Origin of the sequence: Azoarcus sp. TTM-91 (genome assembly GCF_012911025.1) — a bacterium.
Classification (GTDB): Bacteria; Pseudomonadota; Gammaproteobacteria; order Burkholderiales; family Rhodocyclaceae; genus Azoarcus.
The window spans coordinates 1-51,532 of the sequence record NZ_WUEI01000027.1; the positions used below are offsets into that span (position 1 = coordinate 1).

At 62.5% G+C, this 51,532-nt stretch carries 52 protein-coding genes; 36 read left to right on the plus strand and 16 right to left on the minus strand.

Annotated features, from left to right (window positions below):
- Positions 1–12: 12 nt before the first annotated feature.
- Complete coding sequence (locus GRF61_RS10010; RefSeq protein WP_169150517.1) at positions 13–558, minus strand: NUDIX hydrolase; 546 nt, start codon at positions 556–558, stop codon at positions 13–15.
- Positions 559–868: 310 nt separating this feature from the next.
- On the opposite strand from GRF61_RS10010, the gene GRF61_RS10015 reads away from it, so the two are divergent.
- The 15 genes from GRF61_RS10015 (at position 869) to GRF61_RS10085 (ending at position 17,644) form a co-directional block, all read left to right on the plus strand.
- Entirely contained in the window at positions 869–2,851 is a 1,983-nt protein-coding gene (locus tag GRF61_RS10015) for a diguanylate cyclase (RefSeq protein ID WP_169150518.1), read from the plus strand.
- Positions 2,852–2,887: 36 nt separating this feature from the next.
- Entirely contained in the window at positions 2,888–4,630 is a 1,743-nt protein-coding gene (locus tag GRF61_RS10020) for a GGDEF domain-containing response regulator (RefSeq protein WP_169150519.1), read from the plus strand.
- 122 nt (positions 4,631–4,752) lie between these two features.
- Positions 4,753–5,070, plus strand: a complete 318-nt coding sequence (gene flhD / locus GRF61_RS10025; protein WP_169150520.1) for a flagellar transcriptional regulator FlhD — start codon at positions 4,753–4,755, stop codon at positions 5,068–5,070.
- Between the two features lie 9 nt (positions 5,071–5,079).
- Positions 5,080–5,637, plus strand: coding sequence for a flagellar transcriptional regulator FlhC (gene flhC, locus GRF61_RS10030; RefSeq protein ID WP_169150521.1), 558 nt, complete (start codon positions 5,080–5,082; stop codon positions 5,635–5,637).
- 167 nt (positions 5,638–5,804) lie between these two features.
- On the plus strand, positions 5,805–6,659 hold the full coding sequence (motA, locus tag GRF61_RS10035; RefSeq protein ID WP_133588416.1) for a flagellar motor stator protein MotA: 855 nt from the start codon (positions 5,805–5,807) through the stop codon (positions 6,657–6,659).
- A 70-nt stretch (positions 6,660–6,729) separates the two neighbouring features.
- The gene (gene motB, locus GRF61_RS10040) at positions 6,730–7,770 is read left to right on the plus strand and encodes a flagellar motor protein MotB (RefSeq protein WP_169150522.1); all 1,041 of its coding nucleotides are present in this window, start codon (positions 6,730–6,732) and stop codon (positions 7,768–7,770) included.
- A gap of 193 nt (positions 7,771–7,963) precedes the next feature.
- Positions 7,964–8,938 carry a CheR family methyltransferase gene (locus GRF61_RS10045; RefSeq protein WP_169150523.1) on the plus strand — a complete coding sequence of 325 codons (975 nt, stop codon included), beginning with the start codon at positions 7,964–7,966 and terminating at the stop codon, positions 8,936–8,938.
- A 5-nt stretch (positions 8,939–8,943) separates the two neighbouring features.
- Positions 8,944–9,936 (plus strand): chemotaxis protein CheB, encoded by a 993-nt coding sequence (locus GRF61_RS10050; RefSeq protein WP_169150524.1) that lies wholly within the window; start codon positions 8,944–8,946, stop codon positions 9,934–9,936.
- A gap of 49 nt (positions 9,937–9,985) precedes the next feature.
- A complete protein-coding gene (locus GRF61_RS10055) occupies positions 9,986–11,752 on the plus strand; it encodes a methyl-accepting chemotaxis protein (protein ID WP_248281184.1) in 1,767 nt (588 codons plus the stop codon).
- 156 nt (positions 11,753–11,908) lie between these two features.
- Positions 11,909–12,874 (plus strand): chemotaxis protein, encoded by a 966-nt coding sequence (locus tag GRF61_RS10060; RefSeq protein WP_169150525.1) that lies wholly within the window; start codon positions 11,909–11,911, stop codon positions 12,872–12,874.
- 32 nt (positions 12,875–12,906) lie between these two features.
- Positions 12,907–13,863 carry a chemotaxis protein gene (locus GRF61_RS10065; RefSeq protein WP_169150526.1) on the plus strand — a complete coding sequence of 319 codons (957 nt, stop codon included), beginning with the start codon at positions 12,907–12,909 and terminating at the stop codon, positions 13,861–13,863.
- A gap of 32 nt (positions 13,864–13,895) precedes the next feature.
- Positions 13,896–14,297 carry a chemotaxis response regulator CheY gene (cheY, locus tag GRF61_RS10070; RefSeq protein ID WP_133588429.1) on the plus strand — a complete coding sequence of 134 codons (402 nt, stop codon included), beginning with the start codon at positions 13,896–13,898 and terminating at the stop codon, positions 14,295–14,297.
- Between the two features lie 33 nt (positions 14,298–14,330).
- Positions 14,331–15,221 carry a protein phosphatase CheZ gene (cheZ, locus tag GRF61_RS10075; protein WP_169150527.1) on the plus strand — a complete coding sequence of 297 codons (891 nt, stop codon included), beginning with the start codon at positions 14,331–14,333 and terminating at the stop codon, positions 15,219–15,221.
- A 66-nt stretch (positions 15,222–15,287) separates the two neighbouring features.
- Complete coding sequence (locus GRF61_RS10080; protein WP_169150528.1) at positions 15,288–17,186, plus strand: chemotaxis protein CheA; 1,899 nt, start codon at positions 15,288–15,290, stop codon at positions 17,184–17,186.
- A gap of 149 nt (positions 17,187–17,335) precedes the next feature.
- On the plus strand, positions 17,336–17,644 hold the full coding sequence (locus GRF61_RS10085) for a DUF3135 domain-containing protein (protein WP_162851652.1): 309 nt from the start codon (positions 17,336–17,338) through the stop codon (positions 17,642–17,644).
- 25 nt (positions 17,645–17,669) lie between these two features.
- Here GRF61_RS10085 and tal read toward each other — a convergent pair whose 3' ends face one another.
- The 4 genes from tal to xseA form a co-directional block, all read right to left on the minus strand.
- A complete protein-coding gene (gene tal, locus GRF61_RS24750) occupies positions 17,670–18,749 on the minus strand; it encodes a transaldolase (protein ID WP_248281186.1) in 1,080 nt (359 codons plus the stop codon).
- Between the two features lie 42 nt (positions 18,750–18,791).
- Positions 18,792–19,541, minus strand: coding sequence for a pseudouridine synthase (locus GRF61_RS24755; RefSeq protein ID WP_248281187.1), 750 nt, complete (start codon positions 19,539–19,541; stop codon positions 18,792–18,794).
- Between the two features lie 95 nt (positions 19,542–19,636).
- Complete coding sequence (locus tag GRF61_RS10095) at positions 19,637–20,221, minus strand: Fe-Mn family superoxide dismutase (RefSeq protein ID WP_169150529.1); 585 nt, start codon at positions 20,219–20,221, stop codon at positions 19,637–19,639.
- Between the two features lie 165 nt (positions 20,222–20,386).
- Positions 20,387–21,808, minus strand: coding sequence for an exodeoxyribonuclease VII large subunit (gene xseA / locus GRF61_RS10100; protein WP_211165871.1), 1,422 nt, complete (start codon positions 21,806–21,808; stop codon positions 20,387–20,389).
- 315 nt (positions 21,809–22,123) lie between these two features.
- Between xseA and GRF61_RS10105 the strand changes: the two genes are divergently transcribed.
- From GRF61_RS10105 to GRF61_RS10135, 7 genes are all read left to right on the plus strand, one after another.
- Positions 22,124–22,732 (plus strand): MotA/TolQ/ExbB proton channel family protein, encoded by a 609-nt coding sequence (locus GRF61_RS10105; RefSeq protein ID WP_169150530.1) that lies wholly within the window; start codon positions 22,124–22,126, stop codon positions 22,730–22,732.
- Positions 22,733–22,741: 9 nt separating this feature from the next.
- On the plus strand, positions 22,742–23,164 hold the full coding sequence (locus GRF61_RS10110; RefSeq protein WP_169150531.1) for a biopolymer transporter ExbD: 423 nt from the start codon (positions 22,742–22,744) through the stop codon (positions 23,162–23,164).
- 6 nt (positions 23,165–23,170) lie between these two features.
- The gene (lpxK, locus tag GRF61_RS10115) at positions 23,171–24,184 is read left to right on the plus strand and encodes a tetraacyldisaccharide 4'-kinase (protein ID WP_169150532.1); all 1,014 of its coding nucleotides are present in this window, start codon (positions 23,171–23,173) and stop codon (positions 24,182–24,184) included.
- Complete coding sequence (locus GRF61_RS10120; protein WP_169150533.1) at positions 24,165–24,353, plus strand: Trm112 family protein; 189 nt, start codon at positions 24,165–24,167, stop codon at positions 24,351–24,353. The genes lpxK and GRF61_RS10120 overlap by 20 nt, the downstream gene beginning before the upstream one ends.
- 13 nt (positions 24,354–24,366) lie before the next feature.
- On the plus strand, positions 24,367–25,137 hold the full coding sequence (gene kdsB / locus GRF61_RS10125; RefSeq protein WP_169150534.1) for a 3-deoxy-manno-octulosonate cytidylyltransferase: 771 nt from the start codon (positions 24,367–24,369) through the stop codon (positions 25,135–25,137).
- A gap of 111 nt (positions 25,138–25,248) precedes the next feature.
- Positions 25,249–25,902: an adenylate kinase gene (gene adk, locus GRF61_RS10130; RefSeq protein WP_169150535.1), complete on the plus strand. Its 654-nt coding sequence runs from the start codon at positions 25,249–25,251 to the stop codon at positions 25,900–25,902.
- 86 nt (positions 25,903–25,988) lie between these two features.
- Positions 25,989–27,245 (plus strand): 6-phosphofructokinase, encoded by a 1,257-nt coding sequence (locus GRF61_RS10135; RefSeq protein ID WP_169150536.1) that lies wholly within the window; start codon positions 25,989–25,991, stop codon positions 27,243–27,245.
- Between the two features lie 22 nt (positions 27,246–27,267).
- Here the strand turns inward: GRF61_RS10135 and GRF61_RS10140 are convergent, their stop codons facing one another.
- Together GRF61_RS10140 and murJ are read right to left on the minus strand one after the other, a co-directional pair.
- Positions 27,268–27,897, minus strand: coding sequence for a YbhB/YbcL family Raf kinase inhibitor-like protein (locus tag GRF61_RS10140; RefSeq protein ID WP_169150537.1), 630 nt, complete (start codon positions 27,895–27,897; stop codon positions 27,268–27,270).
- An 87-nt stretch (positions 27,898–27,984) separates the two neighbouring features.
- Complete coding sequence (gene murJ / locus GRF61_RS10145; protein WP_169150538.1) at positions 27,985–29,517, minus strand: murein biosynthesis integral membrane protein MurJ; 1,533 nt, start codon at positions 29,515–29,517, stop codon at positions 27,985–27,987.
- A 186-nt stretch (positions 29,518–29,703) separates the two neighbouring features.
- Here murJ and rpsT point away from each other — a divergent pair, with 186 nt between their 5' ends.
- Positions 29,704–29,970: a 30S ribosomal protein S20 gene (rpsT, locus tag GRF61_RS10150; protein WP_169150539.1), complete on the plus strand. Its 267-nt coding sequence runs from the start codon at positions 29,704–29,706 to the stop codon at positions 29,968–29,970.
- Positions 29,971–30,059: 89 nt separating this feature from the next.
- On the opposite strand, the gene GRF61_RS10155 is transcribed toward rpsT, so the two are convergent.
- Entirely contained in the window at positions 30,060–30,344 is a 285-nt protein-coding gene (locus GRF61_RS10155; RefSeq protein WP_169150540.1) for a DUF3579 domain-containing protein, read from the minus strand.
- 219 nt (positions 30,345–30,563) lie between these two features.
- On the opposite strand from GRF61_RS10155, the gene GRF61_RS10160 reads away from it, so the two are divergent.
- The 8 genes from GRF61_RS10160 to GRF61_RS10200 all read left to right on the plus strand — a co-directional run bounded on the left by GRF61_RS10160 (position 30,564) and on the right by GRF61_RS10200 (position 36,723).
- Positions 30,564–31,739 carry an aspartate aminotransferase family protein gene (locus GRF61_RS10160; RefSeq protein WP_169150541.1) on the plus strand — a complete coding sequence of 392 codons (1,176 nt, stop codon included), beginning with the start codon at positions 30,564–30,566 and terminating at the stop codon, positions 31,737–31,739.
- Between the two features lie 14 nt (positions 31,740–31,753).
- Complete coding sequence (gene argF, locus GRF61_RS10165; protein ID WP_169150542.1) at positions 31,754–32,680, plus strand: ornithine carbamoyltransferase; 927 nt, start codon at positions 31,754–31,756, stop codon at positions 32,678–32,680.
- 142 nt (positions 32,681–32,822) lie between these two features.
- The gene (locus GRF61_RS10170; protein WP_169150543.1) at positions 32,823–34,052 is read left to right on the plus strand and encodes an argininosuccinate synthase; all 1,230 of its coding nucleotides are present in this window, start codon (positions 32,823–32,825) and stop codon (positions 34,050–34,052) included.
- Positions 34,053–34,063: 11 nt separating this feature from the next.
- Positions 34,064–34,294, plus strand: coding sequence for a DUF2788 domain-containing protein (locus tag GRF61_RS10175; protein WP_169150544.1), 231 nt, complete (start codon positions 34,064–34,066; stop codon positions 34,292–34,294).
- A 10-nt stretch (positions 34,295–34,304) separates the two neighbouring features.
- Complete coding sequence (locus GRF61_RS10180; protein ID WP_169150545.1) at positions 34,305–34,628, plus strand: pyrimidine/purine nucleoside phosphorylase; 324 nt, start codon at positions 34,305–34,307, stop codon at positions 34,626–34,628.
- A gap of 24 nt (positions 34,629–34,652) precedes the next feature.
- Positions 34,653–35,138 (plus strand): YajQ family cyclic di-GMP-binding protein, encoded by a 486-nt coding sequence (locus GRF61_RS10185; protein ID WP_169150546.1) that lies wholly within the window; start codon positions 34,653–34,655, stop codon positions 35,136–35,138.
- Positions 35,139–35,156: 18 nt separating this feature from the next.
- On the plus strand, positions 35,157–35,351 hold the full coding sequence (locus GRF61_RS10190; RefSeq protein ID WP_133588473.1) for a YjfB family protein: 195 nt from the start codon (positions 35,157–35,159) through the stop codon (positions 35,349–35,351).
- 751 nt (positions 35,352–36,102) lie between these two features.
- On the plus strand, positions 36,103–36,723 hold the full coding sequence (locus tag GRF61_RS10200; protein WP_169150548.1) for a CoA pyrophosphatase: 621 nt from the start codon (positions 36,103–36,105) through the stop codon (positions 36,721–36,723).
- 7 nt (positions 36,724–36,730) lie between these two features.
- Here GRF61_RS10200 and GRF61_RS10205 read toward each other — a convergent pair whose 3' ends face one another.
- Genes GRF61_RS10205 through GRF61_RS10230 form a run of 6 tightly spaced genes read right to left on the minus strand, consistent with a single transcriptional unit; the run spans position 36,731 to position 43,410 of the window.
- Positions 36,731–37,156 (minus strand): type IV pilin protein, encoded by a 426-nt coding sequence (locus GRF61_RS10205; protein ID WP_169150549.1) that lies wholly within the window; start codon positions 37,154–37,156, stop codon positions 36,731–36,733.
- Positions 37,153–40,866 (minus strand): PilC/PilY family type IV pilus protein, encoded by a 3,714-nt coding sequence (locus GRF61_RS10210; protein WP_169150550.1) that lies wholly within the window; start codon positions 40,864–40,866, stop codon positions 37,153–37,155. Before GRF61_RS10210 ends, GRF61_RS10205 begins: the two co-directional genes overlap by 4 nt.
- Positions 40,863–41,399 (minus strand): PilX N-terminal domain-containing pilus assembly protein, encoded by a 537-nt coding sequence (locus GRF61_RS25175; protein ID WP_211165873.1) that lies wholly within the window; start codon positions 41,397–41,399, stop codon positions 40,863–40,865. The genes GRF61_RS10210 and GRF61_RS25175 overlap by 4 nt, the downstream gene beginning before the upstream one ends.
- On the minus strand, positions 41,396–42,352 hold the full coding sequence (locus GRF61_RS10220; RefSeq protein WP_282447174.1) for a prepilin-type N-terminal cleavage/methylation domain-containing protein: 957 nt from the start codon (positions 42,350–42,352) through the stop codon (positions 41,396–41,398). Before GRF61_RS10220 ends, GRF61_RS25175 begins: the two co-directional genes overlap by 4 nt.
- A complete protein-coding gene (pilV, locus tag GRF61_RS10225; RefSeq protein WP_248281188.1) occupies positions 42,349–42,822 on the minus strand; it encodes a type IV pilus modification protein PilV in 474 nt (157 codons plus the stop codon). Before pilV ends, GRF61_RS10220 begins: the two co-directional genes overlap by 4 nt.
- A 3-nt stretch (positions 42,823–42,825) precedes the next feature.
- The gene (locus tag GRF61_RS10230; protein WP_169150561.1) at positions 42,826–43,410 is read right to left on the minus strand and encodes a GspH/FimT family pseudopilin; all 585 of its coding nucleotides are present in this window, start codon (positions 43,408–43,410) and stop codon (positions 42,826–42,828) included.
- A 225-nt stretch (positions 43,411–43,635) separates the two neighbouring features.
- Here GRF61_RS10230 and GRF61_RS10235 point away from each other — a divergent pair, with 225 nt between their 5' ends.
- From GRF61_RS10235 to GRF61_RS10255, 5 genes are all read left to right on the plus strand, one after another.
- On the plus strand, positions 43,636–44,562 hold the full coding sequence (locus GRF61_RS10235; protein WP_169150552.1) for a CobD/CbiB family protein: 927 nt from the start codon (positions 43,636–43,638) through the stop codon (positions 44,560–44,562).
- Positions 44,563–44,582: 20 nt separating this feature from the next.
- Positions 44,583–45,764 (plus strand): acetyl-CoA C-acyltransferase family protein, encoded by a 1,182-nt coding sequence (locus GRF61_RS10240; protein ID WP_169150553.1) that lies wholly within the window; start codon positions 44,583–44,585, stop codon positions 45,762–45,764.
- Positions 45,765–46,004: 240 nt separating this feature from the next.
- Positions 46,005–47,423: a circularly permuted type 2 ATP-grasp protein gene (locus GRF61_RS10245; RefSeq protein WP_169150554.1), complete on the plus strand. Its 1,419-nt coding sequence runs from the start codon at positions 46,005–46,007 to the stop codon at positions 47,421–47,423.
- Positions 47,424–47,448: 25 nt separating this feature from the next.
- Positions 47,449–48,393, plus strand: coding sequence for an alpha-E domain-containing protein (locus GRF61_RS10250; RefSeq protein ID WP_169150555.1), 945 nt, complete (start codon positions 47,449–47,451; stop codon positions 48,391–48,393).
- 49 nt (positions 48,394–48,442) lie between these two features.
- Complete coding sequence (locus GRF61_RS10255; protein ID WP_169150556.1) at positions 48,443–49,183, plus strand: proteasome-type protease; 741 nt, start codon at positions 48,443–48,445, stop codon at positions 49,181–49,183.
- Between the two features lie 24 nt (positions 49,184–49,207).
- Here GRF61_RS10255 and rsgA read toward each other — a convergent pair whose 3' ends face one another.
- Together rsgA and GRF61_RS10265 are read right to left on the minus strand one after the other, a co-directional pair.
- The gene (rsgA, locus tag GRF61_RS10260; RefSeq protein WP_169150562.1) at positions 49,208–50,092 is read right to left on the minus strand and encodes a ribosome small subunit-dependent GTPase A; all 885 of its coding nucleotides are present in this window, start codon (positions 50,090–50,092) and stop codon (positions 49,208–49,210) included.
- A gap of 133 nt (positions 50,093–50,225) precedes the next feature.
- Positions 50,226–51,479, minus strand: a complete 1,254-nt coding sequence (locus tag GRF61_RS10265; protein ID WP_169150563.1) for a M48 family metallopeptidase — start codon at positions 51,477–51,479, stop codon at positions 50,226–50,228.
- Positions 51,480–51,532: the final 53 nt, after the last annotated feature.

Here is a 51,532-nt window from a genome sequence, read left to right on the forward strand (position 1 = left end):
GGGCTGCGAGGGTCAGGGCAGGGGCATGTCCGGCGTCACGATACCGGTATGGAAGCTCCAGCGCCCGCTGCGCCGGTCGTCGAAATAATGGCGCATCGTCATCGCGATGGTGCGGAAGGCGATCTCGTTCCAGGGGATGTCGGCTTCCTGGAACAGCGCCACTTCCAGGGATTCCTCGCCAGGGCGGAAATCCAGGTCCAGCAGGCGTGCACGGTAGATGATGTGTACCTGGTTGATGTGCGGCACGTCGATCAAGGTATAGATGTCGCCAACCTCGATGCGCGCACAGGCTTCCTCCAGCGTTTCCCGTACGGCGCCCTGGGCGGTGCTTTCGGCGTTCTCCATGAAGCCGGCCGGCAGGGTCCACTTGCCCAGCCGCGGTTCTATCGCCCGGCGGCAGAGCAGGATGCGGTCTTCCCATTCGGGCAGGGCGCCGACGACGATCTTCGGGTTCTGGTAGTGAATGTCGCCGCAACTGCCGCAGACGTGGCGCGGAAGAGAGTCGCCCGGGGGAATACGGAATTCGACGGTGGCGCCGCAGGTGGAACAGAACTTCATCGTCGGGCTGCTTGCGTGGAGTAAGCGAGGATTTTAGCCGGAACACGGGGCCCGCGTCTGTGCAGGCCAGGCTGCGCAAGCCGGCGCGGTGCGCGGCAGTCTCCCCCGTCCCGTGCCTTTCGGCCTACGGTATGCGCTTTGTCGGTGCCCTGCCCGGGGCGCGAACCGCACTCTCGGGCAGCTTGCGGCTGACACGGCTCGACGGGCCGCATATTGCCAAGGTAAAGTGCCGCGGCGACTGCGGTGGCCCCTGTTAGAGCCTGGATAGAATCCCAACAGTCATCAAGAAAATCGCGCAATAAAGGAATCCATGCCGCCTCCGATCGACATGAATCGGTTCGAGCAACTGAAGGCGACCGGCGATCTGCCCTCGCCGCGGGGCGTTGCTTTGGCGATCATCCGCCTTACTCAGGCGGAAGAGGTGTCAATGGCGGAACTGGCGCGGGTGATCAAGAGCGACCCGGCTTTCGTTGGCCGCTTGATCAAGGCTGCCAACGGCGTGGTCTCCTTCCATCGCCGCGCCGTGGTCTCGGTGCAGGAAGCGCTGATGGTGCTGGGGCTGCCGGCAGTGAGGACGATGGCGCTAGGTTTCTCGCTGCTGTCCAGCTATCGCAAAGGCGGCTGCGTAGGTTTCGACTACGGGCGCTTCTGGTCATCGTCCCTGCTGATGGCCTTGTCCATGCAGGTCATTGCCCAGCGCTTGCGGGTGATTGCGGCGGACGAGGCCTTCAGCCTGGGCTTGCTCGCCAGGGTGGGCGAGCTGGCGCTGGCCACGCTTTACCCTAGCGATTACGGCCGCCTGCTGCTGGAGTCCCAGCGCTTCCCGGAATTGCGGCTCAGCGATCTGGAGCAGCAGTCCTTCGCCCTCACCCACAATGAGTTGAGCGCCGCCATGCTGGCGGACTGGGGACTGCCGGTCGTGTTCACCGAGCCGGTGCTCTACTTCGAGCAGGCAGAGCGGGCGGGCTTTTCCGCTGGCGGGCGGGAGGAGGGGTTGCTGCAATCCCTGGTGCTTTCGCGGGCGCTGACGGAGATCTGTCTGGCTTCCGAGGTGGAGCAGGCGGCCTTGATGCCGCCGGTGCTGAAGCTGGCGACCCGGCTGGGCCTGGACCGCGACGATTTTGCGGCTGCCTGCGAGCGCATCGGCCGGGAATGGCTGGAGTGGAGCAAGCTGCTGCAGCTGGAGTCGGTGGCGCCGCCGGCTTTCGGCAGCCTGGTGCAGAAAGGGACCGCCGCGCTGCCGCGTGCTGAGCCGCTTTCCCCGGTGCAGCCGGTAGCGGCGCCTTCGGTCGAAAGCGGCATGCGGGTCATGGTGGTGGATGCCGAGCCGGCGGTCCGCCGCGAACTGCGTGGACTGCTGGAGGCAGCCGGCCATCTGGTGGTCGAGGCCGGCAACGGGCGCGAGGGCATGGAGCTGGCGCTGGAAGTCCAGCCGCACATGATGGTGCTGGATTGGGCCATGCCGGAAATGGATGGACTCGAGCTGGTGCGCGCGCTGCGTGCCACGAAGATGGGGCGGGGCATCTATGTGCTCCTGCTCACGCAGGTGGAGGATGACCAACGGCTGGTCGAGGCCTTCGAAGCCGGGGCGGACGATTTCGTCGTCAAGCCGGTAAGCCCGAGGGTGCTGGGCGCGCGGCTGCGCGCCGGCCAGCGGGTGGTACGCCTGCAACAGGAGCTGGAGCGCGATCGGGAGGAAATCCGCCATTTCGCTGCTGAGCTGGCGATCACCAACCGCCGTCTGCAGGAGGCCGCGCTGACCGACGCGCTTACTGGGTTCCCCAACCGGCGCTATGCGATCGAGCGCATCCAGCAGGAGTGGATCGCATCCACCCGCAACCGCAGGCCGCTCTCCTGCATGTTGATAGACCTCGACGGTTTCAAGCAGATCAACGACAGCCACGGCCACGACGTCGGCGACATGGTGCTGCGCCAGGCAGCGGATGCGCTGAGGGTGGCGCTGCGCGGGCAGGACGTGATCTGCCGTACCGGCGGGGACGAGTTCATCGTCATCTGCCCGGACACGGAATTGGACGCCGCGATGACATGCGGCGAGCGCCTGCGCGAGGCCGTGGAGGCACTGGTGGTGGAAACCGGTGGTCCGCGTCTGAAGCTGACCATCAGTGTCGGCGTCGCGGTGCGCGATGCATCGATGGAGGATGTGGACGCCCTGATCAAACGCGCAGACCAGGGCGCCTACAAGGCGAAACAGCGGGGACGGAATCTGGTGGCGTCGATGCAGGGCGCGGGTTCCGATGAGTCTTCTGCCGGCACGGCCGGCTTGGCGGTGTGACAGCTGGCCAATGCAATGACGAAACAAGGAAGACTGATGGACCGCATGGATGAGCGCCTGCTGCGTCAGGAGGGGCCGGTACGGGTCCTGATCGTGGACGATTCTGATGACGATGCCTTCCTTGTTCGCGCCGAACTGGGGCGGCGCGGGGTAAGGATCGACTACCGCCGAGTGGACTGCGAGCTCGACATGGCCGCGGCGCTGGCTGCAGACAGCTGGGACGTGATCCTCGCCGACCACGACATGCCCGGCTTCGATTCCCTGGCCGCGCTCGAAGTGCTCAAGCGCAGCGGCCAGGACGTGCCCTTCATCATCCACTCCGGACAGATCTCCGACCGCCAGGCGGTATCGGCAATGTACGAGGGCGTGGACGACTTCATCGCCAAGGGCGACTACGAGCGCCTGGTGCCGGTGATAGAGCGCGAGCTGCGTGGCGTGAGTGCCCGCCGCGCGGTGCGCACCGCCGACAGCCGCATCCGCGAGCTGGTGAATTTCGACGGACTTTCGGCGTTGCCCAACCATCACCTGTTCTGCAGCAAGGTCACCGACTGGCTGGGCGACTGCCGCCAGCGCGGGCGGGCGCCGGTGGGGGCGGTGTTCGTCGTCGATGTCGACCGCTTCATGCGCATCAATGCCAGCTTCGGCTACGAGGTCGGCAGTGCCATCCTGCGTCAGGTGGGAGAGCGCCTCGCGCAGGGGTTGGCGCCAGAGGTGACGCTGGCGCGGCTAGGCGGCGACAAGTTCGGCGTCTTCCTGCCGGGTGTCGGCGATCCGGCGCAGATAGAGGTGACCGCCCGCTGGGTGCTGAGCGCCTTTGAACAGCCCTTCCTGAAAGACAAGGTGGAGTTGTTCCTGACAGCCAGTATCGGCATCGCGATGGTGCCGCGTGATGGGGATTCGGTTTACACCCTGCTGATGAACGCGGAGACCGCGGTAGCGCAGACCAAGCGCAAGGGCGGCAAGGGGCTGCGTTTCTTCGACCGGGCGATGAATACCGCCTCGGTGGAACGCCTTGCGTTGGAGGCGGACCTGCGCCATGCGCTGGTGAGAAACGAACTGCGCCTCTTCTACCAACCGCTGGTGCGCGCCTCTGATGGTGCGGTGGTGGGCGCCGAGGCGCTGGTGCGCTGGCAGCATCCGCAGCAAGGCCTGCTGACGCCCGACCGCTTCATTCCGCTCGCCGACGAAACCGGCCTGATCACCGAAATCGGCAGTCAGGTGCTGTTCGAGGCGTGCCGGCAGGGCAAGGCATGGCATGCCGCCGGCCATGCCGCTTTCCGGGTATCGGTGAACGTGTCGGCGGTCCAGTTCGGCCAGCCGCGCCTGCTCGAAACGGTCAGCGAGGCCCTGAACGCCAGCGGGTTTCCGCCGGCCTGCCTGACGCTGGAGATTACCGAGAGCTCGCTGATGAGCGATGTCGAGTCCGCGGCCGGCATGCTGCGCGCCTTGAAGAACATGGGGGTGCAGGTGGCGGTGGACGACTTCGGTACCGGTTATTCCTCGCTTTCCTACCTCAAGCGCCTGCCCATAGACGTCATCAAAATCGACAAGTCCTTCATTCGCGACGTGAGCCATGACGAGGAAGATGCGGCCATCGTGCGCGCCATCATCGTGCTGGCCCGCAGCCTGCATCTCGCCACTGTCGCGGAGGGCGTCGAGACGCGCGAGCAGGAGGTGATGCTGCGGGATGAGCGTTGCGATAGCTTCCAGGGTTTCCGCTATGGCAGGCCGGTGCCGCCAGAGGTATTCCCCTTCCTGCTCCAGGGTGTCGCGGACTAAGCAGGTCGATCTGTTGTTTTTCGACCACACGGGCAGGCGGGCTTTTCCTTGCTCCGTGCTTGCGATTGCTCACAATTTACTTTAAGTTCGGAACACTTCTACCTGAAAGGGAGCAGGAAACGATGGAGCGCCCCGATTTTCAGGCCGAAATACGCGAATTGAATCTTGCCTACCTGATGCTGGCGCAACAGATGCTGCGTAGCGACAGGGAGACTGCGATGTTCCGGTTGGGTGTGACCAAGGAGGTCGCCGACCTGATCGAAAGCCTGTCCGCTGCCAAGCTGGTGCGGATGGCTAACAGCCAGATGTTGATGCCCAGCTTCCGCTTCGACGATGCCCAGTTGCTTCGTCTGATGGCGGGCGAGGGGCGGGATCCGGCCACCTCCAGCCTGCATGCGGCCATCATCGCCGCGGGCAAGACGCTGGGCGAGACGGCCTAGGAGAGAGCAATGAAGAACAAGCGCATCATCGACGAGGCCGAAGACATCCGCCGCGCGGTGGAAATGGTCCAACTCGGCGCGCGCATGCAGATGCTGGAGGTGGAAACCCGCCTCAGCCGCGAGAAACTGCTGAAGATCTACAAGGAGGTGCGCGGTGTTTCGCCCCCCAAGGGCATGCTGCCGTTTTCCACCGACTGGTTCATGACCTGGCAGCCGAATGTGCACTCGTCGCTGTTCATGGGTTTCCACCGTTATTTCACGGAAGGGACCGGCCTGAAGGGCCTGGACGCGATCATCAAGTCCTACCATCTCTACCTCGACCATATCGAGGCGGAACAGATGGAACCGGCGCTGAGCCTGACCCGCGCGTGGACGCTGGTGCGCTTCTTCGATGCCGACCTGCTGCAGATGGCGCCGTGCACTTGCTGTGGCGGTCATTACGTGGCGCACGCCTACGACCCCACTGCCAACTTCGTCTGCGGCTTGTGCAACATGCCGTCGCGTGCCGGCAAGAGCAAGCGTGCGGTGCCGACCCGCAAGACCAGGGTAAAGGCTGCTTCGGTCTGAAGCGCCGATGCTGGCGACAGGGGCCGGCGTGAGATTCTCCACACGGGCTGTCCGAACGTAGCGGGCAGCCCGTTTTCTTTTGTCGGATTGCTTCAAGTTTCTGTCATCCAGACCGATACAATGCGACGCAGTGCCCACTCTTTCGCGGCGTTTTCCTGGAGTTCGCGGTGTTTCTCATCATTGGCTACGTCATCATCCTTGCCGCGTCGGTCGGCACCTATGCTGTGCACGGCAGCCTGGGGGCGTTGTGGGTGCCGATGGAGTACCTTGCCATCATCGGTTTGATGATCGGCGGCTTCGTCTCCGGCAACAGCGGAAAGACGATCAAGGCGACGCTGGGTTCGCTGGGGGGCGCGGTCAAAGGTTCGCCCTATAACAAGGCTCTATATGTAGACCTGTTGTCCATGCTCTACGAACTGCTGGCCAAGGTTCGCAAGGAAGGCCTGATGTCGATTGAAAACGACATCGAGAACCCGGATTCCAGCCCGATTTTCTCCAAGTACCCCAGCGTCACGTCCGATCACCACGTGGTCGAGTTCCTCACCGATTACCTGCGCATGATGGTGGGGGGCAACCTCAACGCCTTCGAGATCGAGAACCTGATGGACATGGAGATCGAGACTCACCACCAGGAGGCGCACCTGGCGCCTCATACCGTGTCCAAGATGGCTGACGGGTTGCCCGCCTTCGGTATCGTCGTGGCGGTCATGGGGGTGGTGAACGTGATGGGCTCGGTGGGCGAGCCGCCCGCGGTGCTGGGGAAAATGATCGGTGGCGCACTCGTCGGTACCTTCCTAGGCATCCTGCTTTCCTATGGCTTCGTCGCCCCTATCGCCAGCCAGCTCGAGCAGAAGGTGGAAGAGGGCGGCAAGATCTACCAGTGCATGAAGGTGGTGTTGCTGGCCAGCATGAATGGCTACGCGCCGCAGGTGGCGATCGAGTTCGGGCGCAAGGTGTTGTATTCCACCGAGCGGCCGGGTTTCACCGAACTGGAGCAGGAACTCAAGAACCGCAAGGGTTGAGGCCTCAGGCAATGGCGATTCGTTTTTTGAGCCCTTTGCGTTCCAGCAGCGCACCCGTGCGGGGTGATGCATGAGCGACGATACCCAGCAGCCTATTGTCGTCAAACGCATCAAGAAGGGCGGCGGTGGCCACCACGGTGGCGCCTGGAAGATCGCTTACGCCGACTTCGTGACGGCGATGATGGCCTTCTTCCTGCTGATGTGGCTGCTCGGCTCCACCGCAAAGGGCGACCTGGTCGGCATTGCCGACTACTTCCAGAACCCGCTCAAGCTGGCCATGGAGGGGGGCGAGGGTTCAGGCGACAGCTCCAGCATCATCAAGGGTGGGGGCGAAGACCTTACCCGCTCCCTGGGCCAGGTGAAACGCGGCGACTTCGAAGGCCGCCGGACCATCAATCTCGACGCGGCGCGCGGGCGCGAGACACCTAGCGCCGAGACGCCGGCCGAGGAAACCGAGACCCGCCGCGAGCGGGTGCGCCTGCTGGACCTCAAGGGCCGTATCGAGGCCATCATCGAAGCAGATCCGCTTCTGCGTCAGTTCAAGAACCAGATACTGATGGACATCACCACCGAAGGCCTGCGAATACAACTGGTGGATGAGCAGAACCGGCCGATGTTCAATACCGCAAGCGCCGATCTCCGGCCCTATACACGCGATCTGCTGCGTGACATCGGCCGCGCGCTCAATGACGTCAATCACCGCATCTCGCTGTCTGGGCATACCGACTCTGCTCAATATGCGGGCGGCGACCGCGGCTTTTCCAACTGGGAGCTCTCCTCCAACCGCGCCAATGCCGCGCGCCGGGAGTTGATCCTGGGCGGCCTGGAAATGGGCAAGGTGGTCCGGGTGGTTGGTCTGGCAGACACCATTCCCTTGAACAAGGACAATCTGCTGGATCCGATGAACCGCCGCATCAGTATCGTCGTGTTGAACAAGCGCACCGAGGAGTCCTTGCGCACGGAAGGCGGCCAGGTGGAGGTCAATAGCGGGGCGCCGGTCGATGGCGGCGCCCTGCGTCAGAACATCGAACAGCAGGTGCCGCCTGCGGCACCGGCGATGAACGGGGCGAAGACTTCGCGTCTGGACCCGCCGCTGGGCGGCATGCGCTGAGTACCTTGCCAGAGGCCTTGTTGCCTGCGGCATCAGGGGCGGTTCGGGGCTATCTTGAAGTGGCCGCGTGGTGCGGGGCTCGTGTTGCGATCCGCCGTGTCTCGCCCGGGCGGGGTGCTCCGGTACGGCAGGATTTGCGCAGGCACGGGACCGACGGTATGCGGCAAGAAAAACCTATCAGGGAGTGCCCAGCATGACCACATCCGGTGGTTCCTCACGCCAGCCGCCGCGACCGCTTCCCGGCACCGGGGCTGGCAGCAGCACGGCCAGTCCCTCCGGCAGCGCGGTGCGCAAGCCATTGAGCCCCGCGCTGCCCGGCTTCCCACCGGCACTGGGTGCGGGTCGGGACCGGGAGTTCGAATTCACCGCGTCCGATTTCGAGAAGGTGCGCAAGCTCATCCACGAGCATGCCGGCATCGCCCTGTCGCCGGCCAAGCAGGACATGGTCTACAGCCGGCTGGCGCGCCGCCTGCGCGCCTGTGGTGACCGCACCTTCGCCCAGTACCTCACCCGACTGGAGCGCGACCGCAGCGAGTGGGAGACCTTCGTCAACTCGCTGACGACCAATCTCACCTCCTTCTTCCGCGAGGCGCATCACTTCGACATCCTGGCCGAGCAGCTCAAGAAGGTGGCCGAGAAGCGGACCATCAAGATCTGGTGCTGTGCGGCCTCCACTGGCGAAGAGCCCTATTCCCTTGCCATCACCGCCTGCGAGGCTTTCGATAGCCTGAACCCGCCGGTGCAGATCCTGGCGACCGATATCGATACTGCCGTGCTGGCCCATGGTGAGGCCGGCTCCTACCGGCAGGAGCGGGTTGAGCGTCTCTCGCCGGAACGGCTGCGGAAATTCTTCCTGCGCGGTACAGGCGATCAGGGGGGCGTGGTCAAGGTGAGACCGGAGTTGCGCCGGTTGATCACTTTCCGCCGCATCAACCTGTTGGAGGCCAACTGGTCGGTGCAGGGGCCGCTGGATGCCATTTTCTGCCGCAACGTGATGATCTATTTCGACAAGCCCACCCAGTACGGCATCCTCAAGCGCTTCCAGCCCCTGCTGCGCCCCGACGGCCAGTTGTTCGCCGGCCATTCGGAGAGCTTCATGCACGCCGCGGACCTGTTCCGCTCGCGCGGGCGCACCGTCTATCAGCGCGCAGATACGCCCCTGCGCTGAGCGCCATGGAAGGCAGGCCGACTCGGGTCTTCATCTGCGAGGGCTCAGCCATCGCCCGGGCGCAGCTCGCCGATCTGATCGGCAAGCAGCCGGGCCTGCGGCTGGTCGGTAGCGCAGCCGAGCCGATAACGGCGGCCGAGGCACAGCGCCGGCAGGTGGATGTACTGCTGGTGGGAGAGGGATCACCCGGCAAAGCCCAGGCCCGGGCAGCGGCGGGGCGGGGCATTGCGGTGCTCGCCCTGGGAGAGTCGGGCCCATCTCCTGTAGCGCGTCCCGCTGCGCGTTCGCAGGCTGAGTTGGCGGAGTACGGCCGCTTGCTGGCGGAGCGTCTCAAAGCTGCGTCGCGCAGTGCCGGAGCCGCTACAGCCCTGCCGGCCGGCAGGCCCCCGCCACCCGGTCGCCCGGGGGCCTATCCGGGCCGCATCGTCTTCATTGGCGCTTCCACCGGTGGTACCGAGGCGATCAAGGAGGTCTTGCTGGGGCTGCCTGCACAGATGCCGCCAGTGCTGATGGTGCAGCACATGCCGGAGATGTTCACACCGTCCTTCGCCAAGCGCCTGGACGACCTCTGTGCCTTGCATGTGAAGGAAGCTGAGCAGGGTGAGCGGCTGCACGGCGGAACCGTCTATCTCGCGCCGGGCCATTCCCACCTCTCCATTTCCCGCCACGGCGGCGGCTACGTGTGCGAGTTGGCGAGATCCGAGCCGGTGAACCGTCACCGTCCTTCGGTGGACGTGCTGTTCCGTTCCGCCGCGGCCGAGGTTGGAGCGGCTGCCATCGGCGTCCTGCTTACTGGCATGGGCAAGGATGGCGCAGAAGGGCTGTTGCGGATGAAACATGCCGGAGCGTGGACGATTGCGCAGGATCAGCGGTCTTGCGTGGTCTACGGTATGCCGCGGGAGGCTGTTGCGCTGGGTGCAGCCCGTGAGGTGCTGCCATTGAACGCGATTGCGACCCATGTGATGCAACGCCTGGCCTCGCCTCTTCATACAGATTGACTAGGATGAATGGGCGAGGGCGGCTCAAGAAGAAGATGCCGGCGCCGATATGACGCTGGTGGAGGGGAGGAGCCGCATCCCACCGGGGAGGGTGGCTGAACGAGAACGCGGCGATGACCGTGGTGAGGGGGCTGGTGCTATGGGTTTTCTCTGGATGGCTGTTCTGGCGGGCCTTCTGTCCTGCCTCGGGGGTGTGGCTGTGCTGGCGACGGCGGCCACGCTGAACGTCACGGCAGTCATTGCCCAGATACTGGTTGGCGCGGTGACCAGCGCAGGGGTCTGGCTGATGGCGAAGGGGCGTTGGGGAAGGCCGCTGGCGGCATTCGCCGACACCTTGAGCAGCATGCAACGCGATGGCGACCTCTCCCGCCGGGCGCCAGTCTCCGCCGGGGAGGTCGGAGATTGCGCGACCCGCTTCAATCTTCTTATCGAGAGTTTCCAGGGCATCGTTGGCAAGGTGATCTTCGATGCCCAGCGGGTGGCCGATGCCGCGGACTCGCTGTCGGCTCATGCGCGCAGCGTCGCCGAGGGTTCCTCCGCGCAGCGCCAGGCTTCGGAGAGCATGGGGCAGGCGATCCAGGAGATGACCGCCGGTGTCACCGCGGTTGCCGAGAGCGCCGGCAAGACGGCGGGTAACGCCCAGGAGGCACGGGAGTTGTCGCGCGAAGGGGCGCGCATCGTGGGCGACGCATCCTCCGAGATCGCCAGCATTGCGCGGTCGGTGGACGCCTCAGCCCATGTGATCGACGCGCTGGGCCAGCGCTCCGAGGCCATCAGTGGCATCGTCAAAGTCATACGCGAAATTGCCGATCAGACCAATCTGCTTGCGCTCAACGCCGCGATCGAGGCGGCCCGCGCCGGCGAACAGGGGCGAGGCTTCGCGGTCGTTGCCGACGAGGTCCGCAAACTGGCAGAGCGCACCTCGGCAGCAACCGGCGAGATCACCGCCATGATAGGGGCCATACAGGAGGAGACCCGCAGTGCCATCGCCTCCATCCGCTCCGGCAGCCAGCAGGCGGAAGCGGGTGCCCAACTGGCGCACCAGGCGGCCGAAGCGCTGGAGCGCATCAACGCCGGTGCGCAGCAGACCATGGAGCGGATAGACGAGATCGCCACTGCCATCGCCCAGCAGGGGCGTGAAGCCAGCAGCGTGGCCGAGCATGTGCGCGATATCGTCGAGATGGCCGACCGCAACTCGAGCGGGGCGGAGCGCACGCTGGACGAGGCCAGGGAGTTGGAAAGCCTGGCGGTGAACCTCCATGAGATCAGCAAGGTGTTCAAACTGGGTGCGGCCGGCGAACAGGCCATGCAGGTTCATCGCCGCATGCCGGACATGGCTGTGCGGGCTGCAAAAGAGATGGGGAAAATCCTGGAGGAAGCGCTTGCCGCCGGGCAGGTCACCGAACAGGCCTTGTTCGAGCCGGAATACCGGGCGATACCTTCGACCCGGCCGCAGAAATACAACACCGGCTTCGACGCCCTCACGGATCGTCTCTTCCCGCGTCTGCAGGAAGCCTTGTTACAGGAGAGCCCGCAGGTGGTCTATGCCATCGGCTGCGACCAGAAGGGCTATGTACCCACGCACAATGCGCGTTTTTCGCAGCCATTGACCGGCGATTACGACAAGGACTTCGTCGGTAACCGCTCGAAGCGCATCTTCGACGATCCGGTGGGCAAGCAGTGCGGTGCCCACCAGTTGCAGTTCCTGATCCAGACCTACCGGCGGGATACCGGCGAAATCATGCACGACATTTCCGCCCCTGTTTACGTGAATGGTCGTCACTGGGGCGGTTTTCGCATCGGCTACCGTGCATGAGATGGCTGACCATGCCCAATTTAAGGTGCGAGAATGCGACTCCGAAGCTGGGACGCGAAGGATTTCTCAAGTCCGCGCCGCGCCGGTCGATAAACTGCCCAAGCTGCTCGCAATTTGCGGGTCGCGAGATAAAAGCCGCCCAATGCGGAGAGTGAAATGTCCGATCTGCTGAAGAACATCGATGCCCGTACCCGCCTTGCGGGTACCAATAAACTGGAAATTCTGCTGTTCACCCTCGGGACGGACAACCGAACCGGCCGGAGGGAGACTTTCGGCATCAACGTCTTCAAGGTCCGAGAGGTGATGCGCACGCCGACCATCACGGCCGCTCCCGAGATGCCTTCCTCGGTGGAGGGCATGGTGAGCTTGCGTGGCGTGCTGGTGCCGGTGGTGGATCTCGCGAAGTATGTCGGCATCGGCGCCGACTCGCCGCGAGAGATCATGATCGTCACCGAGTACAACGGCCACACCCAGGGTTTCCTGGTGGAGGCGGTGGATACCATTCTGCGGCTGGACTGGGCGCAGATGCGGGTGCCGCCCGACATGCTCACCGCCAACATGGGCGGCCTGGTCACCGCGGTGACCGAGCTCCCCGGCAACAAGCTCGTGATGATGCTGGACGTGGAGAAGGTACTGTCCGAAACCACCCGCTACGACGACGCCTTCATGTTCAAGGACATCGAGCCGATGGACCGTGGCAACGAACACACGGTGTTCTTTGCCGACGACTCCTCGGTGGCCCGCCGTCAGATCACACAGACGCTGGATGCGCTAGGCGTGAAGTACGTCGGTGCGGTGAATGGCCGGCAGGCCTGGGAGGAGCTGAAGAAGGTTGCCGCCCATGCCGAGACCACCGGCCGCAAGGTCAAGGACTTGGTCAGCATGGTCCTGACCGACGTCGAGATGCCGGAGATGGATGGCTACATCCTCACCAAGCAGATCAAGTCCGATCCGCGCTTCGAGGGTGTGCCGGTGATCATGCATTCCTCCCTCTCCGGCATGTCCAACCAGCAACTCGGTCGCTCCGTCGGTGTGGACGAATACGTACCGAAGTTTGAACCCCAACGCCTGGCAGTGACCCTGCGCCGCCTGCTCAACCGCGGCGGTGCCGAAGACGCCTGAAAACGGCGCCTGACAATAACGAGGTAACGCTCATGCTCAACCTGGATCGCAAGGATCCCGCCCTGCTGGATACGGTCGATGGCCGCACCATGCTCGCCGGTTCCAACCGCATGGAGATCCTGCTGTTCTCCCTGGGAACCAGCGAAATTTTCGGCATCAACGTGTTCAAGGTGCGCGAGGTATCGAAGACGCCCTTCATTACCAAGGCGCCCAACATGCCGGCCGGTGTGGAAGGGTTGATCTCGCTGCGCGGGAATGTCATCCCGGTGCTCTCGCTGGCCAAGATCCTCGGCTTGGGAGAGGCCAGCGACCCGCTGGGCGGCTCGATGATGGTCACCGAGTACAGCAAGCGCACGCTGGGTTTCCTGGTGGACGAGGTGGACCGCATCATCCGGGTGGAGTGGGACAAGGTACGCACGCCGGACAACGTCTCCTCCAACGTCCACAGCTTTATCACCGCCATCACCGAGCTCGCCGACGGCAAGCTGGTGTCCATCCTCGACGTCGAAACCATCCTCGCCAACACCTTCGGCGAGGCGGTGGTCGGCAACATCGCCCCGCTGGGGAATGGTCACGAGGTGAACGTATTCTTCGTCGACGACTCCGCAGTCGCGCGGCGCAAGATCGCCGAAGTGCTGGACAAGCTGGGGGTACGCCACAAGCACGCACAGAATGGCCTGGAAGCCTGGACGCGGCTGGAAGGCATGGCCAGCCACGCCCAGCAGATGGGGCGGCATGTCGGCGAAGAGATCGATCTCATCCTGGTGGATGCGGAGATGCCGGAGATGGATGGCTACGTGCTCACCCGCAACATCAAGAACGATGTGCGCTTCGAGGGGATTCCGGTGGTGATGCACTCATCCCTCTCTTCCGAGGCCAACCGTGCCATGGGAAAACGGGTCGGAGTGGATTCGTACGTGGCAAAATTCGACGCCGATGTGCTTGCGGATACCCTGCGCCCCCTGCTCCTGAAGGCACGGCAGGTCTGACCGCGGCAGCCTGAGGAAACCGGAGAATCAAGATGGCCGACCCCAAAATGCGATTTCTCGTCGTCGACGACTTTTCAACCATGCGGCGTATTGTCCGCAACCTCCTGAAGGAACTGGGTTACACCAATGTGGAGGAGGCTGAAGACGGCGCGGTTGCGTTGCAGAAGCTCAACAGCTCGCAGTTCGAGTTCGTCGTCACCGATTGGAACATGCCGAACATGGACGGGCTGACACTGTTGCAGACGATACGCCAGACCCCGCACCTGAAGCACCTGCCGGTGTTGATGATCACCGCCGAGGCAAAGAAGGAGAACATCATTGCGGCCGCCCAGGCGGGTGCAAGCGGTTACATCGTCAAGCCTTTCACCGCGGCGACGCTGGCCGAGAAGCTTGAGAAGATCTTCGAGAAGCTCGGCAAGAGTGCCGTGGCCTGATCGGGCTGGCCGTATCCACGAGGGAGCCCGACGATGGTGAAGAAAGCAAAATTCGATGAGTCCGGTGATTCGGACGATCTCCAAGCCTTGTTCGACAGCATTGCCTCCACGCCAGCGGTGAAACCTGCGCCGGCGCCAGCCCCGGCTGCCGCACCGGCGGGTGGAGATGCTGCCGACAGCGATGATCTGCAAGCCCTGTTCGACTCCGTGGCCGCGGAGTTCACTCCTCCCGCCGCCCCAGCCCCAAAGCCGGCGGCAGCCCCCGCCGTTGCCAGCGCAGCCGCCTTCGCAGCGATGGAGACGGAAGACGGTGCGGACAAGATCGAGGGCGTTTTCACCCGGATTGGACAGATGACCCGGCAAGTCCATGACACGCTGCGCCAACTCGGTTTCGATCATGCCCTGCAGGAGGTGGCGGAGGCGATTCCCGACGCCCGCCAGCGCCTGAGCTACATCGCGCAGATGACCGAGCAGGCGGCGAGCCGGGTGCTCAACGCCACCGACATCGCCCAGCCGATCCAGGAGCGCCTCGGCGCGAATGCCGAGAGCCTGCAGGTCAAGTGGGATCGCCTCTACGCGAACGAGTTGTCGGTAGACGAGTTCAAGTCGCTGGCTGCCGAAACCCGTGACTTCATCGGCGGCGTCGCCGATGGCAGCCGCCAGACCAATGCGCAGTTGATGGAAATCATGATGGCGCAGGATTTCCAGGACCTGACCGGTCAAGTCATCAAGAAAGTGGTCGACATGGCCCAGACCCTGGAGAGCCAGTTGCTCCAGGTGCTGCTGGAGATCACCCCGAACGAAAAGCGCACCGATGCGCACACCGGCCTGATGAACGGGCCTGTGATCAACAGCGAAGGCCGCGACGACGTGGTGACCAGCCAGGAACAGGTCGATGACCTGCTCGAGAGCTTGGGCTTCTGAGCCTGCCATGCGGAATCACCCGGGATCGGCCGGCCGCCCCCGAACGAGAATTGGAGCCTGAGAGCCATGAGTGACTTTGCCGGGATGGAAGACTTGCTGCAGGACTTCCTGATCGAAGCCGGAGACCTGCTGTCCGGGGTCGACAACAAGCTTGTCGACCTGGAGCGGTCGCCGGACGATAGAGGCCTGCTCAACGACATCTTCCGTGGTTTCCACACCATCAAGGGCGGTGCGGGCTTTCTGAACGCGACGGAACTCGTCACCCTCTGCCACCTGACCGAGAACCTGTTCGACAAGCTGCGCAACGGAGAACTCTCCGTTACGCCCGAGGGCATGGACGTGATCCTTGCCGCCACCGCGGCGGTACGCGACATGTTCGGCTACCTGGAGCGCGGCTCGCAGCCGCCTGCCGCCGACGCCGCCCTCATCGAAGGTCTGAAGGCGACGATCTCCGGTGAGGCTGCAGCTCCCGTTCCGGCGCCGGCCAAGCCCGCCGTCACCCCGCCGCCTGCGGCTCCCCGTGCCAGTGGCGGCACGGCCAACGAGCCGGACTGGAACCTGCTCTACAACGCGGTGACTGGCCTGCCTGTGCCAGTTGCTGAAGTGAGGGCGCCGGAGCCGATGCAGGCGGTCGTGGAAAAACCGCTGGAGGACGTGGTGCAATCGGCGCTGGGCCGGCGTGCCACCGACAAGCCGACCGCTGCCGCGCCCCCGGCTGGTCGCCGCGAAGGCGAGCGCCAGCGCGATAACTCCATCCGGGTGGATACCGCACGCCTGGACCAGGTGCTGAACCTGTCCGGTGAAATCGGCCTGACCAAGAACCGTCTCAACGCCCTGCGCAGCGACATCCTCAGCGGCCGCAACGATACCGAGACGCTGCACGCGCTGGATCTGGCAGTAAGCCAGCTCGATCTGCTGGTTTCCGATCTGCAGAATGCCGTCATGAAGACGCGGATGCAGCCTATCGGCCGCCTGTTCCAGAAGTATCCGCGGATAGCCCGCGACTTGGCCCGCAACCTGGGCAAGGACGTGGAGCTGGTCCTCGCGGGCGAGGAAACCGAGATCGACAAGACCATGATCGAGGACTTGTCCGACCCCATCATCCACCTCATCCGCAACGCGGTGGACCACGGCGTGGAAGAGTCCTCCGAGCGGGTAGCCAACGGCAAGCCGACCAAGTCCATCGTCCGGCTCGAGGCGCGCCAGGAAGGCGACCACATCGTGATCATGGTGGCGGACGACGGTCGCGGAATGAACGCCGAGCGGCTGCGGGCCAAGGCGGTGGAGAAGGGGCTGATCACCGACGAAGAAGCCAACACCATGGACGAACGCCAGAGCTACAACCTGGTGTTCCTTCCCGGCTTCTCGATGGCGGCCAAGGTTTCCGACGTGTCCGGGCGTGGCGTGGGCATGGATGTGGTGCGCACCAATATCCAGAAGCTCAACGGTTCCATCGACATCCGCTCGCAGCAGGGCAAGGGCACCACCTTCGTCATCAGCCTGCCGCTGACGCTGGCCATCTTGCCGGTGCTGCTGGTCCGCCTGGGCGAACAGCCTTTCGCGGTGCCGCTGTCCATGGTTCGCGAGATCCTGCCGGTCGATCCCAAGGAGGTCCAGGAGGTTGGTGGGCGGGCAACCATGGTGGTGCGCGGTGAAGTCCTGCCTATTCTGCCGTTGTCCAGCCTGCTGGGCTGGAGTCAGGAGCGCACGCCGGAGTACGGCGTTCTGATGCAAACGGCGGAGTTGTCCTTCATCCTCGCCATAGACAGTTTCGCCGGCCGGGAAGATGCAGTCATCAAGTCACTGGACGACTTCCGTCCCAAGGGAGTGGCGGGAGTGACGACGCTCTCCAATGGTCAGATCGTGCTCATCCTCGATATGAAGGAACTGCTGGGTGGAGCCGGCGAGCAGCGCGGTGTTGCACGGGCTGCGCTGATGCGGCAGTCAGTGGCGGCATTCGCCTGAATTGGCTTATGCGTAAGGAAAAAAGGCGCCTGAGGGCGCCTTTTTTCCTTACCGGTCCGGTACTGCTGGCGCTTGTTCCTGCTCCACCCCTTGCCTACGATGAAAGCAGAGCAGGCCGGTCCGCGGCCGGCCCGCAGGGAGGAGACATCGTGGAGTTCGATTTCGATCAATGGAGCGAGCTGGCGAAGAACGACCCAGCGGCCTTCTTCCAGGCGCGCCGGCGCACGATAGATCGCTTCATCTCCGAGCACCCAGTTCCTCAGGCGAAGCGCTTGCGCGAGATGCAGCGCTTCATCGACTGCGTGCGGATGTCGTCGGGCTCCCCGATGCGGGCCGTTCGGGGAATCACCTGCCTCATGAAGGACAGGGTGGAGACGCTGAGCCGGAAAAGTTTGGAACTGGATTTTGCGACCGCCCGCCTGCGCGAGGTCATGGCCCAGCTTGACGAATGCCGCTGAGGCTGGCGGGCAGTTGGAGCGGCTGTCAGGCAGTTGCCGCAAGCAGCTTGGCGAACGCCTCGTCGAATTGAGCAAGCCCTTCTTTTTGCAATTGTTCCCCGGCGGCACTCAGATCTATGCCGCAACCGGCTAGCGCAGCATGGTGGGCGCGCGCCTCATCAATTCCGTCGGTCAGCGTGGAGGCCACCTTGCCGTGATCCCTCAGCGCGTTCAGCGTGCCATCCGGAAGGGTGTTGACAGTTTCCGGACCGATCAGTGGCTCGACGTAGAGCAGGTCACTGTAGGCCGGATTCTTGGTGCCGGTGCTGGCCCACAGCATGTACTGGGGGCGTGCTCCAGCGGCCCGGAGGACGGCGAACTCCGCACCGTGGAAACGCTCGCGGTAGCGTGCATAGGCCAGCTTGGCGGTGGAAACCGCGCTGGTGCCCCGCAGCGCCAAAGCCGCAGGCGTGCCTATGGTTTCCAGCTGGTGATCCACCAGCGTATCCACGCGGGACAGGAAAAGGCTGGCGACGGACATGACGCTGCCGGGATCTCCCCCGCTGGCGCGCAGCCGTTCCAGTCCGCGAACGTAGGCGAGGGCGACCGCATCCACATGGGCCAGCGAGAACATCAGGGTGACATTCACACTGATGCCATGTCCGATCAGCGCCTCGATGGCTTCCAGGCCGGCCGGGGTAGCAGGCACCTTGATCAGCAGGTTGGGTCGCGCCACTTCCTTCGCCAGGCGCAGACCAGCGGCCACTGTGCCGGCGGTGTCCGCTGCCAGTTCAGGCGAAACTTCCAGGCTGACGTAGCCCGCCGCACCGCTACTGTCGCGGAACAAAGGCAGCAACATGTCGCAGGCGCGCCGCACGTCGGGAATCACCAGGCGCTCGTAGCGTTGTTCCGCGCTCAGCGCTTCCTGCTTCAGGGCGGTGAGGTCTTCTTCGTAGTAGCGGCCTCCGGCAATCGCCTTCTGGAAAATCGCCGGATTGGTGGTGATGCCGGCCACCCCGTCGTCGCTTAGCAGTCGGGCGAGCTGACCCTCGTTGAGCAGGGTGCGGGAGAGGTTATCCAGCCAGATCTGCTGGCCGTGCTGACGGACTTGAAGCAGGGGATTCATGACGTTGTCGAACAGGCTGTTGGGACGGAAAAGCCGATTCTGCTACGAATCCGGGCCTGCCGAAAGCGAGGCGACCGCTTTGTCCCAACCCAGTGCATGGGCAACAGAGGTGAAATCGGCCGCTGGTGCTGCCTGGATGGAGACGCGAACGCCAGTGTGAGGATGTGTAAAGGCCATGCTGAAGCACGCCAGTAACAGGCGCTGACTGCCGAAGAGCTGCTGAAACAAGCGGTTGTGCTGGCCCTTGCCGAAGGTGGAGTCGCCGATGATCGGGTGGGCGATGTGTTTGAGATGGCGTCGGATCTGGTGACGCCGGCCGGTCAGCGGAGCCAACTCCAGCAAGGCGTAGCGGCTACTGGGATAGCGGTCCACCCGATAGGGCAGTTCGGCGGTCGCCAGCCTGCGATAGTGGGTCACCGCCTGCTGCGGAGCGTCGCTGGCGCCGGCTGGCAGGCGCTCCGCAGGGTCGTGCCGGCGGCTGAGTGCATGGTCTATGCGGCCTTGTTCTGCGGGATGGCCCCGCACGATGGCGGTATAGCGCTTCTCCACCTCGCCGAACTCGAAGCAACGGCTAAGGGCGCGGGCGCTGTCCTTGTCCAATGCGAACAACAGTACCCCGGATGTGCCTTTGTCCAGCCGATGCACCGGATGCACCCTGCGGCCCAGCTGGTCTCTAAGCAATTGAACGGCAAAGCGCTCCTCATGGGCGTCCAGGGCGCTGCGATGCACCAGCAGGCCGGAGGGCTTGTGTATGGCGACCAACCCGTCGTCTTGGTAGAGGATTTCCAGCATGGCGCTGAGCTTGGGGATGAGTGCGGAAAATAAAAAAGCGACCGGTGTTCCGGTCGCTTCTCGGCAACGGGCGGCAAATCGCCGCCGGATGCGGATCAGGCGAAGTTTTTCGCCGCGAACTCCCAGTTCGCCAGGCTCGCCAGGAAGGTGGCGATGAAGTCCGGGCGACGGTTGCGGTAGTCGATGTAGTAGGCGTGTTCCCACACGTCCAGTGTCAGCAGCGGCTTGTCGGCGGTGGTGAGGGGACAGCCGGCGCCGGTGGTATTCACGATATCGACGGAGCCGTCAGCTTTCTTCACCAGCCAGGTCCAGCCAGAGCCGAAGTTGCCGGCGGCGGAGGCGGAGAAAGCCTTCTTGAAGTCCTCGAAGGAGCCCCACTTGGCCTTGATGGCATCGGCCAGGGCGCCGGTGGGCTCACCGCCGCCGTTCGGCTTCAGGCTGCTCCAGAAGAAGGTGTGGTTCCAGATCTGGGCCGCGTTGTTGAACACGCCGCCGGCCGGAGCCTTCTTGATGATGGCTTCGAGATCCAGGTTCTCGTATTCGGTGCCCTTGATCAGGTTGTTCAGGTTGGTGACGTAGGCCTGATGGTGCTTGCCGTAGTGGAACTCCAGCGTCTCGGCAGAAATGTGCGGTGCCAGGGCGTCCTTGGCGTAAGGCAGCGGGGGCAATGTGTGTTCCATTGATCTCTCCTGTTTTTGATTCGGGGGTGGAAAGTCCGACGATTCTAGTCAGGATTGAGCCAGCGTGACAATCCCGACAGGCGCCGATGTTAAGCGCAAGCGCGGGTTTCTGAAACCCGCGCGGCAGCAAAAGCATATGCACTGCGTTGCTATGGAGTTCCCTCTTCAGGGGGTCTCCGGGGTTCCCGGGGTTTCCGGAGCGGGCGGAGCGTTGATGTCCGGCCTGGCGGCGAGCACCTGCGCATCGACCTTGCCGTGCGCCAGTTCCACCTCGATCGAATCGCCGGGCCTCAGCTTTCCGACCGAGCGGAGAATGTTCCCGTTCCCATCCCGCGCGATGCTGTACCCGCGGGCCAGCACCGCTTCCGGAGCGAGGTGCAGGAGATGTGCCGACAAGCTGGCCAGTTGCTCACGGCGCCGGCGTTGGTGGACTTCGCTGCTGCGTAGCAGGCGCTGAGCGAGGCGCTCGCAGCGTTCCCGCGCCAGCGCGATCTCTGGCTGGCGGGATGCCAGTCTCAGTTGCAGGCGGGTTTGTTGGTCGCGCTTCCTTTCCAGTGCGCGTTGCAGGGCCGTCTGCAGGCGTTGGGAGAGATTGCCAAGTTCGGCTGCCGCGCGACGCAGGCGATCCCGCGGATGAGCCAGGCGAAGGGCGCTGCGGTCCAGCCGCTGTGACAGGGTCTCCACACGGCGTCCGGCTGCACGTTGCAGGCGCGCGGCCAAGGCGGCAATTGTCTGCCGGGCGGCCACGTAACCGGAGGTGGTCAGTTCGGCTGCGCCGGTGGGGGTGGGTGCGCGCAGATCGGCGGCGAAATCCGCAATTGTGAAATCGGTTTCGTGGCCGACACCGCTGACCACGGGTACCGGGCAGGCCCGGATGGCGCGGGCGAGGGCTTCATCGTTGAAGCTCCAGAGATCCTCGATGCTGCCGCCCCCACGAACCAGCAGCAGGGCGTCCACTCCGTCTGCCGCTGCGCGGGCACCGGCCTGGGCCACGGCTGCGCTTAGGCGGGCGGCGGCGTCAGCGCCCTGGACGGCGCTGGGATAAAGGACCACGTCGAGATGCGGTGCGCGCCGGCGGAGGGTGGACAGCACGTCCTGCAGCGCGGCGGCGGCAGGAGAGGTCACGATGCCCACGCCGCGCGGATAACGGGGCAGCGGCCGGCGGGTGGCCGGGTCGAACAGGCCTTCCGCCGCGAGCTTGTCCTTCAGCCGGTTGAACGCTTCGTACAGATTGCCGATCCCGGCTGGACGCAGCGCTTCGATGCTCAGCTGGTAGTCGCCGCGCACCTCGTACAGCGTGACCAGCGCACGAGCCTCTACACGCATGCCGTTTTCCGGCCTGAAAGCGAGCAGTTGCGCACGGTTGCGCCACATGGTGCAACGCACCTGTGCCTGTTCATCTTTCAGCGTGAAATAGAGGTGGCCGGAAGAGGCGCGGGTGAGGTTGGAAATCTCGCCCGCTACCCACAGGAGTGGAATCGAGGCTTCCAGGGTCTCGCGCGCCAAGCGGTTCAGCGCAGCGACGCTAAGCACCTGTGGTCGTGGGGCAAAACCGGAGCTGTCCGTCAGGAGGAGATCGTTCGACATAGGCGGCGGATTGTAGCGGAATCCACAGGGGAGGCCGCCTGTCAAGCCGTAATCTGCAAGTCCTTGATGGTACAGGGATGATTTTTAAGTCTATGAAATATATGAATTAATTCGTTGCTTATTTTTTCGGCAGAGCAAGCAGGTGCTTGGTGTGACGGGGAATTGGGGAAGATTCCGGAAATAACCCACAAAGTTATCCACAGCTTTTGTGGATTGATGTGGGAGTCCGCTTCGTCTTCGCCATGATGGGCTCGCTTGCCGGCACGGCGCCAAGGGCGCTAGAGTTCCGCCTTTCCCTCAGCGAGGTTTTTCCGCGTGTTCGCGATCATCCAGGCCGTCGGCTGGCCTATCTGGCCGCTGCTGCTTGCGTCTGTCGTAGCCGTTGCATTGATCATAGAGCGGTCCATCTCGCTACGCCGGGCTCGTGTCGTGCCCGCGGGCTTGCTGGACAACGTCCTGGCGGACTTCCGCCAGCGCGGGGTGTCGCCGGAAATGGTGGAGCGCGTCTCGGCGCATTCCCCTTTCGGCCGGGTGCTGGCCGCCGGGCTGCGCAACATCAACAGCTCCCGCGAAGTCATGAAGGAAGCGATAGAGGAGAGCGGCCAGGCGGTGGTGCACGAACTGGAACGTTTCCTTACCACGCTGGGAACCATCGCTTCCATCAGCCCTTTGCTTGGCCTGTTCGGCACCATCGTCGGCATGATCGAGATCTTTGCCTCCCAAGGCACCAGCGGCGCCAATCCGGCGCAACTCGCCCAAGGCATCTCCGTCGCGCTCTATACCACCGGTTTCGGCCTGGTGATAGCCATTCCATCGATGATCTTCTGGCGCCACTTCCGCCGCCTGATCGACGATTTCGTGGTGGACATGGAGCAACAGGCAGTCAAGCTGGTCGAGGTGGCCCATGGCGACCGCGAGGCCTGAGGCAGGGCGATGAAGTTCCGCCGCCTGGGCCGCCGGCAGGAAGAGCCGGAGATCAATCTGATCCCGCTGATCGATGTGGTGCTGGTGATCATCATCTTCCTGATGCTGACGACGACTTTCTCCAAGGTGTCCGGGCTGGAGATCAATCTGCCGTCCGCAGCCTCGGAGGGCAGCGACACCGTGGCCAACGAAATCGCGGTGGCAGTGACCGCCAGTGGTGATGTGCTGGTCAACCGGCAGCCTGTGGTCGGCCGCGACATCGATGCCATTGCCGGCGCGCTGGGCAAAGCGGTGCCGCCCGGCAAGGAGCCCATCGTGGTCATCAGTGCCGATGCCAAGGCGGCCCATCAGAGCGTGATAGACATCATGCAGGCCGCCCAGCGCGTCGGGCTGGCGCACATCACTTTCGCAACCCAAAGTCCTCCCCAGTAATCCCGAATGCCGGCGGCCTCTCCCGCTTTCTGGCAAGAGCGCGGCGCGGCGGGTGTCAGCCTGCTGCCACTGGCTGCGCTGTTTCGCGTCCTTTCCACATTGCGTCGTTCCGCCTTCCGCCGGGGGGTGAAGGTGGCGGTGCGACTGCCGGTGCCTGTCGTGGTGGTGGGGAACATCGCGGTGGGCGGAAGTGGCAAGACGCCGGTGGTGGATTGGCTGGTCGGCGTGCTGCGGCAGCATGGTTACCGGCCGGGAATCGTCAGCCGGGGGTATGGGGGAGCGGAGCCAGGGCCCTGCCTGGTGCCGGTGGGTGGCGCGGCGCAGCAGTACGGTGACGAGCCGCTGCTGCTCTCGCGCTTGACCGGATGTCCGGTCGCCATCGGCCGGGACCGGCCCGCTGCCGGGGCGCTGTTGCTGCAAGCCCATCCTGACTGCGATGTGATCGTTTCAGATGACGGCATGCAGCACTACCGCCTTGCGCGTGATGTCGAGATTGCGGTTGTGGACGAAGCGGTGCTGGGTAATTGCTGGCCGCTGCCGGCGGGGCCGCTGCGCGAAGGTTTGTCCCGGCTGCGGGAGGTGGATCTCGTCATCGCCCACGGTGCGCTTTCCGACGGCTTGCGGGCGCGCATCGGCCATGGGCACGTCTTTCCGATGGAACTTGTGGGCGAGCGTTTCCGCACCCTGGACGACGGCGGGTGTTCGGTTTCCGCCGCGCATTTCCAGGGGCGAAAGACACACGCGCTGGCGGGTATCGGGCGCCCCGAGCGGTTTTTTGCTCAGCTGGAGGGCATGGGCCTGGAGGTGGAGCGCCACGCCTTTCCCGATCATCATGCCTTTGTGCCGGCCGATCTGGATTTTGCCCCGGGCGAGGCGAAGATTATGACCAGCAAGGATGCGGTAAAATGCGCGCCTTTCGCTACCGCGGACTGCTGGGAGTTTCCGGTTCAGGCCCGCATCGGTTCGGGTGCCGCCGACCGAATTCTGGAGAAGTTGAGTAATGGACGCCAGACTGCTTGAGATTCTTGTCTGCCCGGTTTGCAAGGGCCCCCTGGACTACCTGAAGGACAAGCAGGAACTGGTCTGTAAGGCCGACCGATTAGGCTTTCCGATCCGCGACGGCATTCCTGTCATGCTGGAAGACGAGGCGCGCGGCCTTTCCGCTGAAGAAGTAGACGCGCTGCGCTGAAGAAGGGGCGGCCATGACGACCTCCTTCCGGGTAGTGATTCCTGCCCGTCATTCGTCGACGCGCCTCCCTGGCAAGCCCTTGCTGGATATCGCGGGCAAGCCGATGGTGGTGCGGGTGCTGGAGCGCGCTAGGCTGGCAGGTGCCGCCGAAATCTGGGTGGCTACCGACCATGAAGGCATCCACGCCGCGGTTCAGGCCACGGGCGGCCAGGCAATCATGACCCGTGCGGACCATCCGAGCGGAACCGATCGCCTTGCAGAGGTGGCTGTGCGCCTGGGCTGGGCCGATGGAGACATCGTGGTCAATGTTCAGGGCGACGAACCGCTGATCGCCCCCGAGCTGATTGCCTCGGTAGCCAGGGCGCTAGCGGCCGATGCAGGAGCCTCCATCGCCACCGCGGCACATCCGCTGGAGGATGTAGCCGAAGTCTTCAATCCCAATGTGGTGAAAGTCGTGTGCGACGCCCGTGGCCGCGCACTGTATTTTTCACGTGCTCCCATCCCTTGGGCGAGAGATGCCTGGTCGGCCGATCGTTCGGAGCTGCCGCCGGCGCTGCCGATGCTGCGCCATGTCGGGCTTTACGCTTATCGAGTGGGCTTCCTGAAGCAATATGCGCAACTGGCGCCCTCGCCGCTGGAACAGTGGGAGGCCCTGGAGCAGTTGCGTGCGCTATGGCATGGCCACGGCATCGGCGTGGTTGTGCTGGAGGAGGCTCCGGCTGCTGGTGTGGATACGGCGGAAGATCTGGAGCGGGTGCGTCTGGCCTTCGCAGCAAATGCTTGAAAAAGTGCGGGATTTTGTTTGACCGGCTGAGGCGGCTCGGTTAAGTTTCGGCCTCTTGAAATTCATAACGAGTGGCTCCGTGTGGGGCCCATTCAAGCACCTGGAGGGTGTATGCGTTTGATTCTGTTGGGACCGCCGGGAGCCGGCAAGGGTACGCAAGCGAACTTCATCAAGGAGAAGTTCGGTATTCCCCAGATTTCCACCGGGGACATGCTGCGCGCGGCGGTAAAGGCCGGCACGCCCCTGGGCGTCGAGGCCAAGAAGGTCATGGACGCCGGCGGACTGGTTTCGGACGACATCATCATCGGTCTGGTGAAGGATCGCCTGCAACAGGCCGACTGCACGGGCGGCTACATGTTCGACGGTTTCCCTCGCACCATCCCGCAGGCAGACGCGATGAAGGACGCTGGCGTGCCGATCGACATCGTGCTGGAGATCGATGTGCCGGACGGCGAGATCGTCGAGCGCATGAGCGGTCGCCGGGTGCACCTGGCTTCCGGCCGCACCTACCACGTCAAGTACAACCCGCCCAAGGTCGCCGGCAAAGATGACCTGACCGGCGAGGATCTGATCCAGCGCGACGACGACCGAGAGGAGACGGTGAAGAAGCGCCTGGAGGTCTATCATGCCCAGACCAAGCCGCTGGTGGACTACTACACCAAGTGGGAAGCGTCGGGCGACAAGGCTGCACCCAAGGTGCGCAAGATCTCTGGCCTGGGTTCGGTGGAGGAGATCACCGCCCGTGCGCTGGACGCCTTGAAGTGATCCTGGCTCCAGCCTGAGCAGGCGGGGTGTTTTCAACGGCCGGTTCCTGACGGATGCCGGCCGTTTTCATTTGCACGGATGGTGAAGTGAGCGCGCTCAATCTCCTTTATGCCCAGGCCGGCGGTGTTACCGCGGTGATCAATGCCAGCGCCGCCGGAGTGATCCGGGCGGCGCGGTCTGCCGGGCCCGGGATAGGCCGGGTGCTGGCAGCCCGCCATGGTGCGCTCGGGGTGCTGGGCGAAGACCTGGTGGATACCGCGGGCTGGTCGGACGACGATCTTGCGCGCTTGGCGCAGACGCCGGGTGGCGCCTTCGGCTCCTGCCGTTTCGATCTGGATGCGCTGGCCGATAATCCCGCCCAGTACGATCGCCTGTTCGACGTGCTGGGCGCTCATCGCATAGGTGCCTTTCTCTACAACGGTGGCAATGGCTCGATGGAGACCGTCGCTAAGATTTCCGCCGCAGCGCGGGCGAGGGGCTATCCGCTCTGCGCCATCGGCGTGCCCAAGACGGTGGACAACGACCTGGAGGGCAGCGACTGCTCGCCGGGTTTCGGCTCGGCGGCCAAATATCTGGCGACTTCCATGCTAGAGGCTGGTTTGGACCTTGCCGCAATGCGCAGCCGCCGAGGGCGGGTGTTTGTCATGGAGGTGATGGGGCGCAATGCCGGCTGGTTGGCGGCTGCCACGGCGCTGGCAGCGGAGGGGGCGGAGCAGGCGCCGCACATCGTCCTGGTGCCCGAAGTGGCGTTCGACGAGGAGGCTTTTCTTGCCGAGGTTCGCCGAGTGGTGGAACGCATTGGCTACTGCGCGGTGACCGTGGCTGAGGGGTTGAAGCGTGCCGATGGTAGCCTGGTGATGGAGCAGGGGCAGGATGCGGCAGGCCACATCCAGCTTGGTGGGGCGGGGCAGTGCATCGCCCGGCTGGTGGGCGAGCGGCTGGGCTACAAGTATCACTGGTCCATTCCGGATTATCTGCAGCGGGCCGCCGGGCACTGGCGCTCGGCCACCGACCATGCCCAGGCGCTCGCGGTGGGCGAGGCGGCTGTGCGCTATGCGCTGGAAGGTCGGGATGGCGTGATGCCGGCGATCCGCCGCCTCAGTGATCAGCCCTATCGTTGGGATATCCAGGCGGTGGATGTGGCCGCCATCGCCAATCTGGAGCGCCGTCTGCCCGCCGCCTTCCTGCGGGCGGACGGCTTGCATGTCTCTGCGGAGGGGCTGCGTCATCTACGGCCCCTGATTGAGGGCGAATTGCTACCGTCGACCTTGGGCGGATTGCCAGATTACCGCCTGCCTGCGCTGCCGGCAGTACCTCGGTTGCTGCCGGCTTATCCGGCCTGAGCGCGCCCGGGGTGGGTGAGTCTTACAGCGTCACTGCCGGATTAAGGGTGTAGAGACCGGTGATGCTGGCTTCGGCCAGGATGTGGCCCCTGATTGCCTCGCGCACGTCCGCGCCTTCGAAGCGGCCTTCGACCGGGCATCGCTCCAGGTCGAGCGCGTACAGCGTGAAGATGTAGCGATGGCGCAGCAAATCGTTCCATGGCGGGCAGGGGCCGTCATAGCCGTAGTAATCGCCTGTCATGCTTTCGTCGCCGGCAAACCAGCTGGTGTAGTCGTTTACACCCTGACGGGTGCCCAGCAAGGCCGCCGGGCCGGGCTTGCCGCTGGGGGTGACTCCATCGGAGAAGCTGCCGGCAGCGATCTCCCTCAGGTCGGCCGGAATGTCGACCAGGACCCAATGGAAGAAATCCACCCGGGACAGATCGGTGGGAACACTGCGGCCTTCCTGATTCACGTCGTCGCCGCGACTGGGCACGTCCGGGTCATGGCAGATGAGCACGAAGGAGCGCGTTCCTGCGGGCGCGTCGCTCCAGTTCAGCGCTGGATTGTGGTTGCTGCTCAGTTCTACATGGCCCTCGGCGGGTTTGCGGCCAAAGGCGAATTCTTCTGGAATGGGGGTGCCGTCGGCGAAATCCGGGCTGCTGAGTTTCATGCCTGTGCTCTCCTCGATTGCGTCAGGGGAGGGGCGATTCTAGCGTTCCCGGGAAAGGGCTGCGTTCTTGGGGCTGTATGTTCAGCTTTAGCCGCGTTTGCGGAAGTCGCGCAGGCGGAAGCCCAGCAGGAAGAGCATGCCGAAATAGCTCGCGGCGCCAGCGAGCACGATGGCTGCCAGGCGAATGATGCGCACCTGGCCGGTTTCCTCCAGCCAGGAGTTCTCGGTGCCGCTGCCGAACCACAGCACGGCCGCCATGGCGAGCAGGGCGACGAAGAGCTTGATGGCAAATCGGCCCCAGCCGGGTTGCGGCAGGTAGACCTCGCGTTTGCGCAGCCCATGGAACAGCAGGCCGGCGTTGAGGCAGGAAGCCAGACCGATGGAAAGCGCCAGTCCGGCATGCTGCAGGGGACCGATGAAGGCGAGGTTCATCGCCTGTGTGGCCACCAGGGTGAGGACGGCAATCTTCACCGGCGTCCGGATGTCTTGCCGGGCGTAGAACCCGGGGGCGAGCACCTTCACCAGGATCAGGCCGGTGAGGCCGAAGCTGTATGCGATGAGGGCATTGCGTGTCTGCAGCACGTCGGCCGTGGAGAAGGCGCCATAGTGGAACAGCGTGGCGATCAGGGGGGTGGAGAGCAGAGCCAGTGCCAGGGCGGCGGGGAGGGTGAGCAGCAGCGTGAGGCGCAGCCCCCAGTCGAGCAGCGAAGAAAAGGCTTCAGTCTTGTCGTCTGCATGCAGCTTGGCCAGGCTGGGCAGCAGGATGGTTCCCAGCGCCACGCCCAGCAGGCCGGAGGGGAACTCCATCAAGCGGTCCGCATAGTAGAGCCAGGAGACGCTGCCGCTCTCGAGGAAAGAGGCGAATATCGTATTGATGAGCAGCGAGATCTGGCTGACGGAGACGCCGAGCAGGGCGGGCGCCATCAGTTTGAGGATGCGTCGCACGCCGGGATCGGAGAGATCGAGGCGGAAGCGGGGAAGCATGCCGATCTTGGCGAGTGGTCGCAGTTGGAAGGCCAGTTGCAGCAGGCCGCCGATGAAGACCGCCCAGGCGAGTGCCAGCACCGGCGGGTCGAAGTAAGGCGCAGCGAACAATGCCATGCCGATGAAGCTCAGGTTGAGTAGGACAGGCGTGAAAGCAGGGATGGAGAACCGGCTCCAGGTATTGAGGATGCCGCCTGCCAGTGCGACCAGCGCCATGAAAAAAATGTACGGAAAGGTGATGCGGGTAAGTTCGACGGTGAGGGCGAACTTGTCGGCATCGTCGGAAAAGCCGGGCGCGGAGAGGTAGATGATCAGCGGAGAGGCGAGGATGCCGAGCAGCGCCACCAGCGCGACGACCAGTCCGAGCAGGGTGGCCACCTTGTCCACCAGTGTGCGGGTGGCCTCATGGCCCTGGCGGTTGCGGTACTCCGCCAGGATGGGCACGAAGGCCTGCGAGAATGCGCCTTCCGCGAACATGCGACGCAGCAGGTTGGGCAGGCGGAAGGCCACGAAGAAGGCATCCGTCGCCATGCCGGCGCCAAAGGCGCGGGCGACGACGAAGTCACGAACGAAACCGAGGATGCGGGACAGCAGGGTCATGCCGCTGACGGTCGCCAGGGCGCGGAGCAGGTTCATAAAGGTTCTGGAATTAAGCCGCAGGAGGCGGGGCGCGCATCGAGGCCGCGGTTATGGCGCTGCGCATGATAGCCGCTCTTGCCCGTGTCGCGTGTCGCCGTCGTCCGCAATATATATTGCATTGGGCTCTGAAAGCAGATAGACTCGCGGGCTTTCAAGAACCACCAACCAACGGGAATCGAATTTATGGCCAACTCGGCACAAGCTCGCAAGCGCGCTCGTCAAGCGACCACGGCTCGCGCTCACAACGCCAGTCTGCGTTCGCGTCTGCGTACTGCGATCAAGGCCGTGCGTAAGGCCATCGTGGGTGGAGACAAGACTGCTGCCCAGTCGGTCTTCCGCACCTCGATGAGCACCATCGACAGCATCGCCGACAAGAAGATCATCCACAAGAACAAGGCCGCTCGCCACAAGAGCCGTCTTTCCGCCGCTGTCAAGGCGATGGCCGCCTGAGTCTCCTGATTCGGCTGCTGCATGGATGTAAAAAAAGCGACCTTCGGGTCGCTTTTTTTTGCCCGTGCTCAGTCGGATGGGTGGCTGGTTTAGACCTGCTCCAGCGGTTCCATCTGCAGGTCGTTGTCGTTGGCGAAGTTGATCAGGAATTTGTAGGCGAGGGGCTCGATCTCATAGAGGCGGCTGTCGACGAGGACTGTCTTGTCGCCTTTGAGCGTGCAGCCGGGGCGTACATATGGGGAGTAGCGCATCCGATGGTCGGAGCCGAAGGCGGACATGATGCCGCACAAGCGGTCGGCCCAGTCGCTGGGGCGGAATTTCTTCCCTGCGCGCGTGACGCCGATGATGACAAAGCTCTCTATTTTCTGGTTCATGTGTCACGCATCGTGGCTTCAGGAAAACAAGGCGCCCGGTGAAGGCTCCACGGAAAAACGGGGCGCATTCTAGCAGAAATGCCTAGGCGCGAATGCCTTGCAGCGGCCGGGCGATCTGTACTTCGGTCGTGCTTTTGGCTTACCATCGCTGTCTATTTTCCCCAACGGCGGCGTCAGCCGCCGTGCGTTTTTTGTGCTTCGTCCCGATAGGGGTCCTCCATGTCCCACGTCATGAATACCTATGCACGCTTGCCGGTCGCGTTTACGCACGGCGACGGTGCATGGCTATACGACGAGACGGGAAAACGCTATCTCGACGCGCTTTCCGGCATTGCCGTCTCCACCTTGGGTCACAACCATCCGCGCCTGGTTGCAGCGATTGCGGCTCAGGCCGGCAAGGTTCTTCATACCTCGAACCTCTACCGCATTCCCTTGCAGGAGCGATTGGCCGAGCGGCTCGCGGCTCTCTCCGGCATGGAGCAGGTCTTCTTCTGCAACTCTGGTGCCGAGGCCAATGAGGCGGCGATCAAACTCGCCCGTTTTTATGGTCACAAGAAGGGCATAGAACTGCCGACCGTGGTGGTCATGGAGGATGCCTTTCATGGCCGGACGCTGGCGACGCTGTCCGCCACCGGCAACCGCAAGGCCCAGGCTGGTTTCGAACCGCTGGTCAGCGGTTTTGTCCGGGTTCCCTATCGGGATATCGAAGCGGTGCGCCAGATCGCTGAGCATAACCACGGCGTGGTCGCGGTGATGCTGGAGGTGATCCAGGGCGAGGGCGGACTCAGCATCGCGGATGTGGGCTATTTGCGCGAGCTGCGAGGCGTGTGCGATCAGCACGGATGGTTGCTGATCTGCGATGAGGTCCAGTGCGGTGTCGGCCGGACCGGCACCTGGTTCGGCTGGCAGCAGACTGATGTTCAACCCGATGTGATGACTCTGGCCAAAGGCTTGGGCTCCGGCGTGCCGATCGGCGCCTGCTTGGTCACCGGGCCGGCATCCGGCTTGTGGGGTCCGGGTAATCATGGCACCACCTTCGGTGGCAATCCCCTGGCCAGCGTGGCCGCATTGACGACGCTGGACGTGATTGCCGAGGATGGCTTGCTCACCAACGCTGAACGCGTCGGGCAGGAGATCCGCGACAGCCTTGGGGAGGCGCTGAATGGCCTTGCCGGCGTCGCAGACATCCGTGGCCGGGGACTGATGGTGGGAATCGAACTGGATCGGCCCTGCGGCGTGCTGGTGGGGCGCGGCTTGGCGGCCGGGCTGTTGATCAACGTGACGGCGGAGCGGGTGGTCAGACTGCTGCCGCCGCTGACATTCACCTCTCGGGAGGCCCAGACCTTGGTGACAGGACTGGCCCCGCTGATTCGCGACTTCCTGTCGCAGGGGTAAGGAAGGCGCTCTACATGACAGCCAGCAAGCACTATCTGCAATTCAAGGACTTTTCCCGCGAGGAGTACGACTACCTGTTCAGCCGCACCGCGTGGATCAAGTCCAAGTTCAAGCAATACGAGCCCTACCATCCATTGTTCGATCGCACGCTGGTGATGATTTTCGAAAAGGCCAGCACCCGTACCCGACTCTCCTTCGAAGCCGGCATGCAGCAACTGGGGGGCTCCGCGATCTATCTCAATACCCGGGATTCCCAATTGGGGCGAGGTGAGCCGGTGGAGGACGCGGCCCAGGTCATCTCGAGGATGAGCGATATCGTGATGATCCGGACTTTCGAGCAAGAGATCATCGAGCGTTTCGCCGGCGCTTCCCGGGTTCCCGTCATCAACGGCCTGACCAACGAATATCATCCCTGCCAGATCCTGGCGGACGTATTCACCTTCATCGAGCACCGCGGCAGTATCCAGGGCAAAACGGTGGCCTGGGTAGGCGACTCCAACAACATGTGCAATACCTGGCTGCAGGCTGCGGAAGTGCTGGACTTCAACGTCCGCGTTTCCACGCCGCCGGGTTATGAAGTGGAGCCGGAGCGCGCCGGACTGCACGGCACCGGACACTTCGAGCAGTTCGAGGACCCGATGGAGGCCTGCCGGGGCGCGGATCTCGTGACGACCGACGTGTGGACTTCCATGGGCTTCGAAGCGGAGAACGAGGCCAGGATGAAGGACTTCGCCGATTGGTGTGTGGATGCGGAGATGATGGCAGTTGCCCGGCCGGGCGCGCTCTTCATGCACTGTTTGCCGGCGCACCGCGGCGAGGAGGTTACCGCCGAGGTCATCGACGGGCCGCAATCCGTGGTCTGGGACGAGGCGGAGAATCGCCTTCATGTGCAGAAGGCATTGATGGAATATCTGGTGCTGGGCCGGGTGGAGTCGGACTGACCCGGTCACGCATATACAGGGCGGAGCCCTGGAGGAGCATCCCCGTTTCGACCGCGTCGGAACGGGGAGTCGGATCAACGCGGAACCGCTGCTAACCGCCGGAGTGTCTAGGGGCACCCGGTTGCAATGATTGGACAGGACAATGAGCGACGTCAAGAAAGTGGTACTCGCCTATTCGGGCGGGCTGGATACCTCGGTCATCCTCAAGTGGCTGCAGGACACTTACCAGTGCGAAGTGGTGACCTTCACCGCCGACCTCGGTCAGGGCGAGGAACTGGAGCCGGCTCGGCAGAAGGCGCTGAAGTTCGGTATCAAGCCTGAGAACATCTTCATCGACGACCTGCGCGAAGAGTTCGTGCGCGATTTCGTCTTCCCGATGTTCCGGGGCAACACGGTGTATGAGGGCGAGTATCTGCTCGGCACTTCCATCGCTCGTCCCCTGATCGCCAAGCGCCAGATCGAGATTGCACGCGAAAGCGGCGCCGACGCGGTATCCCATGGCGCGACCGGCAAGGGTAATGACCAAGTCCGTTTCGAACTCGGCTACTACGCGTTGATGCCGAACGTGAAGGTGATCGCCCCGTGGCGAGAGTGGGACCTGCTCTCCCGCGAAAAGCTGCTGGCGTATGCCGAGAAGGCAGGTATTCCCATCGAGATGAAGCACAAGCAGGGTGGCTCGCCGTACTCCATGGACGCGAACCTGCTGCACATCTCCTTCGAAGGGCGCCACCTCGAGAATCCGTCTGCCGAGGCGGAAGAAGACATGTGGCGTTGGACCGTTTCGCCGGAAGCTGCCCCGGATGCCGCCCAGTACGTGGACCTGGAATTCGAAAAGGGCGATCTGGTGGCGATCGATGGTGTACGGCTGAAGGCGCACGAACTGCTTGCCAAGCTCAATGAACTTGGCGGCAAGCATGGCATCGGCCGGCTGGATCTGGTCGAGAACCGCTACGTCGGCATGAAGAGCCGGGGGTGCTACGAAACCCCGGGCGGCACCATCCTGCTCAGGGCTCACCGTGCCATCGAGTCCATCACGCTGGATCGCGAAGTGGCCCACCTCAAGGACGACCTGATGCCGCGCTACGCCAGCCTGATCTACACCGGCTACTGGTGGAGCCCGGAACGGCGCGCGCTGCAGGCGCTGATCGACGCCACGCAGCAGACGGTGAACGGCTGGGTTCGCGTCAAGCTCTACAAGGGCAATGTGATCGTGGTCGCGCGCGACTCCAAGACGGATTCTCTGTTCGACCCCACCATCGCCACGTTCGAGGATGACCAGGGCGCGTACAACCAGAAGGACGCGAACGGCTTCATCCGCCTCAATGCCCTGCGTATGCGCATCGCCGCGAACGCCAAGTCCAAACGGGGTTGAGGTAGGACGGGATGAATGGCGAGCCGCTGATATTTGGTCTGACAGTCGCGGAGTTCGAGGATCTGTCGCTCAAGATCTGCTTTACCGCGCTGATCCTCTACATGCTGTTCATCATCGGCAACCTGGCGAAGGAATCCAAAGCTGGCAAATACGGCACCATGTGGCTGTTCATCGCCCTAGGTGTCGGTTTTGTCGGCTTCGTCGCCAAGGGGGTCATCCAGAAATTGATGGGAATCGAATAGGAAGAGATTCATGAGCGTCACTGAGAAGATCGACGGTGTGGCGGTTAGCACCAAGGCAAACGTGTATTTCGACGGTAAGTGTGTCAGCCACGGTATCCGCTTCGCCGACGGCACCCAGAAGTCGGTAGGTGTGATCCTCCCGGCCTTGCTGACCTTCAACACCGGCGCCCCGGAAATAATGGAAGGGGTGGCGGGAAGCTGCCGTGTGCGGTTGAAAGGCGAAAACGAGTGGAAGAACTATGCCGCTGGCGAATCCTTCAATGTGCCGGGCAACTCCAGCTTCGATATCGAAGTGGCGGGTGAGCCTTACCACTACATCTGCCATTTCGGCTGAGCAGGTCGCACAGGAGTAGTCGCCATGCCCTCATTCGACATCATGTCCGAGGTGGATCTCGTCGCGCTGCGTAATGCGGTGGATGTGGCTAACCGCAAGATATCCGGTCGCTATGACTTCAAGGGAACCGATGCTCGCGTGGAGCAGGGCGACAAGGTGCTGACGCTCTTTGGCGACAGTGACTTCCAATTGGACCAGATGAAGGCCATTCTGCTCCCGGAGATGACCGCCAAGAAAATTGACATCCGCTGCCTGGAGTACGGCGACCTGCAGAAGGTCAGTGGTAACAAGGTGAAGCAGGAACTGAAGGTCCGCGTGGGTGTCGATCAAGAATTGGCAAAAAAAGTCGTTAAGTTACTTAAGGACAGCAAGCTGAAGGTTCAGGCCGCGATCCAGGGAGACGCCATCCGCGTTTCCGGTGCGAAGCGGGATACCTTGCAGGACGCGATTGCAATCGTGAGGAAGGATGTCACTGACTTTCCGCTGCAGTTCGGTAACTTTCGCGATTGATCTTTGCAGGAGAGAGAGATGGACGTTTCTTCCATAGCGGCGGCCGCGAGTGCGAACTCCGCATCCCAGCTGCAAACACAGGTTTCGGTGTCAGTGCTAAAGAAGGCGATGGATGTGCAGGAGACCCATGCCCTGCAGCTGCTTGCCGCGTTGCCGCCTACGCCTTCTGGCCCCGTGGGTGCTACGGGGGGCGTGATCGATACCTACGCCTGATCTGGCCCCGGTTTTCCTCGAAGGCCCATCTTAGGATGGGCCTTTTTGTTTTGAGGCATCTGAAGCCAGGGGGATAGATATTCTCGGATGCATGAAAATCATTTGCAAAAATATGCATATTGTCTATTAATGTGAATAGCATATTTTTGAGTGAGTTCTCATGTCACATCGAGGTGTCTTCGCTGGCGGCTTCACATTGGTTGAGCTGATGACAGCGCTTTCAGTGGCCGCGGTGTTGGTGGTCTTGGCTGCACCGGCACTGCGCGATCTGATAGGTGGTCAACGACTGACGCTAAGCACTCACGCCCTGGTCGGCAGCCTGAGCTACGCTAGAAGCGAAGCAATCCGCCGTAGCACTCAGGTGACCGTATGTCCCTCGGTGAATGAGAGTACATGCGACGCTGGATCGGCCTGGAACAGGGGATGGATTGTCTTCGTGGATCTCGATGGAGATGGGCAAGCCAGTGAGGGAGAGACGGTGCTCCGTGTGTCAGGGAAGCAGTCCGACGAGATCGCGACTGGCGGAAGCTCCCTCTCCAGTGTCTCCTATGGCCCCGATGGAAAGGCGCGGAAACCCTCGGGGGCATGGCAATTCGGGTCGATCTACCTCTGTGGGGCCCAACGATCGAAGCGCATCGTCTTGAGTGCATCGGGGAGGGTCCGCCAGGAGCACGCGCAATGCTTGCAATAGGGGTGCTGGTTGCCGGAGTGGGGGCTACGGTATGCTAGGGGAAAAGAGGTATATCCCCAGATGAGTCAAGACAAGAAAATTGCCAAGCAAACTGCTTACGACCTTGAGTTGCTTCGTCAATGTTTTGCGCTTCCCCGCGTCAATGAGCCTGTGCTGGATGAGTTCGTTCCGGACCAACTGCGGCCGGCAGCGGTGCTGCTGCCGATCGTGAATAGAGCGGAAGCGGGATTGAATGTTCTGCTGACTCGCAGGGCTGACCATCTTCATCACCACCCGGGACAGATAAGCTTTCCGGGGGGAAGAAGAGAGGCGGAGGATGGGTCACCGACAATAACCGCCTTGAGAGAAACGGAAGAGGAAATAGGGCTTCCGCGTAGCAGGGTAGAGGTTCTGGGGGAGCTTCCTGAATACCATACAGGTACAGGTTTCTGTATTACGCCGATAGTCGGAGTGATCACACCACCGTTTGACCTTGCGCCGGATTCGTTCGAGGTCGCGGAGGTTTTTGAGGTTCCGCTCGAGTTTTTACTTAATCCGGTGAATCATCAACGTCATTCGATGACTAGGGAAGGCCGGGTGCGCAATTATTACGCCATGCCTTATGGCTCCTATTACATCTGGGGGGCCACCGCCGGGATCATCTTGTCTCTATGGCGCTTCTTGAATGAATCGCCTCAATAAATCCATATCACCAGCATGAGGCTACTGTGCATGTATCAGCTCCGACGCCTCGTGTGCCCGCTTGGTCGAGCGTTAACGAGCAACCACATTTATGGTCGTTCGAGGCCTGGGCTCCTTGAGGTGTGGCTGTGAGAGTGAAAGCCCGGGTGCCTGGTGTCCCGGGAGAGAACTGATAGAAGCCCACGGTGTCAGTGGTGCAACCAAACGAGGGCCAGTTTTCACCATCGTCGCCCACAGCCCCTTCATAGGACATATTCGAGGTGAAGTAGCGCTCCAGATATTGGGCCTGCTCGACAAGGCAAGCCTGGGCGCTCGCGCGCCTAGTGTCCATCATATGCTGTTGGTAAGACGGATAGGCAATTGCAGCCAGTATCCCGATAATTACCACCACAATCATTAATTCGATCAGTGTCATACCGCGCATGTTTTTCATGGCTCGACTCCAATAAGTTCTCGCCATGTCTTCCTGCGAGTCGTGGTTCCCGATGGCGTGTTTACACCCACTTTCCTGACGTTGGTGTTTTCGAGCTGGGTGTAAAGAGAACCGTCTTTGTATACGACGTTGCTAGGTGTGCTACTGAAGCTAATGCCACTTCCTGTAATTACGGTTCCGTTGTATGTGAAGTAGTTGTAATCCAACCGGCCGCCTGTGAAGAGGTTCAGGGCCATGACAAAACCGTCCCCATTGGGATTGCATTGAGTTCCGGTTGGTATGAGTGTCTGCCCGATCAGAACGCCATTGATGACCTGATTGGTCAAGATCATCCTTTCTCCATTCTGGGTGTTGCCGGTAACCAAGTCGATATACCAACCCCGTTTTGCGGCCAGATCACCAGCACTGACTTCCGAAACCGTGCGGACGGTGTAATCCCCTGACGAAGATGCAGTGTCCGATACAATGCTCGATTGATGAAGTTCGGCACGGTCCGTGATTTCTGATCCGTCTATCAGCCCATACCAGGTTTGAACTGAAGCCGTGGTGATATCGCTTTCCCCCAGGAACTTTCCAGTGCCGAAATAGAGCCAGTAATCGCCGGTGCTGGTCCGTTTGACTACAGTGATTCCGGAAGTGATGGGTTGAGCGGTTCCAGAGCTATCCCTGGCTTGGAACACCTTGGTCGCTGTCTGCTCTGCCAGATCAAATCGCCATACATTCCCACGGAGATCACCCGCGTAAGCCCTGTCAGCATTGCCATCGTTGTCAGTGTCGATTACATAGGGCGCCGAAAGCCCATTAGGGCTGTCGCTCGAGCCAGCACCGGTGTCGATGGAACTGACGGCGCCGGACTGAAGATTGATCATCACCAGTCGTGCATGATGGTCTGAGCTGTTATATCCGTTCCCCAGAATTGCCATCCAGTTGCCGTTCGCCAGCCGCGCAATGCTTGGCTTGCCTGGGCTTTGCCCCATCACGCTTGAGCTTACTTCCCACAGCATCTTGCTGGCATCCATGCTGGAGGGATCAGTAACGTCGATGGCAAATACACTTTTCCCGCCACGGCCCAAGGTGGCGACCAGCACGGTTTTCCACGCACTACCGATATATGCGTCAGCGACGGTTATCTGTCCATCAACGAAATAGCGGTGGGTGTAATTCGGACTGGCCAAAGAGGCGAGATTGGCGTCTACAAGCGCTCCTGGAATATAGGCGAATACTTCCCGGCCTCTATCTTCGGCTGTGGCGGCCACTTCCGCATTGAAGCCATGAAGCATCCCATCATTGGCGCCTACGTAAACCATTTTTGTTCGACTGGCATTGGTTTCGGCAAACGCGGCGTGATCAGCGGCGCCTGTCCATGTGCGGCTCGCATAGAGTGAGGCATCAGGGGCGCCGACGTAATAAGGCGTCGAGTTGACGATGTCACCCAAGGGGCCGTTCGTCCGGGTGCGCAATGTTCCCCCATTGCCTTGCTCGAGACTTTGATCTCCCCGCAGATAACTCAAGATGTCACTTGATCCGAGGGCAGACCGCTGATCATTGCTTAGACTCGCCCAAGCGAATGTTGTCGCCGTGCCGCCTGCTCTCGTGAAGATACTTCTGTCGGAGGCGGCGGGGAGCCGTTCTGAGGCTACCCATGCCGCGCTGCTGTTAATTCCGTTGGTAGTTACTGTAAAGGCGGCTAGATCGCCCGACCAGATTACTGACTGGTAGCTCGCCTTGTAGACGGCAGAGCCGTCAGTCACCTCGGTGCTATTGGAGCTCAGGCTGGTGCCAGAGCCGAGGCGAGACTGGATGGAGGCCAGGGACTGCTTGAGCCCGTCGGTGAAGGCGGCGGGGTCTTTCGCGGAGTAAAAGTCCCCGCGGCTATTTACTGCAGCATGAAGAAGGTCGTCGATGCGGGCTGCGTTGGATGAACTGGGATCTGGCCAATTGATTGTGGCCCCGGTACTTATCGCAGCGAACGCGTTTGCTTTCGATACGGTGGAGGGCTCCACGCCGAGGCCCAGACCAATAGTGACCATGTGTTGCCAGAAGGCGGGGTCGGACGAAGAGGTGGGAACGTCGTTGGCCAGGTTGGGCCTGAGATCCCTCTTCCAGTAATACATGGCTACGTCCGCCAAAGTGCCGCTGTAATTATCGGTAAAGGGGGATGCCGGGCTGTAGGTATAGGTTGTCTGGTTATTCGCGCTGGTGATTGCCGCGCCGCTGTTGCCATCGGTATTACCCGCGGCGGAGCCGGAGGCTCCGGTGCCAGAGCCGGTCGTCCAGTAGCCGTCTGTCATCAGGATGGTGAAGCTCTGGCGGCAGGATAGTTCGCTGCTTGAGGTATCGGCTGGGTCGTCTCGCCAGGGCTCTTCCGATTCGTAATATTCCCCAGCCAGGCCCAGGGCGCGCCTGAGGGGTGTATTGCCGTCGGCAGAAATGCTGAATAGCCAGGAATAGAACGACTCTTTTGCCTGGGAGTATGGGCGGACTCCAGACAAGGGAAGTGTGGAGTTATTGATCTGGCCGTAGCCGACCCGATAGGTGCCGGAGAGGTCTGAAAAAGCCAGGCTGGTGCCGCTACGTGCGCTATTGAGACGGGTCCGATAATAGGAGTACCAGTTCGCCACGTTCTGGCGTTGCGCGTCGGAACTGACCGTCGTTTTTGTATAGCTGGCGTTCGAGGTGGTGCTGCCAGTGCCGTTATAGACGTAGTAGTAAAACTCTTCGTCGATTTGATAGCCGGAACGTGTCGCGCTACTGGATGCGAAGCCGCAGTCGTAATAGGCATAGTACGTCGACGCACTGTTGGTGCCAGGACTGTTGAAGCTGAGGGTCGCCGTGGTGCGACTGCTGCAGACGTACCCACTGCTCACACTGGATACGGATGCCCCGGAAGAAGAGAGCCAGACCTGGGTGGGGCTGGTTAGCCGGGTGCCCGACCGGGGGCTGGAAGCGGAGGCGTTCGCACACTGCGAATAGAATGTGACTCCGCTGGCGTAGGAGACGTTGTACGACGTGTTGCAGACAAAGCCGGTGGTGGCATTGGTCACCGTTGTGGTGGTCGACGCCCTCCATAACTCGCTGGGTGAGGTGAGGCGGTAACCGGTGAGGTTGAGCGCATCGCTGGCGGTGCCGCAATTGCTGTATATGTAGGAATAATTGTTGCCGGTTCGTTGGCGGGTGAGACAGACGAATCCAGAAGAGTGAGTGTCGGAACTGCTGGTTGCTGTTCCAGCGTAAGGGGCAGTCGTACTTCTTCTCCACATCCTGAGGTCGGTGGCGTGACTTCCCCGGTTACTCAGATAGCCGTCGCGCCATGCAGAGGTGTAGCTACTGTTTCCCAAGGAATTTCCGGCTGAGTCAACCGGAGGGGTGTAGGTGGTGTTGGGGTTGTAGTAAATGAGATTGTAGCTACCCGATTGACACCGTTCGGCCTTGCTGGCATTGAGTTTCCCCGTGTCCATTCTGATGACGTTTGCTCCATCGCCGCCAGATGATGAACTGCAGCTCGCACTGTCAGGCAGGTCGTCGCGATTCATCGAACCAGAATCATCGATGATGTAGATGATATTCGGCGCTAAAGGCTCAGCAACAAGTAATGGCTGCGTGGCAATATCAATAACTCCCCAAGCGCTATTCGAGAGCAGCGCCAGTGTGGCCAGCGATATTAGACCCAGGCGAGTTTGAGGCACTATATTCTTCATTTGATTGCTCATTCGGTACTGCTGAGAGACATCGTGGCCTGAAGCCACACCGCGGCGCGCCCCTCGTCGCCAGCGCTACGTGCTGTAATCCGGTAATAGCGAGCAACGGTTTTGGTGCAACCACTCGACCCGTATTCGGCAACCCCACCGCAGGTATCGACGTCGCTGCTATCTTCAGCTCCTTCGCCAAGGTACTGGATGTGATAGCTAGGCGCGGCCGTTACGTCGCCGAGGCTTAGAGACGGACTTATCCAGGTTATGCCGGTTATAGCTGGGGTGGTAGTGCATGCTGTTGCGGAGCAATCGGTCTGGAACGCAGTTTCATCGGCGGCAATTGCAGCTTCGGCCGCGCGCAGTGCACTTTCAGCCGCCTGAAAAGCGAGCTCCCTGTCGTAAAGATTGGAGGTCATCCTTTCCTGCAGCGTCGTTCCCCGCATACCTGCCAAACCGATCATGGTGACTAGCAGCAATAGAATTAAGGCGACGACTAGTGCGACACCGTGTTGCTCACTGAGCGCTGTAATATGCGGCCGGCGGGTTTTCACGGCATTCTGTTCCTGAGGGTAATAACGTTCGTCAACTCCCGGCTGACGCGGGCGCTACCGCCATTCTCGGCAATGCCGCTCGCCGCCTCACTGCCGGGTTCGACAAAGCTCAGCCGGACGCTGATTGCTGAAACGCCGGCCCAATCGGTATTGGTCCAGGCGGCGGTGTCAGCCATCGCGCTATATACGGCGTCGCCTTCCCTCAGGAATTGAAGCGTCATTGCCGAGACGCCTTCGACAATTTCCTGCGTTTGCGCTGAGGAGTTGATGAATTGAGTCCGATAAAGGGAGCGCCCGGTGTCTTGGTCGCAGGCACTACGTCCATTGCATCCTATGAACCATCCTTGGCTTGCAAAGCGAGAGAGTTCGCTGTTGCGACCAAATGTGTTGGGTACTGCTCCGGCAGCATAGGTGATGGTGGTCGTAGTGCCTCCATTGGCCTGGAACAGTTGGCCTGCGCTGGAGAGCGGGTTGCAGATGAGGAGGTACCCGTCCGTGGGAAGGTCGTGGGCCGCTTGGGTTGTTATGGTGGTTCCCGAGTGCGTGCTGACTGATGCAGGCAGGCCTGTTGTGCCGCTAAGAATCAGTGCTTGGCTTCCTTCGACCCTTTTGGCCGCTTGCGAGCCAAATTCCGGCATACCAGTGGGGAAGGCTGTTGAGCCTGAGTAGGCGCGTAGCCCCCAGCTATTCCACCAGGCCGTGTTGCTCAAGGTTCCGCTGGGGTCGCAGGCGGTTCCGCCTGTTTCGCGCAGATCGCGGGCCATTAATTCGAACGCAGTCCGAATGTTCTCTTGAATTCTCGACAGGCCTTCCGAGTTGCGATAAACCTGCCGGTTGGCCAAGAATACGCTGCCTACGCCCGCCACTACGATCAAGCCAAGGACAAGGGCGATCATCATCTCGATGAGGGTGAGGCCCCGCAGATGGCGGAGTGGGAGAGGTGGGCGCCTCATAGTTGAGCCTTGGTCTGAATGCTGAAACTCTGCGCAGCGGTCGAGTCGGCGGCGCTCGCCCGGCTGTCGTCCCAGGTGATGGATACGGTGCACAGACCGGCGCCATCACAACTCACCGAGCCGCATGAGCCGGCACCTATGCTTTGCTGGACGGACGTCAGCCAGGCGGCAAGGTCAGTTTCAGCCAGGCTGGCGCCGGTGGGCGCTGTGCAGGCGGCATCGCTGAAGTTGTAGTTTCCAGCGAGGACCGCAGAGCGATTCGCGCGCATCCTGTCCAGGATCGAGTAACTCAGGATCACGGCCATGCTTCGTTCGGTGGCGCTCTGGTTATTGCGGAGAGAGGAGAACTGCAGCCCCGCCATGCCAAGAAGCCCTAGTGAGAGCACGAGCACCGCGATCAATACCTCGATAAGGCTGACCCCTTTTTGATAGAGGTGCATTGCCGCAGTGGGGGAGGGATTGGCGGGCATTTTTCAGTCGGGGTTGGTGACGTCAGAGTCACAGGTTTCAGATGCCGTGCTCGTGGTGGTCCGTCCTCCCCCCATTACTTCCAGCCGGCGGGCGTTTGGGTCCAGGCCTTCCGTTTCGGAGCAGATCCGGAGGGTTCCAATAAGCAGGGTGCTGCCATCGCTGCCGCGGGCCAGTCCGTCAGCGCGAAACACGATTTGATTAGAGGCATCCGTGATGTTGCTGCTGGCTCCGACAGAAATTTGCTGAGTGGCAATTGACCCGCGGCGCAGGATTCGACTGGGGTCAGCTGCGTCAATCGCCGAATCCACGACTATCCAGTGCTCCCATTCGCTTTGATTTCCAGCCAGGCAGGTCAGTGCGGTATCGCTGTCGGCACGGCAGAGTGTTACGTTGCGCCCTCGCTTTACTGCCTCGCTACGGGTGAAAGTGACTGCACCGACGAGTTCGTTGGTCTGCGTGCTCAGGCGATTGTTTGCCAGCAAGGCCCGAAAGGAGGGGGCTGCCATGGCAGCCAGAATGGCCGCGACAGCCAGAGTGACCATGAGCTCGATCAGGGTGAAGCCGTCAGTCCTGCCGGAAAACCGCATGGTGTGCGCCTGAGGTCGGGATTTGGTGATCTTAGGGGGGCGCCGTTGGCGTAGCGCCTGCGGGCGATGAGCGTTGGATATAGGCCGCCGAACGGCATTAACGTTTTGATGTTTTCGGATACGTGTTGACAGGGGGAATGGGAGGCGGAGGTCGGGCCAGCCTTTTATGGTATCTTGCCCAGCGAATGGCCCAGTGGCGGGCCTTTTCAGCTTTCTTGGTTCCGCATGACGCTCCTTTCGCTGATCATCGCGCTGCTCATTGAGCAGCTGCGTCCTCTTCCCGTACAGAAACTGCTGCTGGATCCGCTGCGGCGGTTGTCGGGCGCCATGGTGCAGCGATTCAACGATGGGGAGGCGCATCACGGCCGGGCTGCCTGGTGGTTGATCGTGCTGACCGCGACCGTCGGGTGTGCCCTGCTGTACTACTTCTTGTGGCATGTGCATCCGCTGCTGGCCATGGCCTTCAACGTCGGAGTCCTATACCTGACGATGGGCTTCCGGCAGGAGAGCCATTTCTTTACCGATATCCATCTGGCGCTGCGTATGGGGGAAGTCGACAGGGCGCGTGTCCTGTTGGCCGAATGGCGAGGCGGCCTTTATCACGAGGCCAGTTCCAGCGAGATCGCGCGCCTGTCCATCGAGCAGGCGCTGGTCGCATCTCACCGGAATGTCTTCGGCGTGGCGTTCTGGTTCATCTTGCTGCCGGGACCGAGCGGGGCGGTGATGTATCGCCTGGCCCGTTTCTTCGCGGAGGACTGGGGGCGCCGGACGGATCCGGAGTTCGGGCTTTTCGGTCTGTTTGCGAGGAAGGCTTTCGAGGTAATCGACTGGTTGCCGGTACGTTTGACCGCTGCCTCGTTTTCCATCGTCGGCGATTTCGAAGACGCGATCTATTGCTGGCGGACCCAGCCCATGCTGTGGCCCGACAGGGCGTCCGCTATACTCCTTGCGAGCGGCGGCGGCGCCTTGGGTGTGCGCCTGGGCATGCCGGTGCACGAATCCGGCGAGATCGTCGAACGTCCCGAGATGGGATTGGGAGACGAGGCTGATGCCGACTATATGCAGAGCACAGTGGGCCTGGTGTGGCGGGCGCTGCTGGTGTGTCTATTGATGCTCGCCTTGCTGGGAATCGCCGGCTGGGTGGGGCGTTGATTTCCTAGGAGGGAGTGGAGATGGCAAATCGTGAAGTCGTTGTTCTCAGCGCCGTTCGGTCCGCCGTTGGTGGATTCAATGGTTCGCTGAAGGACATGGAACCCGCCGAGCTGGGCGGTATCGTCATCAAAGAGGCGATTGCCCGCGGTGGCGTGGATCCGAAACAGGTGAGCTTTGCCGCTGTCGGTAACTGCATTCCGACCGAATCCCGTTACCCTTACGTGGCCCGCGTGGCTTCCATCCAGGGTGGAATGTCGATGGACTCGGTGGCCTTCGCAGTGAACCGCCTCTGCGGTTCCGCGCAGCAGGCCGTGGTGAGCTCGGCCCAGGCCATTATGTTGGGCGATGCGGATTACGCCATCGGTGGCGGTGTCGAAGTGATGTCCCGAGGCGCCTATCTGATGCCGACCCTGCGTTCCGGCGCGCGCATGGGCGACACCAAGGCGATCGATGCGATGGTCGCGGTACTGACCGACCCCTTCGGTGTTGGTCATATGGGTATCACCGCCGAGAATCTGGCGAGCAAGTGGGGCATCACGCGGGAAGAGCAGGATGCCTTCGCGCTGGAGTCGCAGAGCCGTGCGGCCGCTGCGCTGGCGGATGGCCGTTTCAAGAGCCAGATCGTTCCGATCACCTTTGAAACCCGCAAGGGCCCGGTGGTCTTCGATACTGACGAACATCCGCGTGCGACGACCCTGGAATCGCTGGCCAAGATGAAGCCCGCCTTCAAGAAGGATGGCAGCGTGACCGCGGGAAATGCTTCCGGCATCAACGACGCCGGCGCCTTCCTGTTGCTGGCAGATGCCGCCAAGGCGAGTGCTGACGGCCACAAACCGATGGCCCGCCTGGTTGCCTACGCGATCGCAGGCGTGCCGAACGACGTCATGGGCGAAGGCCCGATTCCGGCTTCCAAGCTCGCGCTGCAGCGTGCCGGCCTGACGCTGGACAAGATCGACGTGGTCGAGTCCAACGAAGCGTTCGCAGCCCAGGCAATTGCGGTTAACAAGGGGCTGGAACTGGACGCGGCCAAGACGAACCCGAACGGTGGTGCCATCTCCCTGGGCCACCCGGTGGGGGCGACAGGTGCGGTGATCATTACCAAGCTCCTGCATGAACTGCACCGAGTCGGTGGCCGCTACGGCATGGCGACCATGTGTATCGGTGGGGGCCAAGGCATCACGACGATCTGGGAACGGATCTGAGCGATTGCGCAGTCCTCACGAAACCCCGCCTTGGCGGGGTTTTTTTTCGTCTGCTGCCAGCGCACAGTAGGAACAGATGCACCAGTTGCCAAAATGGGTCAGACGGGTTTGCACGGTATTGGTGCATGGCCCGCTTGCTTGGAGGGCTACGCTGTTGGATTACCCATGATGCGGTGCTGGCATGCTTTTCGCTGACCTCAGGTTGTCCCGATTCACCACCAGAAAGGCGGGCTCAGCGCCATGACGATCAAGAACTTCTATAACGAAATGAAAGATGAGGCGGGGCAGGTGAGGCCCCACTATGCCTCGTACGCAGCGTGGTTGTCGGAAATGCCGGAAGAGCGGCTTGCACAGAAGCGGGCTGAGGCGGATGCGCTGTTCCATCGCCACGGCATCACCTTCGCCGTCTATGGCGAGGGTGCGGGAACGGAACGTCTCATTCCCTTCGATATCATCCCGCGCATCATTCCCGCCGCGGAATGGAAGACCCTGGAGAGCGGTCTGCGCCAGCGGGTCAAGGCGCTCAACCTCTTCATCCATGACATCTACCACGGACAGGAAATACTCAAGGCCGGCCACATTCCGCCGGATCAGGTGCTGAACAACGCGCAGTACCGGAGGGTCATGCAGGGAGTGGATGTGCCGCGAGGGATCTATGCCCACATCGCTGGCGTGGATGTCGTGCGGGCAGGCGCGGGCGAGTATTACGTGCTGGAAGACAACCTGCGGGTGCCATCCGGGGTCTCCTACATGATGGAGAACCGCAAGATGATGATGCGGCTCTTCCCCCGCTTGTTCTCCCGCTACCGTGTCGCGCCGGTGGACCGCTATCCCGACATGCTGCTCAACATGCTGCGCAGCGTGGCGCCGACCGGCGTGACCGACCCCACCGTCGTGGTCCTCACGCCGGGAGCATACAACAGCGCATATTTCGAACATGCCTTCCTCGCCCAGCAGATGGGTGTGGAGCTGGTGGAGGGCCAGGACATGTTTGTCAAGGACGAACAGGTGTTCATGCGCACCACGCAGGGGCCGCAGCGGGTGGATGTGATCTACCGCCGGGTGGATGACGACTTCCTCGACCCGCTCGCCTTCCGGCCGGATTCGGTGCTCGGGGTGCCGGGCATACTCGGAGCCTACCAAGCCGGCAGGGTCACCCTCTCCAATGCCATCGGTAGCGGCGTTGCCGACGACAAGTCCATCTATCCCTATGTGCCTGAGATGGTGCGCTTCTACCTTGGGGAGGAGCCCATCCTGCACAACGTTCCCACCTATATGTGCCGCAAGAAGGACGATCTGGCCTATGTGCTGGACCACCTTGCCGAACTGGTGGTGAAAGAGGTTCATGGCGCAGGGGGTTACGGAATGCTGGTCGGGCCGGCCTCAAGCAAGGCCGAAGTGGAGACTTTCCGTGAAGTCTTGATCAAGTACCCGGAGCGCTACATCGCGCAACCCACGCTTGCACTGTCAGCTTGCCCGACTTTCGTTGAATCCGGCGTGGCGCCGCGCCATATCGACCTGCGGCCCTTCGTGCTGTCAGGCGAGGAGATTCAACTGGTGGCCGGCGGGCTGACACGGGTGGCGCTGCGTGACGGATCGCTGGTGGTGAATTCCTCGCAAGGCGGGGGCACCAAGGACACATGGGTACTGGAAGCCTGAATCGGCGAACTAGGGAGAACAGAAGATGCTGAGCCGTACCGCCGATCACCTTTACTGGATGGCCCGCTATATGGAGCGGGCCGAGAACATCGCCCGCATCCTGGACGTGAATCACCGCATGTCCATGATGCCCCAGTCCCGCATCCAGGAAGAGCAGGCCTGGGGCGCCACCTTGCGCATCATGGGGCTGGAGGCCGCTTTCCATCAGCGCTACGCCGAGATCACGCCGGACAACGTGCTGGAGTTCATGATCTTCGACCAGGACAACCTTTCCAGTATCCGCAACTGCCTGCGTGCAGCCCGGGAGAACGCGCACGCGGTGCGGGGAACCCTGACCTCGGAGCTGTGGGAAACCACCAATGGCACTTGGCTGAAGATGCGGGATTTCACCCCTGAGGCATTCGCAGACGCCGGAGCCGGTGAATTCTTCGAATGGGTGAAGTACCGCTCCCACCTCTCGCGCGGGGTGACCATAGGCACCATGCTGCAGGATGAGGCGCTGCGTTTCATCCGTATCGGCACTTTCCTCGAGCGGGCTGACAACACCGCACGCATCCTGGATGTGAAGTACCAACTGCTGCTGCCCGCCGGCGAGGTCGAGGGCGGGGCGGCAGACTACTACCAGTGGAGTGCCTTACTGCGTTCGGTGTCCGCCTTCGAGGTTTATCGGAAGGTCTACCGCGATCTCATCACTCCGGCGCGGGTGGCGGAGCTGCTGTTGTTGCGGGTAGACATGCCGCGCTCCCTGGCCCGCTGCATGAAGGAGGTCTATACCAATCTGCAGCGGGTGAGGAACGCGCAGTCCGCGGAAACTGAGCGGCAGGCCGGCGAGCTCGAGGCAACCCTGCGCTTCGGGCGCATCGACGACATCGTGCGCGGTGGATTGCACAACTACGTCATCCGGATGCTGGCCCGCACGCAGGAGTTGGGAAACCGCATTGCCGACGACTTCCTTGTCCCGGTGTCTTGAAACGGCTTGAGGCTCCGCCCCGCGAGGGGCACAACGGCAGGAGAATGGGGTGACCTATTGCGTTGGCATGCTCGTGGATGCGGGCTTGGTCTTCCTGTCCGACTCGCGCACCAACGCGGGCATCGATCAGATCAGCACCTTTCGCAAGACTGCGGTTTTCGGCCGGGACGGCGAGCGGGTGCTGGTACTGATGAGCGCGGGAAATCTGGCGATCACCCAGGCCGCCTTGTCCATGCTGCGGGAGGCAGTCGCGGCGTCGGACAGCCGGGTGAGTCTGGCGACCGTTCCCAATCTCTTCGAGGCCGCACGCCATGTCGGAGAAACGCTGCGGGAGATCCATCGCCGGGACGCCGACGCGCTGCAGGCCTTCGGCGTGGAGTTCAATGCCGCGCTGATCCTGGGCGGCCAGATACGCGGTGAGCCACCCCGGCTCTTCAACATCTACGCTGCCGGCAATTTCATTGAGGCGACGCCGGAAACCTCTTACTTCCAAATCGGCGAGTCCAAATACGGCAAGCCCATCATCGACCGCGTGCTGCAGCGGACGACCTCGCTGGAGGAGGCGGCCAAGTGCGCGCTGATCTCGATGGATTCCACGCTGCGCTCCAACCTCTCGGTGGGCTTGCCGTTGGATCTCACCGTCGTTCACGCTGGTACCTACAAGCTCGGCGAACAGCGCCACATCGACGGCACCGACAGCTACTTCGCCATGATCCAGTCGCGCTGGGGCAGCGCGCTGCGGGCCACGTTCGACGAATTGCCCGATCCGTCCCCCTTGGGCAAAGGCTGAGCGCGCAAGCCTGTCTCCGGCGCTTCACCAGCCGGGATTCAGCCTGCGTGCCTCGGCGATTTCAGCCTTGATGCTGCGGTAGTGCTCGAAACGCCGGGCGTTGATTCTGCCCGCGGCGACCCCGGCCAGGATCGCGCAACCGGGTTCGGCCTCATGCCGGCAATCGCGGAAGCGGCACTGCCCGAGGAAGGGGCGGAATTCGACGAAGGCTTCCGCCAGTTCTTCCTCACCCAGATGCGCCAGGCCGAAAGCCTGCAAGCCGGGGCTGTCTATCATCCAGCCGTCCTCGCCCAGCGGATAGAGGCGGGCAAAGGTGGTGGTGTGCTTGCCGGTGTCCAGCGCGGTGGAGATCTCCCGGGTGGCAGCCTTGGCCTCGGGAATCAAGGCGTTGGTCAGCGTAGACTTGCCCATGCCGGACTGGCCCACCAGGATGCTGTGCCGGTTCTCCAGCCAGGGCCTCAGTTTCTCCGCACCCTCCAGAGCCGAGAGTTCGATGAGTTGATAACCGAGGGCAACGAAAGGGGCGAGGCGTTCCCGTGCCAGCGGCAGTCCGGCGGTGAGGTCACTCTTGTTGAGGATGATCAAGGGCGTGATCGCCTGGCTTTCTGCAGCGGCGATGCAGCGGGAGAGCAGCAGGTCGGAGAAACCCGGCTCGGTGGCGACGACGATGGCGATATGGCTGAGGTTGGCGGCAATCAGCTTTTCGCGGAAGGCGTCAGAGCGCCACAACAGGCTACGCCGGGGGTGGAGTTCCACGATCGCACCCTGGCCTTCGCCCTGCGGCAGCACCTCCACCTCGTCACCGCAAGCGAACACGCTTTTCTTGCCGCGCGGGTAGCCCTGCAGCAGGCCCTTCCCGGTGTCGATTTCATAATGGCGGCCAAAGGCGGCGGTGACCCTGCCGCGCACCGTGGGTGCGGATGTGTCGTTTCGGTTCTGCTGCCGGGAGGCGCGTTTCAAATGAAGGAGCTCGTGTTGGCCGGCCTGGAGCCGGTGCAGGGGCGGGAAGGGCTTGCTGTGGTGTGGCGTGCGCGGCGAGCCTTCATTCAGGCAGCGCCTGCAGGCGGGCAATCCGGATTGCTGCCGGAGGGTGGGAGTCGAAGAAGCGGGAGTACAGCGGGTCCGGCGTCAACGTCGAAGCGTTGTCGCGGTAGAGCTTGGTGAGCGCGGCGACGAGATCGGAGGCGCGGGTCTGGGCCGCGGCGTAGGCGTCGGCTTCGAATTCGTGGCGGCGCGACCAGTGGCTCATCAAGGGGCCCAGCGGAAAAGTGAAGGCCGGAAGGGCGATGAAGAACAGCGCCAGGGCGGTGGCGGTGTCCTGGCTGTGGGCGCCCAGCCCGGCAAAGAACCAGGGCTGGGTTACCAGCCAGCCCAGCAAGGCGAGCAGGGCCAGGCTGAGCGGCGCGAGCACAGCCAGCCGCTTGACGATATGGCGATGGCTGAAGTGGCCCAGTTCGTGTGCCAGCACTGCTTCGACTTCGGCAGGGGCGAGCTTGTCCAGCAAGGTGTCGAAGAAAACGATGCGGCGGGCGGCGCCGAAGCCGGTGAAATAGGCGTTGCCGTGGGCCGAGCGGCGGGAGCCGTCCATGACGTACAGGCCCTTGGACTTGAAGCCGCAGCGCTGGAGCAGTGCTTCCACCCGGCTTTTCAGCGCCTCGTCGCCGAGGGGCGTGAAGGTATTGAACAGTGGGGCAATGAAGCTTGGCCAGACAAGCAGCACCAGCAGATTGAAGGCCAGCCAGAAAGCCCACACCCACAGCCACCAGTATTTGCCCATCGCGCCCATCAGCCACAGCACCACAGCCAGCAGCGGCAGGCCGACCAGGGTCGCCAGCAGGCCCTCCTTCAGCGTGTCGGAGATGAACAGCGCAGGAGTCATCCGGTTGAAGCCGAAGTGCTTCTCGACGACGAAGATGCGATACAGACTGAAGGGGAGTTCGATCAGCCAACTGGCCAGCGCGATGCAGCCCAGCAGCGCCACGCCATGCAGCAGGCTGCCGGCCGGCCATGCCTGGGTCAGGAGGCCGTGCACCGCCTGCAGTGCGCCGCCCAGCGTCAGAGCGAGGACGAACACCGCGCCGGCCAGGGTCTCCACGCCGGTCAGTCGCATGCGCGCCACGGTGTAGTCGGCGGCGCGCTGGTGGGCGCTCAGGCCGATGCTCTCGGCGAAGGGCTCGGGGACCGCGCCGCGCCGTGCCGCCACATGCCGTATCTGGCGCAGCATCAGCCCGCTCTTGATTGCGGTCGAGGCGACCAGGAAGAGGACGAACAGCAGGCTGAAGGACGCGGCGGACATGCGGGTCAGGAGTGGCCGGTGGGCGGTGGCGGCGAAAGGGTGGGCTGTAGGGC

Coding starts and splice junctions, on each gene's coding strand:
- GRF61_RS10065 (WP_169150526.1), top strand. CDS start 12,907: ATGCTCAACCTGGATCGCAAGGATCCCGCCCTGCTGGATACGGTCGAT.
- flhD (WP_169150520.1), top strand. CDS start 4,753: ATGGAGCGCCCCGATTTTCAGGCCGAAATACGCGAATTGAATCTTGCC.
- GRF61_RS10185 (WP_169150546.1), top strand. CDS start 34,653: ATGCCCTCATTCGACATCATGTCCGAGGTGGATCTCGTCGCGCTGCGT.
- GRF61_RS10110 (WP_169150531.1), top strand. CDS start 22,742: ATGAAGTTCCGCCGCCTGGGCCGCCGGCAGGAAGAGCCGGAGATCAAT.
- xseA (WP_211165871.1), bottom strand. CDS start 21,808: ATGTCGAACGATCTCCTCCTGACGGACAGCTCCGGTTTTGCCCCACGA.
- GRF61_RS10060 (WP_169150525.1), top strand. CDS start 11,909: ATGTCCGATCTGCTGAAGAACATCGATGCCCGTACCCGCCTTGCGGGT.
- GRF61_RS10220 (WP_282447174.1), bottom strand. CDS start 42,352: ATGAGGCGCCCACCTCTCCCACTCCGCCATCTGCGGGGCCTCACCCTC.
- GRF61_RS10045 (WP_169150523.1), top strand. CDS start 7,964: ATGACCACATCCGGTGGTTCCTCACGCCAGCCGCCGCGACCGCTTCCC.
- GRF61_RS10175 (WP_169150544.1), top strand. CDS start 34,064: ATGAATGGCGAGCCGCTGATATTTGGTCTGACAGTCGCGGAGTTCGAG.
- murJ (WP_169150538.1), bottom strand. CDS start 29,517: ATGAACCTGCTCCGCGCCCTGGCGACCGTCAGCGGCATGACCCTGCTG.
- argF (WP_169150542.1), top strand. CDS start 31,754: ATGACAGCCAGCAAGCACTATCTGCAATTCAAGGACTTTTCCCGCGAG.
- kdsB (WP_169150534.1), top strand. CDS start 24,367: ATGACGACCTCCTTCCGGGTAGTGATTCCTGCCCGTCATTCGTCGACG.
- GRF61_RS10230 (WP_169150561.1), bottom strand. CDS start 43,410: ATGCGGTTTTCCGGCAGGACTGACGGCTTCACCCTGATCGAGCTCATG.
- GRF61_RS10080 (WP_169150528.1), top strand. CDS start 15,288: ATGAGTGACTTTGCCGGGATGGAAGACTTGCTGCAGGACTTCCTGATC.
- tal (WP_248281186.1), bottom strand. CDS start 18,749: ATGAATCCCCTGCTTCAAGTCCGTCAGCACGGCCAGCAGATCTGGCTG.
- GRF61_RS10120 (WP_169150533.1), top strand. CDS start 24,165: ATGGACGCCAGACTGCTTGAGATTCTTGTCTGCCCGGTTTGCAAGGGC.
- GRF61_RS10010 (WP_169150517.1), bottom strand. CDS start 558: ATGAAGTTCTGTTCCACCTGCGGCGCCACCGTCGAATTCCGTATTCCC.
- GRF61_RS10180 (WP_169150545.1), top strand. CDS start 34,305: ATGAGCGTCACTGAGAAGATCGACGGTGTGGCGGTTAGCACCAAGGCA.
- GRF61_RS10020 (WP_169150519.1), top strand. CDS start 2,888: ATGGACCGCATGGATGAGCGCCTGCTGCGTCAGGAGGGGCCGGTACGG.
- GRF61_RS10160 (WP_169150541.1), top strand. CDS start 30,564: ATGTCCCACGTCATGAATACCTATGCACGCTTGCCGGTCGCGTTTACG.
- GRF61_RS10015 (WP_169150518.1), top strand. CDS start 869: ATGCCGCCTCCGATCGACATGAATCGGTTCGAGCAACTGAAGGCGACC.
- GRF61_RS10055 (WP_248281184.1), top strand. CDS start 9,986: ATGACGCTGGTGGAGGGGAGGAGCCGCATCCCACCGGGGAGGGTGGCT.
- GRF61_RS10190 (WP_133588473.1), top strand. CDS start 35,157: ATGGACGTTTCTTCCATAGCGGCGGCCGCGAGTGCGAACTCCGCATCC.
- cheZ (WP_169150527.1), top strand. CDS start 14,331: ATGGTGAAGAAAGCAAAATTCGATGAGTCCGGTGATTCGGACGATCTC.
- motB (WP_169150522.1), top strand. CDS start 6,730: ATGAGCGACGATACCCAGCAGCCTATTGTCGTCAAACGCATCAAGAAG.
- GRF61_RS10155 (WP_169150540.1), bottom strand. CDS start 30,344: ATGAACCAGAAAATAGAGAGCTTTGTCATCATCGGCGTCACGCGCGCA.
- rpsT (WP_169150539.1), top strand. CDS start 29,704: ATGGCCAACTCGGCACAAGCTCGCAAGCGCGCTCGTCAAGCGACCACG.
- GRF61_RS10170 (WP_169150543.1), top strand. CDS start 32,823: ATGAGCGACGTCAAGAAAGTGGTACTCGCCTATTCGGGCGGGCTGGAT.
- flhC (WP_169150521.1), top strand. CDS start 5,080: ATGAAGAACAAGCGCATCATCGACGAGGCCGAAGACATCCGCCGCGCG.
- GRF61_RS10245 (WP_169150554.1), top strand. CDS start 46,005: ATGACGATCAAGAACTTCTATAACGAAATGAAAGATGAGGCGGGGCAG.
- lpxK (WP_169150532.1), top strand. CDS start 23,171: ATGCCGGCGGCCTCTCCCGCTTTCTGGCAAGAGCGCGGCGCGGCGGGT.
- cheY (WP_133588429.1), top strand. CDS start 13,896: ATGGCCGACCCCAAAATGCGATTTCTCGTCGTCGACGACTTTTCAACC.
- GRF61_RS10250 (WP_169150555.1), top strand. CDS start 47,449: ATGCTGAGCCGTACCGCCGATCACCTTTACTGGATGGCCCGCTATATG.
- GRF61_RS24755 (WP_248281187.1), bottom strand. CDS start 19,541: ATGCTGGAAATCCTCTACCAAGACGACGGGTTGGTCGCCATACACAAG.
- pilV (WP_248281188.1), bottom strand. CDS start 42,822: ATGCCCGCCAATCCCTCCCCCACTGCGGCAATGCACCTCTATCAAAAA.
- GRF61_RS10140 (WP_169150537.1), bottom strand. CDS start 27,897: ATGAAACTCAGCAGCCCGGATTTCGCCGACGGCACCCCCATTCCAGAA.
- GRF61_RS10095 (WP_169150529.1), bottom strand. CDS start 20,221: ATGGAACACACATTGCCCCCGCTGCCTTACGCCAAGGACGCCCTGGCA.
- GRF61_RS10050 (WP_169150524.1), top strand. CDS start 8,944: ATGGAAGGCAGGCCGACTCGGGTCTTCATCTGCGAGGGCTCAGCCATC.
- GRF61_RS10205 (WP_169150549.1), bottom strand. CDS start 37,156: ATGAAAAACATGCGCGGTATGACACTGATCGAATTAATGATTGTGGTG.
- adk (WP_169150535.1), top strand. CDS start 25,249: ATGCGTTTGATTCTGTTGGGACCGCCGGGAGCCGGCAAGGGTACGCAA.
- GRF61_RS10210 (WP_169150550.1), bottom strand. CDS start 40,866: ATGAGCAATCAAATGAAGAATATAGTGCCTCAAACTCGCCTGGGTCTA.
- GRF61_RS10235 (WP_169150552.1), top strand. CDS start 43,636: ATGACGCTCCTTTCGCTGATCATCGCGCTGCTCATTGAGCAGCTGCGT.
- GRF61_RS10240 (WP_169150553.1), top strand. CDS start 44,583: ATGGCAAATCGTGAAGTCGTTGTTCTCAGCGCCGTTCGGTCCGCCGTT.
- GRF61_RS10200 (WP_169150548.1), top strand. CDS start 36,103: ATGAGTCAAGACAAGAAAATTGCCAAGCAAACTGCTTACGACCTTGAG.
- GRF61_RS10265 (WP_169150563.1), bottom strand. CDS start 51,479: ATGTCCGCCGCGTCCTTCAGCCTGCTGTTCGTCCTCTTCCTGGTCGCC.